We start from the raw sequence: 56,343 nt of genomic DNA on the forward strand, positions 1-56,343 counted from the left end.
ACCAGGCGCTGCCCGGTCCGCGAGGACGTCTCGTCCCGGACGTCGGCGATACCGCTGACGCGCCCGTCCTTGACCAGCTCGGCGATCTTCAGCGCGAGGTTGTCCGGGTTGACCTGGTAGGGCAGCTCGGTGACCACCAGGCACTGGCGGCCCTGGATCTCCTCGACCTCCACCACGGCGCGCATCGTGATCGAGCCGCGGCCGGTGCGGTACGCCTCCTCGATACCGCTGCGCCCGACGATGAGCGCACCGGTCGGGAAGTCCGGGCCCTTGATCCGTTCGACCAGCGCGTCGAGCAGCTCGTCGGGCGAGGCCTCGGGGTGCTCCAGGCACCACTGGGCGCCGGCCGCGACCTCCCGCAGGTTGTGCGGCGGGATGTTGGTGGCCATGCCGACGGCGATGCCGGCCGAGCCGTTGATCAGCAGGTTGGGGAAGCGGGCGGGCAGGACGGTCGGCTCCTGGTTCCGCCCGTCGTAGTTGTCCTGGAAGTCGACGGTCTCCTCGTCGATGTCCCGCAGCATCTCCATGGCGAGCGGCGCCATGCGGCACTCGGTGTACCGCATGGCCGCGGCCGGGTCGTTGCCCGGCGAGCCGAAGTTGCCGTTGGAGTCCACCAGCGGCATGCGCATCGTCCAGGGCTGTGCCAGCCGCACCAGCGCGTCGTAGATCGAGGTGTCGCCGTGCGGGTGGTACGTCCCCATCACGTCGCCGACGACGCGGGCGCACTTGTAGTAGCCGCGCTCGGGGCGGTACCCGCCGTCGTACATCGCGTACAGCACGCGGCGGTGCACGGGCTTGAGCCCGTCCCGCACGTCCGGCAGCGCGCGCGAGACGATGACGCTCATCGCGTAGTCGAGGTAGGAGCGCTGCATCTCCGTTTCGAGCGTGACCGGCTCGATGCGCAGCGCACCGGCCGAGTTGAGCTCGGGCTCCTCGCCGGCGGGGGGAGTGGGGTTGTCGTCGGCCATGACGTACGTCCGAATCCTTTCGAGCTGCTGGTGGGGGTGACCGGTGGCGTCCGGCCGTTCAGATGTCCAGGAAACGGACGTCCTTGGCGTTGCGCTGGATGAACGACCGGCGGGCCTCCACGTCCTCGCCCATGAGGATCGAGAAGAGGTCGTCGGCCGCCGCCGCGTCGTCCAGCGTGACCAGGCGCAGCACGCGGTGCGCGCGGTCCATGGTGGTCACCCGCAGCTCCTCGGCGTTCATCTCGCCGAGGCCCTTGAAGCGCTGGATCGAGTCCTCCCTGATGCGCTTGCCGCGCTCGCGGCCGAGCTGGATCAGGCTGTTGCGCTCGCGGTCGGAGTAGGCGTACTCGAACTCGTCGCGGCCCCACTTGATCTTGTAGAGCGGCGGCTGCGAGAGGTACACGTGGCCGGACTCGACCAGCGGGCGCATGAAGCGGAACAGCAGCGTGAGCAGCAGGGTGTTGATGTGCTGGCCGTCGACGTCGGCGTCCGCCATGAGGATGATCTTGTGGTAGCGGAGCCGGGAAATGTCGAAGTCCTCGTGGATGCCCGTGCCGAAGGCCGAGATCAGCGCCTGGACCTCGGTGTTCTGAAGCACCTTGTCGATCCTGGCCTTCTCCACGTTCAGGATCTTGCCGCGGATGGGGAGGATCGCCTGGTACTGCGGGTCGCGGCCGGACTTGGCGCTGCCGCCCGCCGAGTCACCCTCCACGATGAAGATCTCGCACTGCGCCGCGTCATTGGACTGGCAGTCGCTGAGCTTGCCCGGCAGCGAGGCCGTCTCCAGCAGACCCTTGCGGCGCGTGAGGTCGCGCGCCTTGCGGGCGGCGACCCGGGCGGTGGCCGCCTGGATGCTCTTGCGGATGATGTCGGCGGCCTCGGTCGGATTGCGGTCGAGCCAGTCGGAGAGGTGCTCGTACACGATCCGCTGCACGAAGGTCTTCGCCTCCGTGTTGCCCAGCTTCGTCTTCGTCTGGCCCTCGAACTGCGGCTCACCGAGCTTCACGGAGATGATCGCGGTCAGCCCCTCGCGGATGTCCTCGCCCGCGAGGTTGTCGTCCTTCTCGCGCAGCAGCTTCTTCTCCCTGGCGTACTTGTTGACCAGCTGGGTCATCGCCGCCCTGAAGCCCTCTTCGTGCGTGCCGCCCTCGTGGGTGTGAATCGTGTTCGCGAAGCTGTACACGCCCTCGCTGTACTGGTTGTTCCACTGCATCGCGATCTCGACGGAGATCTTGCGCTCGGTGTCCTCCGACTCGATCTCGATGACCGAGGGGTGCACCGGCTCGCCCTTGCGGGAGTTGAGGTGGCGCACGAAGTCCGCGATGCCGCCCTCGTAGTGGTAGGTCACGGAACGCGGCTGGTCGTCGCCGTCCGAGGCCGCCGTGTCCGCGCCCGAGGTCTGCTTCGCCGCCGCCCGCTCGTCCGTGAGCGAGATCGTCAGCCCGCGGTTGAGGAACGCCATCTCCTGGAAACGGCGCGACAGCGTCTCGAACGAGTAGACCGTCGTCTCGAAGATGTCGCCGTCCGCCCAGAAGGTGACCGTCGTGCCCGTCTCGGCAGTCGCCTCGTTCCGCTGGAGCGGCGCCGTGGGCACCCCGAGCTTGTAGTCCTGCGTCCAGCGGTAGCCGTCCGTGCGGACCTCCACCGCCACCTTCTGCGACAGCGCGTTCACCACGGAGACGCCCACCCCGTGCAGGCCGCCCGACACCGCGTACCCGCCGCCGCCGAACTTGCCGCCGGCGTGCAGCACCGTCAGCACCACCTCGACGGCCGGCTTGCCCTCGGACTGCACCATGCCCACCGGGATACCGCGCCCGTTGTCCACGACCCGGACTCCGCCGTCGGCCAGCAGCGTCACGGCGATCGTGTCCGCGTGCCCGGCCAGGGCCTCGTCCACAGAGTTGTCCACGACCTCGGTCACGAGGTGATGCAGACCACGCTCGCCGGTCGACCCGATGTACATGCCCGGCCGCTTGCGTACCGCGTCCAGCCCCTCCAGCACCGTGATCGCACTGGCGTCGTAGGAGGGAAGCCCGTCTGCGGACGCGGCCGAGCTGGGAGTGTTGTTGTTGGCATCGCCGGAATCGGCCACGAAGCGCCCTTTCTGGCACAGCACGAGCCAACTCCGGCACAAGGGAGCGGCTGTGTCGTTCGACATGGTCCGCAACGGGGGCGGGTCACTCCAGTCTACCGGTAGCGCCAACCGTAATGACGGTTTGCCGGGCCCTGAGTCCGCATGTGCCGCCCTGAACTGCCATCCGATGACTCCCCATATGCGACCTGGGCCCCTGATCCGCTCACAACGGCGCTCAGCGCTTCGGCCTGTCAACCTCTGGGAACGTGACCGGCATCACTCCCGCACCCCGCGGCACTCCCGTCCGCCCGCCGCTCCGGACCCTCAGGGACGCCCTCGGCGGCCCGCTCAGCCGTAGGTGTCGCCCGGCCCACGGCTGCCCGGCGCCCGCAGCCGCCCCGCCCGCCGCACCGGCGCCGCGGGCCCCAGCACCTTCAGCGACGTCACCGTGCCCCGGCCCAGATCCCCGTTCAGCCGGCGCAGCAACTGCGGGGCCAGCAGCCGCAGCTGCGTCGCCCACGCCGTCGAATCGCACCGCACGGTCAGCACGCGCGACTCCTCGTCGTACCCTTCGGGACCGCAGTGCTGCGCCACCTCGGGGCCGACCAACTCCGGCCACCGCCCCAGCACGCCCCCCACGGCCAGCGGCATCTCCCAGCCGCGCTCCACCGTCAGCCGCTCCACCGCGGCGCCCAGGGGCAACGGGTCGCGCCCGCCGGGACGCGCCCCGGAGCGCAGCCCACCGCGCCGCGCCTGCCTGCGCTGCTGCACCATCGCCCCGCGCTCGCGCGCCTGCTCCCGCGCCGCGCGCAGCGCCACCCGCGCCAGGTCCACGCCGGACGGCTCCGGCTGCCTCCCGCCGGACTCCCGCGCCGCGGAACCCTCCGCGCCCGCACCCTCACTCACGGTCCACGCTCCCGCCCGCCACCGAGAACCTGGCGCCCATCAGCGCCATGGGAACGTCCTGCGGTACGGCCGCCGTCACCAGCACCTGCTCGCCCGGCGCCACCAGCTCGGCCAGCCGCTCCCGCCGCTGTGCGTCCAGCTCGGCGAAGACGTCGTCCAGCACCAGCACCGGCTCGGGCCCCTCGGCCTTCAGCAGCTCGTACGACGCAAGCCGCAGCGCGAGCGCCAACGACCACGACTCGCCATGGCTCGCGTACCCCTTCGCGGGCAACTCCCCGAGCCGCAGCACCAGATCGTCGCGGTGCGGGCCGACAAGCGTCACCCCGCGCTCGATCTCCTGCGCACGCGCCTCCCCGAGCGCCCCCAGCAGCAGCCCGTACAACTCCTCGCGCGGCACCGCGCCCTCCGCCACCCCGCGGTAGTCGAGACCCACCGGGCCGCCGCCGGGCGCCACTTGGTCGTACGCCTTGTCCGCCAACGGCCGCAGCGCCTCCACCAGCGAAAGCCGCTGCGCCAGCAACTCGGCCCCCGACCGCGCCACATGCTGATCCCACACGTCGAGCGTCGACAGGTCGACGCCGCGGCCGCCGTGCCGGCGCGCCATCGCGGCCGACTTCAGCAGGGCGTTTCGCTGCTTCAGCACGCGCTCGTAGTCCGCCCGCACCCCCGCGAGCCGCGGCACCCGCGCCGTGATCAGCTCGTCGAGGAACCGCCTGCGCTCCCCCGGGTCGCCCTTCACCAAGTGCAGGTCCTCGGGCGCGAACAGCACCGTCCGCACCACCCCGAGCACGTCCCTCGGACGCACCTGCGCCGAACGGTTGAGCCGCGCGCGGTTGGCCCGGCCCGGATTCACCTCGATCTCGACCAGCTGCTGCCGGCCGCCCTCCGTCACCGCGGCCCGCACCACGGCGCGGTCCGCGCCCATCCGCACCAGCGGCGCGTCGGAGGAGACCCGGTGGCTGCCCAGCGTCGCGAGGTAGCCGACGGCCTCCACGAGATTGGTCTTGCCCTGCCCGTTCGGCCCGATGAACGTGGAGACGCCGGGCCCGAGCGCGACCTCGGCCCGTGCATAGGACCGGAAATCGGCGAGCGACAGATGCGTGACGTGCACCTAGGGCCAACCTCCCGGATACCGCGCCCGACCGGCGCCTGTCTGCTTCCCGGCGCCGCGCGGCGCCGCCCCGCACAACCCGGCGGCTACTTGGGGCTCTCGACGGCGTGCCCGCCGAACTGCTTTCGGAGCGCGGCCACCATCTTCATCTGCGGCGAGTCGTCCTGCCGCGAGGAGAACCGCGCGAACAGCGAGGCCGTGATCGTCGGCAGCGGCACCGCGTGGTCGATCGCCGCCTCCACCGTCCAGCGCCCCTCGCCCGAATCGGCCGCGTACCCGCGCAGCTGGTCCAGGTGCTCGTCGTCGTCCAGCGCCCGCACCGCCAGGTCCAGCAGCCAGGAGCGGATCACCGTGCCCTCCTGCCAGGAGCGGAACACCTCCCGCACGTCGGTCACCGTGTCGGCCGACTCCAGCAGCTCCCAGCCCTCGGCGAACGCCTGCATCATCGCGTACTCGATGCCGTTGTGGACCATCTTCGCGAAGTGCCCGGCCCCGACCTTCCCCGCGTGCACGGCACCGGCGTCCGCCGCCGGCTTCAGCGCGTCGAAGACCGGCTGCACCTTGGCCACGTGCTCGGCCGCACCGCCGTACATCAGCGCGTAGCCGTTCTCCAGGCCCCACACGCCCCCGGAGACCCCGCAGTCCACGAAGCCGATGCCCCGGGCGGCCAGCTCCTCGGCGTGCTTGGCGTCGTCCGTCCAACGGGAGTTGCCCCCGTCGACCACCACGTCCCCCTCGGACAGCAGCGCGGACAGCTCGTCGATCACCGACTGGGTGACCGCCCCCGCCGGCACCATCAGCCAGACGACGCGCGGCGCCGCCAGGGCGTCCACCATGTCCCGCAGGCTGTGGACATCGGCGGACGGGGTGTCCGGCGCGTACCCGACCACGGTGTGACCGGCCCGGCGGATGCGCTCGCGCATATTCCCGCCCATCTTGCCGAGGCCGACGAGACCGAGCTGCATGGGGGACTCCTTCATAGCGATATGGCCTGAAGCCGAGCCTACGCCCGCGCCCCCGTGCACACCTGTGGGGTCCCGCCGCTCAACAGAGCTGGTCAACGCCCTGGACGACCGCCTCAGCCGCTCAGCCGCACCGGCATGATCAGGTACTTGTAGGACTCGTCCGCCTCCGCGTCGACCGCGGGCCGGCCGCTCAGCAGGGCCGGCTTCGTCGACGTCGTGAACGACAGCTGCGCCACCGGGGAGTCGATCGCGCTCAGGCCCTCGAGCAGGAAGCCGGGGTTGAACGCGATGGAGATGTCGTCGCCCTCCAGCTGGGCGTCCACGCGCTCCACAGCCTGTGCGTCGTCACTGGACCCCGCCTCCAGGATCAGCACGCCCTGCTCGAAGCTCAGCCGCACCGGCGTGTTGCGCTCGGCGACCAGCGCCACGCGCTTGACCGCCTCGACGAACGGCGCCGTCTCGATGACGGCCACCGAGTTGAACTCCGTGGGGAACAGCGTCCGGTACTTCGGCAGGTCGCCCTCGAGCAGCCGGGTCGTGGTCCGCCGCCCGGCGCCCTCGAAGCCGATCAGGCCCTCGCCCGCGCCCGCCCCCGACAGCGCCAGGGAGACCGTGTCCCCGCCGCTGAGCGACTTGGCGGTGTCGAGCAGCGTCTTGGCCGGGACGAGCGCCACGGCGGAGATGTCGGGCGTCTCCGGCTTCCAGAGGAACTCGCGCACCGCGAACCGGTACCGGTCAGTGGAGGCCAGGGTCACCGAGTCGCCCTCGATCTCGATGCGCACGCCCGTCAGCACCGGCAGCGTGTCGTCGCGGCCCGCGGCGATGGCCACCTGGGAGACCGCGGCGGCGAAGACCTCTGCGGAGATCGCGCCGGTCGCGCTCGGCATCTGCGGCAGCGCCGGGTACTCCTCCACCGGCAGGGTGTGGAGGGTGAACCGGGAGGAGCCGCAGACCACGGTCACCCGCACTCCGTCGGACGAGATCTCCACCGGCCGGTTCGGCAGGGCGCGGCAGATGTCGGCGAGCAGCCGACCGGAGACCAGGACCGTGCCGCCCTCCTCGACGTCCACCTCGACCGAGACGCGGGCCGAGACCTCGTAGTCGAAGCCGGAGAGGCTGAGCGCCCCCTCCTCGGCCTTCAGCAGCAGGCCCGCGAGAACGGGCACCGACGGTCGGGCCGGCAGGCTGCGGGCGGCCCAGGCCACCGCCTCCGCGAGCACATCGCGTTCCACCCGGATCTTCACTTCAGCCGCCTCCTGCTGTCGCTGGCTGCTCGCCTGATGGCTTCTTACGGGCCACCAGTCTGACGCACGGCACTGACAGTAGGGGCTTCCGCGAGTCAAATCGATGTGAGGCGGGTAGGACGTCGCCGGCCGAGTTGTGCACAGGGCCCACTTCGAATCGAGTCCAGCGGCTTATATCCGTAGTCGTAGTAGTAGGGCTTGTGGAAACCGTGGAAAACCTCGTTTGCCCAGGTCACCGCCCAGATTTTGTGCACAGGCCCTGTGGGTGGACCGGTGGATGAACGGGGGGTCCCTGTGGACGCCGCCGCGTTGTGCACAGGCCATCCCCAGGAGACCCGTACTTCTCAACAGGTCCGTCCCCAGAATCCGGGCCGTTCTCAACAGGCTCCTGCGGCGCCCACTGTGACCTGTTTCACTCGTCCCGGTGAGAGCGCGCGTTGTGTTGCCGAACAGTGGACAACCCTGTGGACCGACTGTGTACAACTGCCCTTTGCCTGTGGGCGGGCGGTGGACAACGCTCCGGCCCGCCGCCGAGCCCTCGGCTCCGTCCACAGCTGTGGATCACGGCCCTCCACACTTCCACAAGCACCTGACCTGGGCGTCTACCGATTTTCTCGGCTCCCTGTGGACGAGGTTCTGGACGACACGCCCTTCCCACAGGGTGTGGACGGAAAAAATCCGGCAGATCTGTGGAGAACGGGGGGTGTCCCGGCAGTAATCGAACAGCGCCCCCGAGGTGTCCTCGGGGGCGCTGGGGAACGAACGGGCGGCGAGCGGGTGGTGAGCGGGGCGCGCGGCGGGCGGATCAGCCGTTCTTGATGCGGTTGGTGAGCTCGGTGACCTGGTTGTAGATGGACCGCCGCTCGGCCATCAGGGCGCGGATCTTCCGGTCCGCGTGCATGACGGTGGTGTGGTCGCGCCCGCCGAAGTGCTGGCCGATCTTGGGCAGCGACAGGTCGGTCAGCTCCCGGCACAGGTACATGGCGATCTGCCGGGCGGTGACCAGGATGCGGCTGCGCGAGGAGCCCGCCAGATCGTCGACGGTCAGGCCGAAGTAGTCGGCGACGGCCGAGGTGATCGCGTCCGCGGTGATCTCCGGGGCGGCCTCCTCACCGCCGGGGATCAGGTCCTTCAGCACGATCTCGGTGAGTCCCAGGTCCACCGGCTGCCGGTTGAGGCTGGCGAAGGCCGTGACGCGGATCAGCGCGCCCTCCAGCTCCCGGATGTTGCGGGAGATCCGCGAGGCGATGAACTCCAGCACCTCGGGCGGCGCGTTCAGCTGCTCCTGCACGGCCTTCTTGCGCAGGATCGCGATGCGGGTCTCCAGCTCCGGCGGCTGGACGTCGGTGATCAGCCCCCACTCGAAGCGGTTCCGCAGGCGGTCCTCCAGGGTGATCAGCTGCTTCGGCGGCCGGTCGGAGGAGAGCACGATCTGCTTGTTCGCGTTGTGCAGCGTGTTGAAGGTGTGAAAAAACTCCTCCTGCGTCGACTCCTTGCTCGCCAGGAACTGCACGTCGTCGACGAGGAGGATGTCCATATCGCGGTAGCGCTTGCGGAAGGCGTCCGCCTTGCCGTCGCGGATGGAGTTGATGAACTCGTTCGTGAACTCCTCGGAGCTGACGTACCGCACCCGCGTGCCCGGGTACAGGCTCCGGGCGTAGTGGCCGATCGCGTGCAGCAGATGCGTCTTGCCCAGTCCGGACTCGCCGTAGATGAACAGCGGGTTGTACGCCTTGGCCGGGGCCTCGGCCACCGCGACGGCCGCGGCGTGGGCGAAGCGGTTGGACGCACCGATGACGAACGTGTCGAAGAGGTACTTCGGGTTCAGCCGGGCGGTCGGCTCCGGCGGGCCGCCGGAGTTCGCGGGCGTGGCCTGCTGCGGCACGGGTGCGGGCCCGGGCGCCGCGTACCGTTGCTGATCCTCGTACCGCTGATCTTCGTAGCGCTGCTCGTCATACCGCTGGTCCTCGTAGGACTGCTCGTCGTAGCGCTGCTCGTACGGTTCCGGGCGTCCGTACCCGGGGTAGTCGCTGCGCTGCCCCCAGCTCACCGGCCGCGGCACGGGCCGGGGGGCCATCGGGTGGCCTGGGTAGGCGGCGCGCGCGGTGGGCGGCCCGTGATAGCCGTCCCCGCCGTACGGGCCGCGCCGTTCCCCGGCCACCGGCCCGCTCGGCCCGCTCTGCTCGGCCGGCTGCCGTGGCTGCGGCAGCGTCTCGGGCGGCGGCGCGGTGACGGTGATCGCCAGGCGGATGGGCTGGCCGCACTCCCGGCTGAGCGTCTCGCTGATCAGCGGGGCGAGCCGGCCCTCGAGCACGCTCTTGGCGTACTCGTTCGATACGCCGAGCAGGGCCGTGCCGGAGACCAGGGCCAGCGGCTGGCAGTCCTGGAGCCACCGGTGGTCCTTGTTCTCCAGGCGCTGGCCGTCCGCGAGCATCGACGTCAGAGCGCGTGGCCAGACCACGGAAAGGTCTGTAGGTAGGTCAGCCACGAGGCACGCTCTCTCACTCGCAGGGGTGGTGCTGGCTTCGACAGCCGCCCCCGTGTGTGACGGCGGATGCGGTCGGGAAAGGATTCCGAGTTCAGCAACGGTAGTCAGCGCGGCGTATGCGCATCAAGTCATTGTCCACAGGGTGTGTACAAGGGTGCGCCGTCCGGGTTTGACCGGCGGGACGCCTCGCGCGTACCGTTGCGAGGTCGAGTCGTCGACGGATGCTGCCGCCTGCCTCCGATGGGTTTGTGAGGCGGCTGACTCGGGCGTTGCGATCCTCGTGGGCGCACGGTGACAGCTGTCGGCGGTCCACACCCTGTCCCGGCAAGCCCGTGCCGGAACACCGAAGAATTTCTGGAGCCCCCGAGTGAGCAAGCGCACTTTCCAGCCGAACAACCGGCGCCGGGCGAAGACCCACGGCTTCCGGCTGCGGATGCGGACGCGTGCCGGCCGCGCCATCGTCGCCAACCGCCGCAGCAAGGGCCGCGCCCGCCTGTCGGCCTGAGCGGCTGACCAGGTCCATGCGGTGCTGCCTGTCGAAAACCGGCTGAGGCGGCGCGAGGACTTCGCGACCGCGATGCGCCGAGGGCGCAGGGCCGGACGCCCGCACCTCGTTGTCCATCTGAGCGGCGGTACGGACCCGCACCCGGTGGGAGAGCATGCTTCTCCGCCGCGTGCGGGTTTCGTCGTGAGCAAAGCCGTGGGGAACGCGGTCGTCCGCAACCGCGTGCTGCGGCGGCTGCGCCATCTCATACGGGACCGGGTGACCGCGCTGCCCGCCGGTAGCCTGGTGGTGGTACGGGCCCTGCCTGGTGCGGGGGATGCTGCCTTCGATCAGCTGGCCCGGGACCTTGACGCCGCGCTGGAGCGGCTGCTGGGAGGGGTACGGCCATGAAGTACCCGCTGCTGCTGCTGATCAAGCTGTACCAGTGGACCATCAGTCCGCTGCTCGGCCCTGTCTGCCGTTACTACCCGTCGTGTTCCCACTACGGGTACGGCGCAATCGACCGGCACGGTGCCGTCAAGGGGACGGCCCTGACCGCGTGGCGCATCCTGCGGTGCAACCCCTGGTCCCGCGGTGGAGTCGATCATGTTCCTCCCCGCAAGCGCCCGGTGTGGCATCAGCGGCTGCTCGGCCGCCTGCGGCCCCGGAGCCTGTCCCACGCCTCACCCGGGGGTGCCCCCAACAATGCCCAAGGAGCCTGACCCGTGGACACGATCAACTCGATCCTGAGTCCCCTTTACTGGGTAGTCACCCAAATCATCGCCCTGTTCCATCGGGGATACAGCCTCGTCTTCCACGAGGACAGCGGATGGGCGTGGGGCCTGTCGATCGTGTCCCTGGTGGTCATCATCCGGATCGCGCTGATCCCGCTGTTCGTCCGCCAGATCAAGGCAACGCGCAATATGCAGGCGCTCCAGCCGCGGATGAAGAAGATCCAGGAGCGCTACAAGAACGACCGGCAGCGTCAGTCCGAAGAGATGATGAAGCTGTACCGGGAGACGGGGACGAACCCGCTGTCCAGCTGTCTGCCGATCCTGGCGCAGTCACCGTTCTTCATCGCGCTCTTCCAGGTGCTGAACCACATCGCGAACGACGAAAAGGTCGGCGTACTGAGCGCCGAGCAGGTCGACAGCGCACGGCAGGCGACGATCTTCGGGGCACCGATCGCGGCCCGCTTCCTGGACGGTGCGGAGAAGCTTGCCGAGTTCGAGGCCTCGCAGGGCACGGTGCGGGTCGTCACCGTCATCATGATCATCCTGATGTCGGCGTCGCAGTTCTACACCCAGCGCCAGCTGATGACGAAGAACGTCGACCTCACGGTCAAGACGCCGTTCATGAACCAGCAGAAGATGCTCATGTACATCTTCCCGATCATGTTCGCCGTCTTCGGCATCAACTTCCCGGTCGGCGTCCTGGTCTACTGGCTGACCACCAACGTCTGGACCATGGGCCAGCAGATGTACGTCATCACGCGCAACCCCACCCCCGGCAGCCTCGCCTTCAAGCAGCGCCAGGAGCGGCTGCGGAAGAAGGGCAAGCTTCAGGAGGAGCCGGCCGAGACCGAGGCGAAGAAGGCCGGCGAGGCCGCCCGCATGAACCGGTCCCAGCCCAAGCGCCAGTCGAAGTCGCAGCGGCAGGCGGGCGGCACCCAGCCCAAGAAGCAGGCCCAGTCCGCCCCGCAGCTGGACAAGCAGTCGGAGCCGGACCAGCAGCAGTCCGAGCCGGATGAGGGGCCGAAGAAGCAGGCCGACTCGGGACGGCAGCCGAAGAAGCAGTCCCGTTCGGGCCAGCAGAAGGGCGGTCGGCAGCAGCCGAAGAAGTCCCAGTCCGGCAAGCCGAAGCCTTCGGCCAAGAGCAAGAAGTAGAGCGCGAGAAGGAGTCCCACCCGTGACGGACACGACCTCAACCACAGCCGAGGACACCGACGTCCTCACCCGCCTGGAACAGGAGGGTGAAATCGCGGCCGACTACCTTGAGGGGCTTCTCGACATCGCGGACCTCGACGGCGACATCGACATGGACGTCGAGGGGGACCGCGCCGCGGTGTCGATCGTTGCCGAGGGTTCCTCGCGCGATCTCCAGAAGCTCGTCGGCCGCGACGGTGAGGTGCTGGAGGCTTTGCAGGAGCTGACCCGCCTGGCCGTGCACCGCGAGACGGGCGAGCGCAGCAGGCTGATGCTGGACATCGCCGGACACCGGGCGCGCAAGCGGGAGAAGCTCACCGAGCTCGGCAGTCAGACCGCGCAGCAGGTGAAGGAGACGGGCGAGCCGGTCAAGCTCAAGCCCATGTCGCCCTTCGAGCGCAAGGTCGTGCACGACGCCGTGGCCGCGGCGGGGCTGCGCAGCGAGTCGGAGGGCGAGGAGCCGCAGCGCCGCGTGGTCGTTCTGCCGTGAGGCAGGACGACGCTCCCGAGGAGGCGGCGGAGGTGCCCGAGCCGCCCCGGGAGGCGCATGCCGTTTTCGGAGACCGGCTGCCGGACGCCGTCCGGTACGCCGGTCTCCTGGCCGATGTGGGGGTGGGCCGGGGGCTTATCGGCCCACGCGAGGTGCCGCGCCTGTGGGGGCGGCACCTGCTGAACTGTGCGGTGCTCTCCGAGGTGGTCCCGGAGCAGGTGACCGTGTGCGATGTCGGCTCGGGTGCCGGACTGCCCGGTATTCCCCTGGCCCTGGTGCGGCCCGATCTCCGCATCACCCTGCTGGAGCCGCTGCTGCGCAGGACCAACTTCCTGAACGAGGTCGTGGAGCTGCTCGGCCTGGAGGACCAGGTGACCGTGGTGCGTGGCCGGGCCGAGGAAGTGATGAACAGCTTCACCCCGGTCCATGTCGTGACGGCCCGTGCCGTCGCCCCGCTCGACCGGCTGGCCGGCTGGGGCGTGCCGCTGCTGCGGCCGTACGGGGAGATGCTGGCCATCAAGGGGGACACCGCGGAGCAGGAGCTGAAGGGCGCGCGGGCGGCACTGGCGAAGCTCGGCGTCGTGCGCAGTTCCGTGCTGCACGTGGGTGCCGGGCTGGTGGACCCGCTGTCCACGGTGGTCCGGGTCGAGGTCGGGGAGAGCCCCGGGGGTGTGCGCTTCGCCGCCAAGCGGGCCAGGGCCGCGCGTCGCGGCGCACGAACCGGCCGCCGCGCGCCGTGACCTCCGGTCTCCGGACCACTCCCGCCTGATGATCCGGCGAGCTGCTTTGCTCGCCGGATCGCTCCTTTTCACCCGAAGCGACGCCAAAAGAGCCGAATATATCCACGACGCGGAGTGTCTGGCGCGGTGTCGTGCCGTCCGGTGGGCATCGTGTTTCACGTGAAACGCCGCTCGCTGCTCCAAGGAATCATCAGTCGAGGACGCGCAGCCGCCGAGCCACGCGACCGTCGCCCCCGAAGTACACCCAAAAGTGTGTCGCCGGTATCCACAGATGGGCCGTTGTCCACAAGTAGGCCCTCCTCGCTGGTTCGTAACCCCCAGGACATGGCAGGCTTTGAACCCACGAAGGCTGCACGTGTCGAGGAGAGTGAACCATTGCGGTCCGACGCCAATATTGCTGGGCCGACGGCCGATCCGGTGCCCGGCCCTCGGTCCGAGCCCACGGACGCTCCGGGAGGCGCGGTCGACCTCGCTCCCGCGACGCCGCCGCCCGCCGGGGAGTTGCCAAGCCGGGCCGCCCAGCAGGCCGTTGCGGCCATGTACCGCTCCGGCGGCAGCCTCCCCCGGCCTGCGCAGACCCGCATCATGGTCGTTGCCAATCAGAAGGGCGGCGTCGGCAAGACCACCACCACGGTGAACCTCGCCGCATCGCTGGCCCTGCACGGCGCCCGCGTGCTGGTCATCGACCTGGACCCGCAGGGGAACGCGTCCACGGCGCTGGGAATCGATCATCATGCGGAGGTTCCCTCCATCTACGACGTGCTCATCGATAGCAGGCCACTCTCGGACGTCGTCCAGCCGGTCCGGGACGTCGAGGGACTGTTCTGCGCCCCCGCGACGATCGACCTGGCGGGCGCCGAGATCGAGCTGGTCTCGGTGGTGGCCAGGGAGAGCAGGTTGCAGCGGGCCATCAGCGCCTACGAACAGCCGCTGGACTACGTGTTCATCGACTGCCCGCCCTCGCTGGGGCTGCTCACGGTCAACGCGTTGGTCGCCGGCGCCGAGGTGGTCATTCCGATCCAGTGCGAGTACTACGCGCTGGAGGGTCTCGGCCAGCTCCTGCGGAACGTTGAGCTGGTGCGTGGCCACCTGAACCCGCGGCTGCACGTCTCGACGATTCTGCTGACGATGTACGACGGCCGGACCCGCCTGGCCTCTCAGGTCGCGGACGAGGTCCGCAGCCACTTCGGGGCCGAGGTGCTGCGGACGAACATCCCACGGTCGGTCCGGATTTCGGAGGCTCCGAGCTACGGGCAGACTGTCTTGACGTATGACCCGGGTTCCAGTGGATCGCTGTCGTATCTCGAAGCGGCCCGGGAGATTGCGCTGCGCGGCACATCCGCTCAGCAAGGAGTGCCGCAGCAGGACCAGCACAACCCGGTGAAGGGAGCGCAGTGAGCGAACGACGGAGAGGGCTTGGGCGGGGGCTTGGCGCGCTGATTCCGCCCGCGCCCAAGAGCTCCGACCAGCGGGACGCGGGGCCGGAGGCCTCGGCGTCCACCTCGCCGGCCGCGGTGCCGGTGCTGACGGCGGACCGCGGGGTGGTGATCCCCACCGGGCCGCTGTCCGAGGTGGACGAGGAGCTGGACGCCGTTTCACGTGAAACGGCAACGGTCGCTCCGGCGGAGGAGCCGGAGCCCGTGCGGGAGGCCGAGGCCGCCGAAGTGGCGGGCGCGCATTTCGCCGAGCTGCCCCTGGACGCCATTACGCCCAACCCCCGGCAACCGCGCGAGGTGTTCGACGAGGACGCCCTCGTCGAGCTGATCACCTCGATCAAGGAAGTGGGCCTGCTTCAGCCCGTTGTCGTCCGGCAGTTGAGCCCGGAGCGCTACGAGCTGATCATGGGCGAGCGCCGCTGGCGCGCCTGCCGGAAGGCCGGCCTGGACACGATCCCGGCCATTGTGCGGGCCACCGACGACGATCAGATGCTCCTCGATGCCCTGCTGGAGAACCTCCACCGGGCTCAGTTGAATCCGTTGGAGGAAGCGGCGGCCTACGACCAGCTGCTGCGCGACTTCAAGTGCACGCATGACGAGTTGGCGGACCGGATCGGCAGGTCTCGCCCTCAGGTATCGAACACACTGCGGTTGCTGCGGCTCTCCCCCGCCGTGCAGCGGCGGGTGGCGGCGGGTGTCCTGTCCGCCGGGCACGCGCGGGCGCTGCTCTCCGTGGAGGACCCGGAGGAGCAGGGGCGGCTGGCGCACCGGATCGTGGCTGAAGGGCTGTCGGTGCGGGCCGTGGAGGAGATCGTCACCCTCCAGGGGGCCGGGTCGAAGGCGAGCAGCAGCCGTGGCCGGGGGCCGCGGGCCGGGAAGCGGATCTCTCCGGCGCTGGATCACCTGGCTGGCCGGCTGTCGGATCGCTTCGAGACGCGGGTAAAGGTGGACCTGGGGCAGAAGAAGGGAAAGATCGTCGTCGAGTTCGCGTCGATAGAGGATCTGGAGCGCATCCTCGGCCAGCTGGCGCCGGGTGAGGGGCCCGTGCTGGAGCAGCAGCGGGATGAGCAAGAGCCGGACGAAGAGGAAGCCGGCTGACGCCCGAGGGGCGCCGCGTAGTCCGGACAGGCGGAGGGCCCGGGCCGTTTCACGTGAAACGGCCCGGGCCCTCCGCCTGTGCCCGGTGGTCTGTCCGGAGCGGTGTTCAGCCGATGAAGTCGCTGAGGTCGCGCTCGATGGCAGCCTTGGGCTTGGCGCCGACGATGGTCTTCACGACATCGCCGCCCTGGTAGACGTTCATGGTCGGGATGGAGAGGATGCCGTACTTCGCCGCGGTCGTCGGGTTCTCATCGATGTTGAGCTTGACGACGGTGAGCTTGTCGGCGTGCTCGGCGGCGATGGCCTCCAGAGTCGGGGCGATCTGGCGGCACGGGGGGCACCATTCGGCCCAGAAGTCGACCAGTACCGGCTTGTCGCTCCGCAGGACTACTTCCTCGAAGTCGGCGTCAGTGGCGGTCACGGTGGCACCGGCCATGATGCTTCTCCTTCACTTTCCTTGGGGTTGGGTGGCGTTGGCTCGTAGGGCCGACGGTCAGACCGTCACGTCGGAGGTGACGGATGCGGCATCGGCCAGGGCGGCGAGATACCGCTCAGCGTCCAGGGCCGCGGAACAGCCCGTGCCCGCCGCGGTGATCGCCTGCCGGTAGGTGTGGTCGACGACGTCACCGGCGGCGAAGACGCCCGGCACGTTGGTGCGCGTCGTCGGGGCGTCGACCTGGAGGTAGCCCTCCGCGTCGAGGTCGAGCTGCCCCTTGAACAGCTCCACGCGCGGGTCGTGGCCGATCGCGACGAAAAGTCCGGTGACGGCCAGCGGCGTGGACTCGCCGCTTTTGGTGTTGCGCAGGGTCAGGCCGGAGAGCTTGCCGTCGGTGTCGTGGATTTCGGCGACCTCGCTGTCCCATACGAACTTGATCTTGGGATCGGCGAAGGCGCGCTCCTGCATGGCCTTGGACGCGCGGAGCGTGTCCCGGCGGTGGACGATGCTGACCGTGCGGGCGAAGCGGCTGAGGAAGGTGGCCTCCTCCATGGCCGTGTCGCCGCCGCCGATCACCGCGATGTCCTGCTCGCGGAAGAAGAAGCCGTCGCACGTCGCGCAGTAGGAGACACCGCGGCCCGACAGGGCGTCCTCCGTCGGCAGGCCGAGCTTGCGGTGCTGGGAGCCGGTGGCCACGATGACGGCCCTGGCCTGGTGCACCGTGCCGCTGGTGTCCGTGACGGTCTTGATCTCGCCGGTCAGATCCGCGGAGACGATGTCGTCCGGCACCAGCTCGGCGCCGAAGCGCTCCGCCTGGGCGCGCATGCCGTCCATCAGATCGGGGCCCATGATGCCGTCTTTGAACCCAGGAAAGTTCTCGACCTCGGTGGTGTTCATGAGGGCACCGCCCGCCGTGACCGCTCCTTCGAAGACGAGCGGGTTGAGCGAGGCGCGTGCTGTGTAGAGCGCAGCGGTATAGCCCGCAGGTCCTGAGCCAATGATGATCACGTTGCGGACGTCGCTCACGGGTTTCTTCCTTGTCTCGGGTGTCTCGCCCAGGGCCCCGGCGGGGCCCACAGTCCAATAACGGCTCTTAGGGTCCCAGACATTCCCGGCGCGGCGGTACCGTCATTCGCGAGGATAGCTCTCTCGGACGAGGATCTCTCCGGAAGCCGATGGTGAGGCGGAGGCGCAGGTGGCGGTGACGACGTAGGCGTCGACCTGCTCCGGGTCGGCCGGGTGCGGGAGTACGACGAGATAGGCGTCGACGCCCGCGTAGTCCTCTTCCTCTGCGGCGAGCGGCGCCTCCGGGCGGCCGATGGCCGCCTCGACGCACGCAGGGAGGGCGGCCATCGTTTCCGGCTCGGAGCTGGGCCGATCGGGTGCGGACGGGTCGGACTCCTCGTTCCCCTCGGCGAGCAGCGGGTCGTTGCTCTCTGCCGTGGCCAGCAGCTCGCGCACCTGGTTCTCCAGGGGCTCGCCCTCGGTGCTCTCGTTGAACTGCTCGGCGCTGTCGGCGGCCGACTCGGCGCCGCCGCCGGCGTCGTCGCTCGTGCCGCCCCCCGGATCGATGGACGAGAGGAGCGTGCCGCCGAACCCGAGGAAGAGGAGCGCGCCGACCGCGGCCAGCCCCAGACGCATGTGCCGGTGGCGGCGGTCGCGCCGGGCCAGCCGCTGAGGCGCTGTTTCACGTGAAACAGGAACGGCCGGGGCGGCGGTTCGGGACTCCGCGGCGATGGCGGCATCGATGCGGGCCGCGATGTCGTCGGGCATCGGCCCGGGGTCCGGCAGCTCGTGCAGTGCCTGACGCAGAGCCGCCAGGTCGGCCTGCACCGCGACACAGGCGGGACAGCGGGCGAGGTGGTCGCGCAGCCGGGCCGTTTCGCCGGGCGGCAGCAGATCTTCGTCGAGCGCGGCAAGGTCCGCGGGCTCTGGATGGACGTCGTTCACGGGTGCGTGCCTCCTCCCCGCACGGCTCCGGTATCTCCCGTATCTCTTGGTGGTGGGACGGATGTACCGGGTGCCCGGTTCCTTGTCGGCTCGTCCCCCGATGCCCGGGGGTGGAGATGGCGCAGCAGGGGGAGCAGCCGGGCACGGGCGCGGGCGCAGCGGCTTTTGACGGTGCCGACGGGGGTCTGGAGGATCTCGGCCGCCTCGGCGACCGGGTAGCCCTGGAGATCGACGAGAACGAGGGCCGCGCGCTGCTCGGCAGGGAGCTGGGCGAGGGCGGTGTGCAGCTGGCGGCGGAGGTCCTGCCGCTCGGCGGGTACTTCGGCGGACTCGTGCGGGTCCAGGAGCGTTTCCAGTTTCTCCGGCTCGGGCATGGGGGCGGTCCGTCGGCTCTTGGCCTTGCGAATCCGGTCGAGGCAGGCATTGACGGTGATGCGGTGGAGCCAGGTGGTGACGGCGGCCTGCCCGCGGAAGGTATGCGCGCCGCGGTAGGCGGAGACAAAGGCGTCCTGGAGTGCGTCGGCGGCCTCCTCACGGTCGCCGAGCGTCCGGAGGGCCACGGCCCACAGCCGGTCCCGGTGCCGCCGCACGATCTCGGCGAAGGCGTCCGGGCTGCCGTCGACATGCTGGGCCAGGAGCTCCTGATCGGAGGGAAGGGCAGGCTCGCGTGGCAGGTCATTGCCCACGGCGGAACCTCCCCTGTCCCCTGGCCCGGCTATCGAGTGACGGTGATGTCGGTGATGCGGCCACGGTAGTTGCCATCATTGCCCTGCGGCAGTTCGGTGAGCCAGACGAGAACGAACTGTGTCTCGATCGGCTCCTCCGCCTGGAGTGTCAGCGACTCCCCGGTGCTCTCGTCGATCGGGGCGAAGTCGTCGAGGCCGGACGGCATGGACGTGGTCTCGGCGGACGCGGCGCGGAACTCGACGCTGGTGGACCCCAGCGCCTCGACGGTGATGCCGGACACCGGCTGCGGCTCCCCGAGGTCGAGAATGAGACCGAGGCCGTCCTTGAGATTGCCGAACGAGGGACCGTAGTAGTTCTTCGTGCTCCACGCCGTGGCGGGGTCGTCGTCGATGGCCTGGGGCGCGTCCTCCGGGTTCTGCCCGCTGCCGGTGCCCTCCGGATCGAATTCCGAGATGCTCTGGACCGGGACGGGACCGGCCGCCGGCGGGTCCTCCGCCTGCGCAGGCGGGGCCGCGGGGGGCGCGGGCTCGCCGGGGGGATCGCCCTTGAGGAGGGCATCGGCGAGCTGCCAGCTGCCGAGCCCGAGCGCGGCGATCAGGAGCGCGGACACGCCCCACTTCAGCGCGGTGCCGGTGCGACCCGGCAGGGCCGGGGGCGCGGGCGGTGTGGGAGCGGGCCGTGCGGGGGTGGCCGGGGGCTTCCGGCCCGCGGCAAGGGTCCCGCGCTGGAAGGTCGTGTGCTGGTAGCCGGTGATCCCGTTGGGAGTCGGGTCGGGCGGGGGAATGCGGGGCAGCGCGGCAAGCGCCTCGCTCAGCTCCTGCGGTGTCGTGAACGGCGGCTCCTGGCTGGCCGCGGTGGCCCCGTTGTTGTCGAGCGCGCGCATCGCCAGCTCGGACAGGCCACGGTGGATACCGGCCCGCACCTGCTCCGGGGTGGCCGGCGAGTCCCGTGCGCCCTTGCTGAGGCCTGCCACGCCGTTCAGCCCGTACGCACCCTCGCCATAGGGCCAGCGCTGGGTGAGCGCGGCGTACAGGAGGGCACCGATGGCCTCCGTGTCGGCCCGCTGCGGGTCCGGGGAGGAGATGCCGCGCAGGGCCGCGTCTACCGCGAGACCGCGGATGCGGAACTGGCCGGAGCCGGTGCGCAGTACGGTCGCCGGGGTGAGGCGGAGGTGGGCGAGGTCCTTACGGTGGGCGGCGGACAGTGCCTGGGAGATCTGCGTGGCCAGGGCGTATACCTCGTGGGCGTCCAGCGGGCCGCTGTGCAGCACGGTACTCAGCGGCACCGCGTCGGGCAGCCACTCGTGGATGACGTGGACGAGCCCGTTCTCCTCAACGGCGTCGAGGACCTGCACGAAGCGAAGGTCGCCCAGCAGCGCCGTGGAACGGGCCGCGGACAGCACCGCGCGGGCCCGTTCGTGCGTGGCGGGCAGCAGGTGGATGCCCACCGCGCGGCGCAGCTTCTCGTCAACGGCGCGCCAGCTGCTGAAGCCGTCCAGTCGGGTGATGCACTCCTCAAGGCGGTAGCGCTTGGCGAGTCTGTGACCGCTGTGCAGCTCGGGCGGTGAGGAGGGTGTTGTGGTGGCCCCGGACGCCTCTTCCGCGGCCGACGAGGCCGCTTCCTGGCTGTCCTGGTCCGTGGCGTGCTGGGCGCTCGCTGGACGCTGCGACGAGCTCGTTGCCGTGCTCCGTTCCGCCACCGTCGTTCCCGCCTCCCCGTTCTCGGCTGTCGGATGCTTGACACTGCCAGACTCATTGTGCCGGTAGTCCGTCACCCTGCACGACATGTGAGTACGGGCCGAGGTTGTACGGCATGTGGCGGTCGGGTGTCGGCAGTGGGCTTGTCCTGCGGCGATCAGTCCTTGAGGGCGCTCAGCGGCCCAACCGGGCGCGCACCATGCCGACGAGCGCGGTCAGTTCCTGGACGCGCATGCGGCGGGCGGCGACGTAGAACACGCCGAGCAGCACCAGCCCGCCCACCGACAGGGCGGCCAGGGAGCCCAGCATCGTCTCGCCCAGGGCCCGCAGGACCGCGAAGCCGGCGGCGCCGCCGAGCAGGGCCGCCGGGACGCTCGCACCCGCCAGGCGGATGTACGTGCGCACGACGCGGGCGCCGTCCAGGTCGGCCGCCATGCGGCTGCGCAGTCGGCGCCAGGCGATGCGCACGCCGAGGCTGTACGCGATGCCGTAGCTGAAGGCCACCCCGGCCACGACCCACCGGTCGGGCAGGACGAAGAAGCAGATCCCGGACAGCACGATCCAGCAGGCCGAGACGGCGACGGTGTTGTAGAACGGCGTGCGGGTGTCCTCGTAGGCGTAGAACGCGCGGAGCACGACGTACTGGGCCGAGTAGGGGATCAGGCCGAGACCGAAGGCCATGAGGATGTAGCCGAACGACCGGGCCCCGTCGGCGGTGCCGAACAGCAGCATGCACATCGGGACGCCGAGCGCGACGAACGCGAACGCGATCGGCACGATCGCCACGGCCGATGTCCGCAGCCCCTGGGAGAGGTCGTCGCGGACGGCCGCGGTGTCGCCGTCGGCGGCGGAGCGGGAAAGCCTCGGCAGCAGGGCCGCCATGAGGGACACGGTGATGATGGCCTGCGGCATCTGCCAGATCAGCAGGGCGCTGCTGTAGGCGATGATGCCGGTGCCCGGGTGCCCGGCCTCGGCCGCGTTCTCACCGGCGCGGGTGGCGATCTGCGTGACGACGATCAGGCCCGCGTGGTTGGCGAGGACGAACAGCACGGTCCACTTGGCCATGGCGGCGGCCTTGCCGAGGCCCTTGCCGCGCCAGTCGAAGCGCAGCCGCATGCGGAAGCCGGCCGCCCGCAGGTAGGGGATCAGGGCCAGGGCCTGGACCACCAGGCCGAGGAGGGTGCCGATGCCGAGCAGGCGGACGCCCTCGGGCGTGATGGTGGTGACGCTGACGCCCGAGGTGCGCTGGGTGCCGTAGACCCACAGGAACATGCCGAAGGTGAAGATCACGACGATGTTGTTGAGGACCGGGGTCCACATCATCGGTCCGAAGCTGCCGCGCGCGTTGAGGATCTGTCCGAGGACGACGTGCACGCCCATGAAGAAGATCGTGGGCAGGAAGTAGCGGGTGAAGGTGACCGTGACCTCGTTGGCGGCCGGGTCGTCCGCGAAGGAGGCGGACATCGTCCGCACCAGCAGTGGGGCGGCCAGCACGGCCACGATGAGGAGTGCGCCGAGGAGGACCATCACCAGGGTCAGCAGCCGGTTGGCGAACGCCTCGCCGCCGTCCTGGTCGTTCTTCATGGCCCGGACCAGCTGCGGCACGAACACGGAGTTCAGCCCGCCACCGATGATCAGGATGTAGATCATGTTCGGCAGGTTCCAGGCGACGGTGTAGGTGTCGCCGAGCACCGCGGAGCCGAGGGCGGCCACGAGGACCAGCTGGCGCACGAAACCGGTGGCCCGGGAGACCAGCGTGCCTGCGGCCATGATGGCGCTGGACCGCAGGAACCCGCCGGCCCGGCCGGACTTCTTCGGCGTGGGCACCGGCTCCGGGGCGGGCTCCTGCTGCCGCGGCTCGGGCGGCCGCCGCTCCGGTGGCTGCCCGCCGGGCGGCATGTGCCGGGCCGGGCCGGTCTGCTGGTCGCGGAACAGGTGGGCGAACGCGTCGTCCACCGGCGGCTGTTCCCCGCCCCTGCGGTACGGTCCTGGCGCCTCGCCCGCCTTGTTCATCAGCCCGTCGATACCCGTGAACTGGGTGGTGGCGGCATCGTCCCCGTGCGGGAAGTGGCGGGAGACGGCGTCGGGCTCTGGCGCGGGCGTGGGCGCCCAGCGCTGCGGGTCCGGCGCGTAGGGCGCGGGCTGCGGCTGGTGGTAGAGGGCCGACGGGTCGGGGACGCTGCCCGGCGGGGGCGGCGGGTGCGCGGCCCGGTCGTACAGCGCGTCCCCGACCGGGTCCTGCGCCAGCGGGTCCCGGCCAGCGTACGGGTCGTGGTGGTAGCTGTCCGCGAGGTACGGGTCGTAGGGGCGCTGCTGCTGCGCCGGGTCGTACCCCTGCGCGGCATACCCCTGCGCGGCATAGCCCTGCGGGTCATAGCCCTGCGGATCGTAGACGGGCGGCTGGTACCCGGGTGGGCCGTAGCCGCGCGGGTCGTACGGGCCCGGTCCGTAGCCCTGCGGTGGCCCGTAGGCGTGCGGATCGTACATGGGCGGCTGGGGCGGCGTGGGCCCGTACCCGGCCGGGTCGTAGCCCGCCGGGTCGTGCGCGGCCGGATCGTAGCCGGGAGGTTGCTGATAGTTCGGGGGCTCGTAGGGCGGCTGATAGGGATGCTGCCCCTGGTGCCCCTGGTGCCCCTGATGGGGGTGATGACCGTGGTGGCCTTGATGACCGTGGTGCCCCTGGTGGTCCGGGTGCCCCTGCTGGTCCCCCTGCCAGCCGGACGGGTCGCCGCCACCCGGCGCCTGGCCGCGTTCACGGTCGTATGGCGCATGCATCGCTACCCCACCTTTGGTTCACGGGCCGGTGCGGACGTCCCGGCCGGCAGCTCACTCGTCGGAGTCCAGCCTCTCACCCCGGGCACGGCCTCCGGTGGTGTCGGCGCTGGTGTCGGCGCCGGTCTCACCCGTGGAACTCTCACCCTCCGCTCCTACCCCGGCGGGCTCCCGCGCAGCGCGCTTGCGCTGCGTGTACATCCGGATTCCGGCCAGCACCACGAGCAGCAGCCCGCCGGCAATCACCATCATGACGTTCGAGGTGATGGACGTGACGCTCGCCTGGAACTGGATGGGGTCCCCGTAGGGCTTGTTGTCGGGCGTGTAGAGCTGGGCTTCCAGGAACGTCCTGCCGTTGGCGCGGGCCGTCGCGGAGAACTTGACCGACTGGCTGTGCCCGCCGCTGACGACGATCTCCTGCTCCTCACCGACCTCGAGCCCCAGTGTCCTGCTCGACGTCAGCCGCAACTCCAGGTTGTGCACGTCCTGCACCAGGTTGTTCTGCACGGTGACCGGAATCGTCGCGCTGCGCCCGGAGAGGGTGACGGGGGACTTCGGGATCAGATGCACTCGTTCGGTGAGACCGGTCAGACCGTCCTGCACGGTCTCCCGGTACGCGGCGGCGTCGTCCTCGTTGCCCCGCCAGGACGTCGACATCTCGCGGCGTATCGCGTTCCCGAACGGGGTCGCGACGCGGTCGTCACGCGTCAGGATGACCTGGAAGTCCTCCAGCGTGCGCTGCGTCTCGCGCATCGCCTGGAACGCGCTGGTGGGCAGCTCCTGTTCGCGCAGCTCCTGCGGGTAGTCCGCCGCGGGTGGCACTTCCTGATTGGCGGCCGGGTCGGGGGTGGCCTGCGCGGCCTGTGTGAGATCCGTGAAGTGGACCCAGTCCGCGGAGTCCCGCAGCGCGAGGAGCGCATCGGCCATCGCCTGGGCCTGTGCCGCGGTCGGCATGCGCTGCGGTGCCAGCACCACGCTGCGTTCGTTCGCCGGGTCCTGCTGGGTGATCGCCAGCGTCTGGGACAGCAACTGCTGCTCCGCCAGGCGGGCTTCGGCGGTGCCGGTCATGTCGCCCTCGAACAGGGTGGACAGCCTGGCGTCGGCCACGACGGCCGTGGTGCCGCCACCGATGGGCCGTGCGGCGGAAGGCGTGTAGCTCAGGTCTCCGGGACGCAGGCTGTCGCTGCGGGCGATGACGTGGTGTGCCCCGGCCGAGGTGGCCACGGACACGATGGACGGGTCGATGGCTCCTTCCACAGGCCAGGCGAAGTCGGTGCTCGCGTCCACGTCGAGGACGGTCTCCACCGTTACCTCGGCGGTCTCGGTCGCCTTGGCCAGCTGCCCCAGCGCGCCGAGCACGTCCTTCCCCTGGTGGGCGAGCGAGGCCAGGTCGGGGTCGGCGAAGGGGAGCGCGACGACCTCGTTGCCCTGGACGGCCTCCTGGAGCTTCCTGAGCCAGGCCCTGGCCTCCTCCTGCCCGTCCCCGTCGACCAGCCGATCTCCGTCGTAGACCTGGTACGGCTCCGTCATGGCGTCCACCGAGGCCAGCAGGTCGGGGTCGACCACCCACGTCACCGGCAGGTCGGCGCCCAGCGAGACCATCTGGTCCAGCCGGCCGCCGGGGGAGATCTCCCCGAGCAGCGAGTCGTCGCGGAAAGCGGGGGTCTGCTCCTCGTCCGCGCCCGTCTGCGAGGTCAGATGCGTGGTCGAGATCAGCGGCCACAGCACGGAGAGGTCGGTCTGGGCGCCCTCGGAGTCCGCCGCGTCCGGCTGCCAGGGCAGCAGGGTCCGGCCGACGCCGAGCAGGATGTCCCATCGCTCGGTCTCGGTCTGCCCGGTCAGCCCCACGCCCAGCTCGTACACGCCGTCCGCGCCCAGCGAGAGGGCGGAGACGGGGACCTGAAGCGAGAAGGTCGCGGACATGCCCGGCGCGATGGTCGGCAGGTCCTGGCCGTGGCCGGACACTATCGTGCCGGTCGCCGCGTCGTGGCCGGTGCGGGGGACCGCCTCGTCGATGGCGCTGCGACCGGACAGCAGCACGCCGCTCCTGGCGTCGACCGTGCCGTTCACGATGGGGGAGGCCCCGTCGTTGGTGACAGTGCCGCGGATGGTCAGGGTGTCGTCCTCGTCGGGCACCGCGGGGCCGAGATCGGTGATCGAGATGGTCGCCGTGCGGTTGCCGGTGCCGATCTCCTGGACGGGGGCGGAGGGGGCGGCTGTCGCCGACGCGGGGCCGAGCCCGGTCAGCATCGGGAACCCGATGATCACGGCGAGCAGAGAGGAGAGCCGCTGTCGTCGGCGGCGTGCCGCATCACGCCGCCGCTTCCCCGACACTGTCACGCGCCAGCCCCAATCCCTCGTTCGCAACCGGCCCTCATGGTAACGATGATCGGTCTTGCGGAGTGTCCAGGACCGGTGGCCCCCCGGGGGAGCCCGCGGCCCGTCCGGGCCACGTACGCTGTGCTGTTGTGCCGAACGACAGGAATGAAACTCAGCTCCGTCAGGCCGCGCCCGGACTTGGAACGGCGCAGCGGCAGGCCGTGGGCGAGCTGCTGCGGGTCTCCCCCATCGCCGACGATCTGGCGGCGCGCTTCGCCCGCGCCGGGTTCTCACTGGCCCTGGTCGGCGGCTCGGTGCGCGACGCCCTCCTGGGGCGGCTCGGCAACGACCTGGACTTCACCACCGATGCCAGGCCCGAGGACGTCCTGCGTATCGTCCGGCCGTGGGCGGACGCGGTATGGGAGGTCGGCATCGCCTTCGGCACGATCGGCTGCCGCAAGGCCGCGCCGGACGAGGCCGGTGACGAGGGGTACCAGCTGGAGATCACCACCTACCGGTCGGAAGCCTACGACCGCAGCTCCCGCAAGCCGGAGGTCGTTTACGGCGACTCCCTCCAGGAGGATCTGCTGCGCCGGGACTTCACGGTCAACGCCATGGCTGTCGCGCTGCCGCGCAAGGAGTTCATCGACCCGCACAACGGCCTCGCCGACCTCGCGCAGCGGGTGCTGCGCACCCCCGGCACCCCCGAGGACTCCTTTTCCGACGACCCGCTGCGCATGATGCGGGCCGCGCGCTTCGCCGCGCAGCTGGATTTCGCCGTGGCCGAGCCCGTGCTGGCCGCGATGTCGGACATGGCGGACCGGATCGACATCGTTTCCGCGGAGCGGGTCCGGGACGAGCTGAACAAGCTTCTTCTCGGTGACCATCCGCGCAAGGGCATCACGCTGCTGGTCGAGACCGGGCTCGCGGAGCGGGTGCTGCCCGAGGTACCGGCGCTCCGGCTGGAGCGGGACGAGCACCATCGGCACAAGGACGTCTACGAGCACAGCCTGACGGTTCTGGAGCAGGCGATCGATCTGGAGGACGGCGCGCCCGACCTGGTGCTGCGGCTGTCGGCCCTGCTCCATGACATCGGCAAGCCGAAGACGCGCCGCTTCGAGAAGGACGGCCGGGTCTCGTTCCACCACCATGAGGTGGTCGGCGCGAAGATGGTCAAGCAGCGGCTGGCGCGGCTGAAGTATCCGAACGAGATCATCAAGGACGTGGCCCGGCTGGTCGAGCTGCATCTGCGCTTCCACGGCTACGGCACCGGCGAGTGGACCGATTCGGCCGTGCGCCGCTACGTCCGGGACGCGGGGCCGCTGCTGAGCCGGCTGCACAAGCTGACCCGTTCCGACTGCACCACGCGGAACCGGCGCAAGGCGCTGGCGCTCTCCCGGGCCTACGACAGCCTGGAGGAGCGCATCGAGCAGCTCAAGCAGCAGGAGGAGCTGGACGCCATCCGTCCGGACCTCAACGGCAACGACATCATGGAAATCCTCGGCATCGGCCCGGGGCCGGAGATCGGCCGGGCCTACCGCCAACTGCTGGAGCTGCGGATGGAGAACGGACCCATGGAGCACGAGGCCGCGGTCGCCGCGCTCAAGGACTGGTGGACCACCCAGCAATGAGGCATGGGCGGCGGCCGGCTCTCAGCCCGTCGTCGCCCGCACTGTTTCACGTGAAACAAGCGAGCGGCGCAGCCCCTGCACCGCGACCGCCGTCGCGCCGTAGAGCACCGCAACGGTGAGGAGCAGCACGGCCGAGCGTCCGTCCGGGGGCAGCATCAGCGCGGCGACACCGGCGGCGCCCACGAATGCGATGTTGAAGAGCATGTCGTAGAGGGAGAACACCCGGCCGCGGTAGGCATCGTCCACCGAGGACTGCACCACCGTGTCCGTCACGATCTTCGAGCCCTGCGACACCAGCCCGAGCACGAAGGCCGCGATCATCACCGGCACCGGCCGGAACCACAGCCCGAGCGCCGGAACGAGCGCCGCCGCCAGGGCCGCGCACAGCACGAACCAGCCCAGGGTGCCGAGCCGGCCGACCATCCACGGCGAGATCACGGCGGCCACGAAAAAGCCGGCCCCTGATACGGCGACGGCCACACCCAGCCAGGCCATCCCGTCCCCGTCGCCCGTGCCGTCCGACCAGGCGTGGCGGCAGAGCATGAGGACGGTCACGAGCAGAGCCCCGTAGCAGAAGCGCATCATGCCCAGCGCGCCCAGCGTCCACGCGGCCAGCGGCCGGACGGTCAGGTGGCGCAGCCCCGCAGCCAGTCCGCGCGCGGTGCCCGCGACTGCCGCGCCGAAGCGCGGCTGGACCGCGTCGGCCTCCGGGCCCAGTTGGTCCCGGCTCATGCGGAGTGCGGACAGACCGGCCAGCAGGTACAGCACGCCGGCCAGGCCCAGGGCCAGCGCGTCGTCCGCGCCCTGGCTGCCGCCCAGGAACTGCACGACGAAAGCCGCGCCGCCGCCCACCGTGGCGGCGAGCGTCCCGGCCGTGGGGGAGAGGGAGTTGGCGACCACCAGCCGCTCGCGGTCCACGACGCGGGGCAGGCCGGCGGACAGCCCGGCCAGGATGAAGCGGTTGACCGCGGTGACCGAGAGCGCCGAAAGGTAGAACAGCCAGTCCGGCACGTCGGCCACGACCAGGGCACACGTGCCCGCGGCCAGAACGCTGCGCAGGAGGTTTCCATGGAACAGCACCTGGCGGCGGCGCAGCCGGTCCAGGAGCACACCGGCGAAGGGGCCGAGGAGGGAGTACGGGAGCAGCAGGACCGCCATCGCGGCGGCGATGTCCGCGGGAGAGGTCTCCTGCTCCGGCCCGAACACCACGTAGGTGGCCAGGCCGACTTGGAAGACGCCGTCCGTGAACTGCGACAGCAGGCGGACGGTCAGCAGCTTCCGGAAGCCCGGGAAGCGCAGCAGGGCGCGGAGATCAGCGACGGCCGAGGAGCGTTCGGGCCCCTGTCTCTCATGTTTCACGTGAAACGTCATCCGGGGGGATCGGGCGGCCGGAGCCGGGGGTGGGCAGGGTGCGCCCGGTGACGCCCCAGTCGACGAACGCGGTGGGGGCGGGCGGCCGGTCATGGCGGGGACGGAGCGTGAAGACATCCTCGGCACCGTCGAGTACGCCCCCACCGGGGTCGTCGGAGCCATCGCGCCGGATCGGGTCGTTCTCCGGCCTGAGCACATCGCGAACGACCATCGCGCACAGGTAGAGCGTGCCCAAAAGGTGGAGCAGGATGGCGAGTTGGTAGCCGCCGGGGGCGAGCCCCTGCTGATCCTCGCTGTTCAGATAGGCCAGGTACATCCAGATGCCGAGGAAGTACAGCACCTCGCAGCCCTGCCAGATCAGGAAGTCCCGCCAGCGCGGGCGGGCCAGGACGGCCAGCGGGACCAGCCACAGCACGTACTGCGGGGAGTAGACCTTGTTGGTCAGGATGAACAGGGCCACGACGAGGAACGCGAGCTGAGCCAGCCGCGGCCGGCGGGGGGCCGCGAGGGCGAGCGCCGCGATGGCGGCGCAGCCGAGGACGACGAGGCCGGTGGCCAAGGCGTTCACGCCGTCCAGCTCCGTGTCGGTGCGCTGCTTGATGATCAGCCACAGCGAGCCGAAATCGACGGGGCGTTCCTCGCTGAAGGTGTAGAACTTCGCCCAGCCCTCCGGGGCCGGGATCATCACCGGCAGATTGACCGCCAGCCAGGCACCGACGGCTCCCGCGGCCGAGGCGAGGAACGGGCGCCATCGTCCGGCCCGCCAGCACAGTACGAGCAGCGGACCGAGCAGCAGAACCGGATAGAGCTTGGCCGCGGTGGCCAGGCCGAGGAGGATACCGGCGGCGAACGGGCGGCTGCGTGACCACATCAGCAGCGCGGCGCACGTGAGCGCACCGGCCAGCAGGTCCCAGTTGATGGTGGCGGTGAGGGCCAGGGCCGGGGCCATGGCGACCAGCAGCCCGTCCCAGGGCCTGCGGGGGTGGATGCGGGTCACGCAGACGGCGATGACGACGGCGCAGATCATCAGGAGCGCCGCGTTCACCAGCCAGTAGGTCTGTGCCGGGGACGGGTCCGTGGTGCCGCCCGGGGTCAGCCAGTCGGCGATCTGCATGAACAGGCCGGTGAGGACCGGGTATTCGAGGAACTCCATGCCGCCGGACAGCTCGGCGGGGATGGACTCGTAGTAGGGAATGACGCCGTTCGCGAAGCCGCGGCCCTGGTACAGGTGCGGGATGTCGGAGTAGCAGGCGTGGGTGTACTGGTCGGTCGGGCCGCTGAACCAGCCGCTGTCGTAGCAGGGCGCCTTCTGCACCATGCCGAGGGCGAACATTCCGATCATCACCAGGGCGACGATCCGGACCGGCGTCCACCGGCCGCCGGCGGGCACGGCCCGCCGGCCGGCGGGGCCGCCGATCAGCTCGCTGCCGGCGGCGGCCACTTCGTCGTGCCGGGTGGGCCGTACGTCCGCTCGCGGGTTCGGATGCGCCATGTCCTCATCCTGCCGCACGGCCCCACCCCGGGGCGGCAGGGGCAGCTATCCGGCTCTGCCGCCGAACCACGCGCCCCCGTCGTCGGTCTCGCCCGGGTCGGTCGGCTCGTCGGTCGGGTCGTCGGTCGGGTCACCGCCCGGGCCGCCGTCCTGACCACCGTCGTCGCAGGTCGGGTCCCAGTCGTTGCACGGCTCCGTCGGCTCGTCCGACGGCGTCGGGTCCTCCGGCTCGGTCGGCTCCTCCGTCGGCTCCTCGGTCGGCTCGTCCGTCGGCTCCTCGGTCGGTTCCTCGGTCGGTTCCTCGGTCGGATCGTCCGTCGGCGTCGGCGGGGGCGGCGGCTCGACGCCGGTGCCGCGGTGCATCTCGCCGATGTCCGAGGGCTCGGGGAAGTCCTCGACCGGGTGGTCCGCGGTGGCCTCCTGCATGAAGGCCAGCCACACGTCCAGCGGCAGCGAACCACCGTTGATCCGCTCCATGCCCGCGGTGTCGTACATGGACATGAAGCCCATCTGCTCGTCGCCGACCAGCTCCTCCTGGGAGTCGGGCATGCGCCACATACCGATGGCCGTCGACAACTGGGGGGTGTAGCCGACGAACCACGCGCTCTTGTTGTCGTCGGTGGTGCCGGTCTTCGCCGCGACGGGGCGGCCCAGCGCCTGTGCGTCCCGGCCGCTGCCCTCGTCGCCCTCGACGACCTCGGTCAGCACATCCGTGACGTTGTCCGCGACCGCGGAATCGAACGCCTGCTCGGTCTGGGACTCGTGCTCGTAGCTGATGCCGAGCCGGCTGTTCTCCGCGCTGGTCACCGAGTACGGATCGGCCTGCTCACCGCTGGCGGCGAAGGTGGCGTAGGCCGTCGCCATGCGGATCGGTCCGGGCGTCGAGACACCGAGCGCGAACGTCGGCACGGTGTCGTCGGCCTTGCCCAGACTGTCCGGCAGCAGCCCCGCGCTCTCGGCGACATCCCGGACCGTGGCAGGGCCGACGTCCATGCCCAGTTGCACGAACGGCGCGTTGGCCGAGATCTCCATGGCCTCCCGGATGCTCAGGTCGCCCTGCGTCTTGCCCTCGAAGTTGGCCTGGCGCCACTCCTCGTCCTCGCCCGTCTCCGCGTTCTCCACCAGGACCGGCTCGCCGTTGTAATTCATGATCGGCAGCATGTCCTCGCTGCGGTACTCGCTCTCCGGCGAGATCGGCGTGCGTTGGTCCTCGTCCTGTGTGGCGGGGCCCTCCGGGTCCCGCACGCCCTCGCTCATCGCCGCCGCGAGCACGAAGGGCTTGAACGTGGAGCCCACCTGGGCCGCCGGGTTGTCCGCGTTGTTGACGAAGTGCTGGGTGTAGTCCTCGCCGCCGTAGATCGCCACGATGGCGCCGTCGCCGGGGACCACCGCGGCGCCGCCGAACTGGACGTGCCGGTCCTCGTCGCGCTCCTCGGGGTCGATGTGCTCCTCCTGCACCCCCACCACGGCCGCTTCCATCTGGTTCATCATGTCTTCGTCGAACGTGGTGTGGATCTGGAAGCCGCCCTTGTCCAGATCCTCCCTGGTCGTGATGCCCTGGCTGATCAGGTACTGATCCGCCAGGTTCGTCAGGTAGCCGATCTGCCCGGCCTTCTCCATCGCCGGGGTGGGCGGGTCCGGCATCGGGAAGCCCTCCTCGTCGATGGCCTGCCGGTCGGTGGCGCTCAGCTCGCCGACCTCGACCCGCCGGTCGAGCACCCAGGACCAGCGCTCCGTGGCACGCTCGACGTTCTCCTCGTTGCGGTCGTTGACCTCGTCGCCGCCGCCGCCGACGTACGGGTCGTACAGCGCCGGGCCCTTCAGCAGCGAGGTCATGAACGCGGCCTCGCTGTCCGTGAGGTCGATAGCGTCCTTGCCGTAGTACGCCTGGGCGGCGGCCTGGATGCCCAGGGCGCCGCGGCCGAAGTCCGAGGTGTTGAGGTAGCCCTCCAGGATGTCGTCCTTGGAGACCTCGGCGCCCACCTTGACCGACAGCAGCAGCTCGCGCGCCTTCCGCTCTATCGTCTGGTCCTGGGTGAGGTACATGTTCTTCACGTACTGCTGGGTGATCGTCGAGCCCGACTGCACGTCGCCGCCGCGGGCCATGTTGAGCATGGCGCGGCCGATGCCCATGAGGTCGATGCCGGGATCGGAATAGAAGCTGGCGTTCTCCGCGGAGATCACCGAGTCCTGCATGGCCTCGGGGATATCGCTCAGGTCCAGATTCTGCCGGTTCACATTGCTCTCGCCGGAGACCACCATCCGCTCGCCGCTGGCCCAGTAGTAGACGTTGGTCTCCTGGGTGGCGACGTCATTCGGGTCAGGGATCTCGGTCATCGCGTACGCGATGCCGACCAGCCCCATCATCAGGCCCATGAAGGCCACGCACGAGCCGAGCACCTGCTTCCACGACGGCACCCAGCGCCGCAGGCCGCGGTAGCCCGAGCGCGGGTAGTCGATGAAGCGCTTCTTCGACGGGGCTTCCCCGCGCCGCCGCGCGGCCCTGGTCGTGCCTTCGGCCGAACTGGCCGCCCGGCGGCGGCCACCGCTGCCGCGCTGTGTGGCGCGGCGGGCCTCGGCACGGCTGCCGTACGGCCGCTCCGGCGTTTCGCCGGTCCGCTGGGCGTCGTCCGCGGGGGGCACGGGCGGCGGGCCGGCCCGCCGCCCGGACGACCCCGCGGCCCGGCGACCGCGGGACTGCGGTGGCTTGCGACGGTGCTCGCTCATGGGACAGCTACTCCTCGGACAGACACAATCGCCTGGTTGGGGCAGGTACTTCAGGTGGCATCCAGTCCCCCGATGTGCGATCCGGCCACGAGTCCGGGCGCACTGCACCTAGAACGATGACGAGGACTGTCATCGCTGGGTTCCCGGCCACGGTGGTCTGCACGGGCTAAAGACTACGCAGCCCCAAAGCGCCATCTTTCTTTGCGTGGCGAACAATTGGGACATAACGCCCTCGACGAAGCGAAGATGTGACCCCCTTCACCGAAGTGCCGCTTGCCCGCTCCGGTCCGCCGTTCTATCGTGTCGATGTATCGAGCTGATACATCGGCTCAATGCATCGCACCAACACTAAGCTCGAAGGGCACGGCACGACGGATGAGAACGGAGGTGACTTCCCGGGTGAGCAGACGCTCAGGCATCCTGGAGTTCGCCGTTCTCGGCCTCCTGCGCGAGTCGCCGATGCACGGGTATGAGCTGCGGAAACGGCTCAACACCTCGCTCGGCGTCTTCCGGGCGTTCAGCTACGGCTCCCTCTACCCCTGCCTCAAGACGCTGGTGCAGCAGGGCTGGCTGGCCGAGGAGCCGGGCCGCAGCCCGGATGACCCGCGCGCCACCGCGCTGTCCAACCGCCGGGCCAAGATCGTCTACAGGCTCACGGCCGACGGCAAGGAACGTTTCGAGGAATTGCTGGGCCAGACCGGCCCGGACGCCTGGGAGGACGAGCACTTCGGCGTTCGTTTCGCCTTCTTCGGCCAGACCTCGCGGGACGTGCGCATGCGCGTCCTGGAGGGCCGCCGCAGCCGGCTGGAGGAGCGTCTGGCCAAGATGCGGGCGTCCATGGCCCGCACCAGGGAGAAGCTGGACGCCTACACCCTCGAACTCCAGCGGCACGGCATGGAATCCGTGGAACGCGAGGTCCGCTGGCTCAACGAGCTCATCGAGAGCGAACGCGAAGGACGGGACCACCGCGACCCCCCGCACCACGGGGACCAGCGGCCGCCGGACGGCGCCCCCGAGCGCCCGAGGCCCGGCCCGCCCGACGACACCACCACCTAACACCCCCGCGACGAAGCGGGGTCACGTCGAGAACACACAGGGAGCAACCGGAATGGGTTCGGTTCGCGTAGCCATCGCCGGCGTGGGTAACTGCGCCGCATCGCTGGTACAGGGCGTCGAGTACTACAAGGACGCCGCCCCGGACACCCGGGTCCCGGGTCTGATGCACGTCCAGTTCGGTGATTACCACATCTCCGACATCGAGTTCGTCGCCGCCTTCGACGTCGACGCGAAGAAGGTCGGCATCGACCTCACCGACGCCATCGGCGCCAGCGAGAACAACACCATCAAGATCTGCGACGTGCCCCCGACCGGCGTGACCGTCCAGCGCGGCGAGACGCACGACGGCCTCGGCAAGTACTACCGCGAGACCATCGTCGAGTCCGACGAGGAGCCCGTCGACGTCGTCCAGGTCCTCAGGGACACCAGGGCCGACGTCCTCGTCTGCTACATGCCCGTCGGCTCCGAGGACGCCGCCAAGTTCTACGCGCAGTGCGCGATCGACGCCAAGGTCGCCTTCGTCAACGCCCTGCCGGTCTTCATCGCCGGCACCAAGGAATGGGCCGACAAGTTCACCGAGGCGGGTGTCCCGATCGTCGGCGACGACATCAAGTCGCAGGTCGGCGCGACCATCACCCACCGCGTGATGGCCAAGCTGTTCGAGGACCGCGGCGTCATCCTCGACCGCACCATGCAGCTGAACGTCGGCGGCAACATGGACTTCAAGAACATGCTGGAGCGCGACCGGCTGGAGTCCAAGAAGATCTCCAAGACCCAGGCCGTCACCTCCCAGATCCCCCACCGGGAGCTCGGCGAGAAGAATGTGCACATCGGCCCCTCCGACTACGTCGCCTGGCTCGACGACCGCAAGTGGGCCTATGTCCGCCTGGAGGGCCGCGCGTTCGGCGACGTTCCGCTGAGCCTCGAGTACAAGCTGGAGGTCTGGGACTCCCCCAACTCCGCGGGTGTGATCATCGACGCGCTCCGCGCCGCAAAGATCGCCAAGGACCGCGGCATCGGCGGCCCGGTGCTCTCCGCCTCCTCCTACTTCATGAAGTCCCCGCCCGTGCAGCACTTCGACGACGTCGCGCGCGACAACGTCGAGAAGTTCATCAGGGGCGAGGGCGACAACTGAGCCAGGACCCCTGCACGTTCAGGGGAACGGTGGCGCCTCCGCGGCGCCCGCACGGAAAAGCGGCAGCCCCGGTCCCATCCCGGGGCTGCCGCCGTCTCGGCTGCGGGCCGCGTCTCGCCGCGGGCCGTTCAGCTGTCCATCAGGCGGTCCACCTGCGTCGTCGTGTGCCGGAGGATCGCCTTGAACTCGTCCCCGACCTTCGGCCCCTTCGACTCCGCCGGCACGAACAGGATCGACACCTGCATGTGCGGCGGCTCCGCGAACCACCGCTGCTTCCCGTCCCACACGAACGGCGACAGGTTCCGGTTCACGGTGGCCAGGCTCGCCCGCGCCATCCCTTTCGCCCGCGACGTCATCCCGTGCAGCGCCTTCGGTGCCTCAAGGCCCACGCCGTGCGACGTCCCGCCGGCCACCACCGCGAGCCAGCCGTCCCCCGGCGCCTTCTGCTGCCGGTAGCCGAACCGGTCGCCCTTCCCCACCGGCGTCACGTCCAGCACCGCACCCCGGTACTCCGTCGCCCCGTGGTCACCGAGCCACAGCCGGGTGCCGATCCGCGCCTTGAACGTCGTCTGCGGGAACTGCTGCCGCAGCCGCAGAAGTTGCTCCGAGGTCAGGTGGCTCACGTACATCCTGTCCAGCGGCAGCCGCGCCGCGCGCAGCCGGTCCATCCACCCGATGACCTCCTCCACCGCGTCCGTCCCGTCCGTGCGGTCGAGCGGCAGGTGGATCGCGAAGCCCTCGAGCCGCACGTCGTCGAGCGCCGCCTGGAGCTTCCCCAGGTCCGAGGGCGACACCCCGTGCCGCCGCATCGAGCTCATCACCTCCACGACCACGCGCGACCCCACCAGGCCGTACACCCCGTCGACCGAGGACGCCGAACGGATCACCCGGTCCGGCAGGGGCACCGGCTCCTCGCTCCGCCGGTACGGGGTCAGCACCAGGATGTCGCCGCTGAAGCGGTCCTTCATCCCCTCGGCCTCGTAGGTGGTCCCCACCGCGATCGTGTCGAGGCCGAGCAGCGACACTTCGTCCGCGAGCCGGTCGTGCCCGAATCCGTACCCATTGCCCTTGCACACGGGCACAAGACCGGGAAAGTCAGCCACAATCGACCGCTGGTGCGCCCGCCAGCGGTCGGTGTCGACGTAAAGGGTGAGCGCCATGGCCGGTGAGACCCTTTCTCTCGTGAGCCCTGTGGACGGTCAGCGCCGCGACATGTAGATGTCGAGCGCCTTGTGGAGGAACTTGTTCAGCGGGAAGTCCCACTCACCGAGATACTCGGCCGCCTCGCCGCCCGTCCCCACCTTGAACTGGATCAGGCCGAAGAGATGGTCGCTGTCCTCCAGCGAGTCACCGATACCCCGCAGGTCGTACACGTCCGCCTGGAGCGCGTACGCGTCCTGCAACATGCGCCACTGCATCGCGTTGGACGGCCGCACCTCGCGCTTGTGATTGGCGGACGCACCGTACGAATACCACACATGGCCGCCCACGATCAGCATGGTCGCGGCGGCCACCGCCTCACCCTCGTGCATGGCGAAGTACAGCCGCATGCGGTCCGGGTCCTCCTCGTTCAGAACCCGCCACATGCGCTGGAAGTACATCAGCGGCCGGGGCCGGAACTTGTCCCGCTCCGCCGTCACTTCGTACAGCTGCTGCCACACCGGCAGCTCGTCGAAGCCGCCCTGCACGACCTGGACGCCGGCCTTCTCGGCCTTCTTGATGTTCCGCCGCCACAGCTGGTTGAAGCCCTTGTGGACCTCGTCGAGCGAACGGCCGCGCAGCGGGATCTGGAACACGTACCGCGGCTGCACGTCGCCGAACCCGGCGCCGCCGTCCTCGCCCTGCTGCCAGCCCATGCGCCGCAGCCGGTCCGCCACCTCGAAGGCACGCGGCTCGATGAACGTCGCCTCGACGTCCCGTAGCCGCTTCACGTCCGGGTTCTGGATGCCGGCCTTCACCGCGGCGGCGTTCCACCGCCGGATCACCACGGGCGGACCCATCTTCACCGAAAACGCGCCCTGCTGCTTGAGGTGCGCAAGCATCGGCTTGAGCCAGTCATCGAGGTTGGGCGCGTACCAGTTGATCACCGGGCCCTCCGGCAGGTACGCCAGGTACCGCTTCAGCCGCGGCAGCTGCCGGTACAGCACCAGGCCCGCGCCCACCTGCTGGCCGGCGCGGTCGAACCAGCCGATCGACTCGGAGCGCCACTCGGCCTTCACATCACCCCACGCCGGCACCTGCATGTGGCTCGCCGAGGGCAGCGAACCGATGTATGCCAGATGCTGCTCGCGACTGATGGTCCTCAGGGTCAGGCTCATACGGGGGGCTCCTCCGGCGTCAATCGCAGGGTCTGGCCGGAAGCCTAACGGCGCGGCCGACGCCACGGGACGCCGCGGTGCCGCCCCGCCCCCCGGCTGCGTCAGCCGAGCCAGCCGCCGAACAGGCCGCCGTGCGCCATGCCCAGATAGAACCCGAGGCCCGCGGCCCCCAGGCCGAGTACCGCGAGGAACCGCTGCCCGGTCGTCGCGGAGATCAGCTGCGCCCACGCGCCGAAGCCGATCCCGGCCAGGCCCACCCAGCTGCTGACCAGGTGCAATCCGGGCAGAACCGACGCCGCGACGGCGACGAGGCCCAGCAGCAGGGCGGCCGTCGCGAACCGGTTCTCCACCGGGTGCGCGCGGCCGTCGGTGTTCAGATAGGTCGTCGGATGCGCCAGATGAGCCATGACGGCACCTCCAGGACTCCAGGACTCATGAACTCCGGAACGCAACGGGTAGCGCGGCGCCGTGCCACCCGTTGCCGCTCGTGTACCCGACTGTCCGGATTGCTACCGTCCCGCCCCGGATTTCAACCGGAAGGCCGGGGGCGGGTACGGTGTACTGTCCGTCCCTTCCGGTCCGCGGCCACGCGGACCGGCCGGAGCGGAACGCATCACGACCCTCCTGCCACGGATCGTCCGTGGCCGCCCGAGTCCAGAGGAGGTGGGTTTTCGCATGCGTCACTACGAGCTGATGGTGATCCTCGACCCCGATCTCGAGGAGCGCGCCGTCGCCCCCCTGATCGAGAGCTTCCTTTCCGTCGTCCGTGAGGGCAACGGGAAGGTGGAGAAGGTCGACACCTGGGGTCGCCGCCGTCTTGCCTACGAGATCAACAAGAAGCCCGAGGGCATCTACTCCGTCATCGACCTCCAGGCCGAGCCGGACGTCGTCAAGGAGCTCGACCGGCAGCTCAACCTGAACGAGTCGGTCGTGCGGACGAAGGTCCTCCGCCCCGCCACCCACTGAGCGCGGGACGCCGAGTAGCACTGTCAGTGCCATAAGTAATCATCGCAGCATCAGCAGTTAACCCGCGCCGAGAGGTACCCCCATGGCAGGCGAGACCGTCATCACGGTCGTCGGCAACCTGGTCGACGATCCCGAGCTGCGCTTCACCCCATCCGGGGCGGCAGTCGCAAAGTTCCGCGTCGCTTCCACGCCGCGGATCTTCGACCGGCAGACCAGCGAGTGGCGGGACGGCGAAAGCCTGTTCCTCACCTGCTCGGTCTGGCGTCAGGCGGCGGAGAACGTCGCGGAGTCGCTCACGAAGGGCACCCGCGTCATCGTGCAGGGCCGCCTCAAGCAGCGGTCGTACGAGGACCGGGAGGGCGTCAAGCGCACGGTCTTCGAGCTGGAGGTCGACGAGGTCGGCGCCAGTCTCCGCAACGCCACGGCCAAGGTCACCAGGACCACGGGCCGCGGCGGCCAGGGCGGCGGCCCCGGTGGTGGCGGCTGGGGCGGCGGCCCCGGCGGCGGTCAGCAGGGCGGTCAGCAGGGCGGCGGCGCACCCGCGGGCGACCCGTGGGCGACCGGTGCCCCGGCAGGCGGCCAGCAGGGCGGCGGCGGTGGCGGCTGGGGCGGCGGTGGTTCCGGCGGTGGCTACTCGGACGAGCCGCCCTTCTAGGCGGCGGGGCGGGGCCGTGCCCCGCCCAGCACCCACTTCTTTTTGACATCACCGGAGAGACACCATGGCGAAGCCGCCCGCGCGCAAGCCGAAGAAGAAGGTTTGCGTGTTCTGCAAGGAGAAGATCTCCTACGTCGACTACAAGGACACCAATCTGCTGCGGAAGTTCATTTCCGACCGTGGCAAGATCCGTGCCCGCCGGGTCACCGGCAACTGCACCCAGCACCAGCGTGACGTCGCCACGGCCGTGAAGAACAGCCGTGAGATGGCGCTGCTGCCCTACACGTCCACCGCTCGCTAGGAAAGGGGGACCGAAGCGTCATGAAGATCATCCTGACCAGTGAGGTCTCCGGTCTGGGCACCGCCGGCGACGTCGTCGAGGTGAAGGACGGGTACGCCCGCAACTACCTGCTGCCCCGCGGGGCGGCGATCCGCTGGACCAAGGGCGGGGAGAAGGACGTCGAGCAGATCCGCCGCGGTCGCAAGATCCGCGAGATCGCCTCGATCGACCAGGCCAACGACGTCAAGGCCCAGCTGGAGGGCGTGACCGTCCGGCTGAAGGTCAGGGCGGGCTCCGGCGGACGCCTCTTCGGCTCCGTCACCCCGGCCGACATCGTCTCCGCGGTCAAGTCGGCGGGCGGCCCCGATGTGGACAAGCGCCGCATCGAGCTGAGCACGCCGATCAAGAGCCTCGGCGCGCACCGGATCTCGGTCCGGCTGCACCCGGAGGTCGTCGCCGGCGTCGGCATCCAGGTGGAAGCCGCCAAGTGAGCACCGCCGCGGCCGGGCCCCGATCCTCGGGGCCCGGCCGCGCGGACGCCGGCCCAGTCAGGCGCGCACCGCGCCGGTGACCACCCAGCGGCCGGTCCTGGCCCGCAGCGCCAGGGTGATCAGCCGGGTACCCATCATCAGCCCCGCGACGGCCCACCACAGGGCGGTGATCCCGCCCCCCGCCACGGGCACCAGCAGCGCGACGGGCGCGAAGACCGCGAGCGTCAGCAGCATCGCCCACGCCAGGTAGGGCCCGTCGCCCGCGCCCATCAGCACGCCGTCGAGCACGAACACGACGCCGGCCACGGGCTGGGTCAGCGCCACCACGAGCAGCACCGGAAGCAGCTGGTCGCGCACGTCCTGATCGCCGGTGAACAGCCGCAGGATCAACGGGCTGGCGGCGGCGACCAGCACCGCGAGCACCACCCCCGCGACCACGCCCCAGCCGACCATGCGCCGACAGGCCGCGCGGGCGCCCGGGGCGTCGTCGGCCCCGAGATGGCGGCCGATGATGGCCTGACCGGCGATGGCGATGGCGTCCAGGGCGAACGCGAGGAGCGTCCACAGGGTCAGCGCGATCTGGTGGGCCGCGATATCGGTGTCGCCGAGGCGTGCGGCGACCGAGGTGGCGATCAGCAGCACGCCGCGCAGGGATACGGTCCGCACCAGCAGCGGTACGCCGGCCCTGGCGTTCGCGCGGATGCCGGTGGCGCTCGGGCGCAGTGTCGCGCCGTGCTTCCGCGCCCCGCGCACGACGACCACGAGGTAGACGGCGGCCATGCCGAACTGGGCGAGCACGGTGCCCCACGCGGAGCCGGCGATGCCCATGTCGAGGCCGTAGATGAACAGGGCGTTGAGCGCGATGTTGGCGGAGAAGCCGCCGATGGCGACGTACAGCGGGGTGCGGGTGTCCTGGAGGCCGCGGAGCACGCCGGTCGCGGCGAGGACGATCAGCATGGCGGGCATGCCGAGCGCGCTGATGCGCAGGTAGGTGACGGCGTGCGGGGCCGCGGACGAGGAGGCGCCGAAGAGGTCGACCAGGGCGGGCGCGGCCGGGAGGAGGAAGGCGACGAGGCCGGCGCCGAGGATGACGGCGAGCCAGATTCCGTCCATGCCCTGGCGGATGGCGGCGGACAGGTCCCGGGCGCCGACGCTGCGGGCCACGGCGGCGGTGGTGGCGTAGGCGAGGAAGACGAAGACGTTGACGGCGGTGGTCAGCAGGGCGGCGGCGACGCCGAGTCCGGCGAGCTGCGGGGTGCCGAGGTGGCCGATCATCGCGCTGTCGGCCATGAGGAACAGCGGCTCGGCGACGAGGGAGCCGAAGGCGGGCAGGGCGAGCCGGAGTATCTCGCGGTCCTGTTGCCTGGCGGCCCGGTTCCGCCGGCTCCGGCCGGGAGGAGCGGCGGTCGGTGACGCTGGGGACATGGTCCGATCCAAACATCCACAGGTAATGGACGCAAGGGGATATGGGCCCTTACCCTTCGGGGCTGCGGTGTGATGGTCTGCGGTCGTTGACGTGAGCCCGCCGAGACGGGCCCGGTCGGGCCGCCGCTTTGGGGCGAGCGGATAAAAGTGCACGTCAGTGCGCATGTGAGGGGGCGCGGGAAGCCGGCCGCGCCGGTGTGTCCGCCGAGTTGTCCACAGGAATCGGCCCGTAGTCCACAGGGCGTGGTCTGACATCCACATAGCCTGTGGATAACTCCGCCCGGACCTGCCGGTTGGTCGTGCCGTCCGTGGGCCGTAGCGTAGGCCCTCGCTCGGCGAGAATGTCAGAGCTGTGCCGTAGGAATGGGAAGTGCGCGGCGGTTCGAGGCCGGAGGGAGGCGGGGTCGATGGCTGATCTCGACGAGCACGCGGGGCCGTGGGGCGGGCCACCCGACACCGGGGAGCCGCCGCCCGTGGCGCGCCCGCGGCACAGCCCGGACGGCGGGGACGAGGAGCGCGCCGCCTTCGAGCGCGTCCCCCCGCAGGACCTGGCGGCCGAGCAGTCCGTGCTCGGCGGCATGCTGATGTCCAAGGACGCCATCGCCGACGTCGTCGAGGTCCTGCGCGGCCTCGACTTCTACAAGCCCGCGCACGAGACGATCTACACGGCGATCCTCGACCTGTACGCCAAGGGCGAGCCCGCGGACCCCATCACGATCTCCGCGGAGCTGACCAAACGCGGCGAGCTGGCCAGAGTGGGCGGCGCGGGCTACGTGCACTCGCTGGTCAACGTGGTGCCGACGGCGGCCAACGCGGAGTACTACGCCGAGATCGTCCACGACCGTGCGGTGCTGCGCCGGCTGGTGCAGGCGGGCACCCGTATCACCCAGATGGGGTACGCGGCGGACGGCGACGTGGACGACATCGTCAACTCCGCGCAGGCCGAGATCTATGCGGTCACCGAGCAGCGGACGGCCGAGGACTACATGCCGCTCGGCGACATCATGGAGGGCGCGCTCGACGAGATCGAGGCCATCAGCAATCGCAGCGGCGAGATGACCGGCGTGCCGACCGGCTTCACGGACCTGGACTCCCTGACGAACGGGCTGCATCCGGGCCAGATGATCGTCATCGCGGCGCGGCCGGCGATGGGCAAGGCGCTGGCGCTCGACACCCCGCTGCCCACCCCCACCGGGTGGACCACCATGGGCGAGGTACGGCCGGGCGACTATCTGCTCGACGCGGCGGGTAAGCCGACCCGGGTGGTGGAAGCCACCAATGTGATGACCGGACGACCGTGCTACGAGGTGGCGTTCGACGACGGCACGACCGTGATTGCCGACGCGGATCACCAGTGGCTCACGGACACCACGGACACCACGGACACCAGGGCTTCGCGCAGGTCCGCGCGCGTCCCGGCGGCGGTCAGGACCACCAAGGAAATCGCCGAAACCCTCTACTGCCCCACGGCCGGTGCCCGCCACAACCACACCGTGCGGAATTCGGCCCCGCTCTGCCTGCCCCAGCAGGACCTGCCGATTCCCCCGTACGTCCTGGGCGCTTGGCTCGGGGACGGTCACAGGGCCGCCGCCAGGATCACCTCGGCGGACGCGGAGCTCATCCGCCGCATCGCGGACGAGGGTTTCGAGGTCCGCCGGGTGGGGGCGTCGATCACCTATGCCCTGCGCTTCGCCGTCCGGGCCTCCGAGGCGGTCGAGCGGACGTGTGCGGTCTGCGGAAAGCCCTTCGTGCCCGAGCCCGCCCATGTCCGGACCTGTGGCCGCTCCTGTGGCGGCAGGGTGCGGCTCCTCTCGGCTCCCCAGCCCCACACCGCGTGCGTGGATTGCGGCGAGACCTGCTTCCCGGCCTCCTCCGAGCCTCGTTGTGCCTCCTGCTCCAGGAGGCACGGCAGCCTCCTCGTGCGGCTGCGGGAGCTGGGCGTGCTGCGGAACAAGCACATTCCGCTGAGCTATCTGCGCGGGTCCGCCGCGCAGCGCAGGGCACTCCTCGCGGGCCTGCTGGACACGGGTGGGACGGTCACGGACACCGGCTCCGTGCAGCTTGCGGTGACCGGCCGGAGCCTGGCCGAGGGCTGCCGTGAGCTGATCGTCGGCCTCGGCTATCGCTGCGGGGTGCGGACCGGACCGGTCAAGGGGCGATCCGTGGGTTCCTCCACCGCGTACCTCATCACGTTCACACCCACGGATGACGTGTTCGCGCTGGAACGCAAGCGGCGGGTCCATGGGGAGCGCAGGCGCCCAGGGACGGCGAAACCGGGGCAGCGGGTCATCACCGGTGTCCGGGAGGTCGCCAGTGTGCCGGTCCGCTGTGTCCAGGTGGACAATGCGGATCACCTGTATCTCGCCACCCGCTCGATGGTCCCCACGCACAACTCGACGCTGGCGCTCGACTTCGCGCGCGCGTGCTCGATCAAGCACAAGCTGCCGAGCGTGATCTTCTCCCTGGAGATGGGGCGGAACGAGATCGCGATGCGCCTGCTCTCCGCCGAGGCGCGGGTCGCGCTGCACCACATGCGCTCGGGCAGCATGACGGACGAGGACTGGAACCGGCTGGCCCGGCAGATGGCGGAGGTGAACGAGGCCCCGCTCTACATCGACGACTCGCCCAACCTGTCGATGATGGAGATCCGGGCCAAGTGCCGCCGCCTGAAACAGCGGAACGACCTGCAGCTCATCGTCATCGACTACCTCCAGCTGATGCAGACCGGCGGCAGCCGCCGCCCGGAGAGCCGGCAGCAGGAGGTCTCCGAGATGTCGCGAAACCTGAAGCTGCTGGCGAAGGAGCTGGAGGTGCCCGTGGTCGCGCTGTCCCAGCTGAACCGGGGACCCGAGCAGCGCACCGACAAGAAGCCGATGATCTCGGACCTCCGCGAGTCCGGTTCGATCGAGCAGGACGCGGACATGGTCATCCTGCTGCACCGCGAGGACGCCTACGAGAAGGAGTCGCCGCGCGCGGGCGAGGCCGACCTGATCGTGGCCAAGCACAGGAACGGCCCCACCGCCACGATCACCGTGGCCTTCCAGGGGCACTACTCGCGCTTCGTCAACATGGAGGGCGGCTTCTGAGCACGGGGTTGTCAGGGCATGGCCATGGATGCGGCGGCCGGTGACCGGGCCCCCGAGCGGCCGCGGGGGAGGGCGAGTTGGCTTCTCCCGCACGCGGCGACGCACTCGGGCCGGCTGGTCACGGAAGCCTTCGCCTCGATCGGCGCCCGGCGTTACCACTGCGCGCTGCTCGCCGCGCTGGCCGAGTTCGGCCCGGCCAGTCAGGCGGCGCTCGGCCGCAGGTGCGGCATCGACCGGAGCGACGTGTGGCCGCGCTCAACGAGCTGGTGGCGAGCGGGCAGGTGGTGCGCAACCCCGGCCCGGCCGACCGCCGGCGCAATGTGATCACCCTGACGCCGGGGGGCCGCGGCCGGCTGGAGCGGGCCGACGAGGCGCTCGGCCGGGCGCAGGAGGCGCTGCTCGCGCCGCTGTCGCCCGCGGAGCGGCGGGAGTTGATCCGGCTGCTCGGTCTCGTGCACGACCACGGGCGCCGGCGGAGCCGGCCGCCGTAAGGGCCCTGAGGACGCGGGCGGAGCGCGGCCGGTAAGGTCCCCGCGCATGAGCGGCGGCATTGACGGCAACGACGGCAACGACGGCAACCAGGGCGGCCTCCAAGTCCCATGCGCGGTGCGCGCGCTGGCCCGGCGGCACGGGATCGGCGCGGACGAGGTGCTGCCCGCGCCGTTCCAGGGAGTGGCCGGTACGGTCTTCCTGCTGGGCGAGCACCTGGTGGTGAAGGTGGCGAGGCCGGAGCCGGGCTGCGCCGCGGACCTGCGCAAGGAGGCGCTGGTCGTGCCGTTCGCGACCGGGCTCGGCCTGCGCACGCCCGAACTGGTGGCGTACGGCGAGGGGGACGAGGACCTGCCGGGCCCCTGGGCCGTGCTGTGGCGGGTCCACGGGCGCGCGGCGAACGAGCCGGGGCCGCGGGCGTACCGGGAGCTCGGCCGCGAACTGGCGCTGCTGCACGGCGCGTCCGTCCCGTCCGGGGTGGCGGCAGGCGTTCCGCGGGACGAGCCGGCGGACCCGGCGCCCGGTATCGAACGGCTGGTGGCGGCCGGGTATCTGGGCGCGGGTCTCGGGGCTTGGCTCACAGGGTGGCTGGCCGAGCTTGCGGCGGCGCGGCCGGCGCCGCCGGGTCCCGTGCTGATTCACGGTGACGTGTCGGCGGCGAACCTGGTGCTCGGTGGGCGGGGCGGCGGTCTGGTGGCGCTGCTGGACTGGGGGGACGCGGCGCTGGCCGATCCGGCGGCGGAGTTCGCCAAGGTGCCGCTGCGCCGGGTGCCCGAGGTCTTGACGGGATACCTGGACGGGGTGCCGGACGCGGACACCGGGCGGGCGTGGACGGCCGGGGTGCTCACGCACCACCTGGCCTGGGCCGTCGCCCGGCTGCCCACCCCGCCCGACACACGCGGCGGACACTGGTCGGCGCAGCCGGGCAACCGGCTGCTCGAACTGCTGCGTGCCTACGCGGAGGGCCTGCCGTCCCCCTGGGCGGCCTGGATGAGGTCGAAGAGATTGCCGTAGAGGTCGGCGAAGACGGCGACGGTGCCGTAGGGCTCGCTCCGCGGTGGCCGCACGACCGTGACGCCCGCCGCGGTCAGGCGGGCGAAGTCGCCGTCGAAGTCGTCGGTGTGCAGGAAGAAGCCGACGCGCCCGCCGGTCTGGTCGCCGATCCTGCTGCGCTGGTGCCCGGTCGTGGCGCGGGCGAGGAGCAGGCCGGTGGCGGCGTCGGGGTGCGGCGCGACGACGACCCAGCGTTTGCCCGTGGGCTCCGGGGGCCCCAGCGGGGTGTCCTCGCGGAGCGTGAAACCGAGGCGGCCGGTGTAGTAGGCGATGGCCTCGTCGTAGTCGGGGACGACGAGGGTGATCAGGGCCAGCTGCCGCATGGGAACAAGCGTGCCATGGTGCATCCTGGGGGCATGTACCGGGAACGTCCTGCGCGCTTCGGGGGCGGCGCGGTGGTGTGGAGCAGCCGGGGCGATGCCGACTCGTCCGGCCGCGTGCTGCCGGACGGCTGCATGGATCTGATCTGGAGCGCGGGACGGCTGTCCGTGGCGGGGCCCGACACGCGCGCCCACGTGTTCACCGTCGTGCACGGGCAGGAGGTCACCGGGCTGCGCTTCGCGCCGGGGGCGGCGCCCGCGGTGCTCGGCGTGCCCGCGGACGAGCTGACGGACCGGCGCGTTCCCCTGGACGTGCTGTGGAACGGGGCGCGGGTGCGCGAGCTGTCGGAGCGGCTGGCGGCGGCGCCGGGCGGCGCGGGCGCCGTGCTCGAGGCGATCGCGGAGGGGCGGCTGCGCCGGGCGGCGGACCCCGGCGGGGCGTGGCGGCCCGCCGTGCTGGCCGCGCTGCGCTCGGGCCGCGGGGTCGCGGAGACGGCGGAGCGGCTCGGCCTGAGCGAGCGGCAGCTACGGCGGCGGAGCCTGTCGGCGTTCGGCTACGGCCCCAAGACCCTGGCGCGCGTGCTGCGGATGCAGCGGGCGCTCGACCTGGCCAGGAACGGCACGCCCCTGGCCGCGACGGCGGTGCTCGCCGGGTACGCGGACCAGGCGCACCTGGCGCGCGAGGTGAAGGGCCTTGCCGGGGCGCCCCTTTCGGCCCTGGTGGCGGGCCGGGTCGGGGACACCTCGGGTCAGTTCCCCGGCTGAGCCGGGGCGAGCGGCGCGAAGAGGTCCACGCCGTTCCCGTCGGGGTCGAGGACGATGGCGTAGCGCTGGCCCCAGAACGCGTCCCAGGGGTCCTTGCTCCCGGTGTACCCGGCCTGCACGAGGGCGGCGTACTGCCGGTCGACGTCGGCGGGCCCGTCGCACAGGAACGCGAGGGCGATGCGCCGCCCGGCCGGTGGCGGGACCGCGTCGGGCCCGGTGCCGCCGACGACCTCCGCGGCGTCCCAGGCGAGACGGAGGCCGCCGGGAAGCACGGTTTCCACGTGCGGCTCCTGCTCGGCGCCCGCGGGGATGTCGAGGCCGAGGCGGCGGTAGAAGGCGAGCGAGGCCGCGAGGTCGTCGGTGAGGATGCCGATGAGGTCGAGTCGAGGTGTCATGCGAGGCAGCCTAGGCAGCGGCGGACCCGCCGGTATTGAACGAATCGGACGGGTCGCCGCGGCCGGGGGCCGTGGGGCGCGCGGGTGGTCGTCCGGCTCAGCCGAGAGCGACGGACAAGGGGGCGAAGCGGCGGTCGATGTCGCCCGGGAGGTCAGGGGCGCCCCGGACCATGAGGGTGCAGACGTAGTCGCCGGTGAGCCCGTTGGCGCGCAGCCAGTCGGCCAGTCCCGGATGGCGCGGGTCGACGTCGAAGCGCACCGGCATCGGCGCGCCGGCGGCCAGGCTTGCGACGAGGGCGCGCGCGGTGGGCTGGTCGTCGGCGAGGGCGGGGCCGATGACGGTGGTGGTTTCGTTCGGCCAGGCCGCGGCGTAGCCGGTGAGCCGCCCGCCGGGGGCGTGCGCGACCAGGATCTGGTCGGCGAACGCCGGGAGCCTGGTGAGCAGTTCGGTGCGGTCGGCGCCGAAGACGGGGCGGTCGTAGGCGAGGATCGCCGGTATGTCCGCGGCCGTGGCCGCCCGCAGCACCGTGCCCGCGGGGGCGGGCGCCGGCGCCGCGCCGGTGAACGTGCCGCGGAGGGTCGTGACGGTGCCGACGGGCGCGAACCCGAGCTGCTCGTACAGCGGGCGGCCGTTCGCCGTGGCGGTGAGGAACACGGCGGCTGCGCCGCAGGAGTCGAGGGCGTGCCGCATCAGGTGGCGGCCGACGCCGCGGCGTGCGAAGCGGGCCGCGACGAGCACCATGCCGATGCAGCGGTGGGTCTCGCCGTAGGAGGTGAGGACGAGGGTGGCCAGCAGGGTGCCGGGCCGGTCGGGCGCGTCGATGCCCAGGCCCTGGCCCGCGGTCAGCAGCAGCCGCCACTTGTGCTCCTCGCGGGTCCAGCCGTGTTCGGCGGCCAGGTCGAGGCAGGCGGTCAGGTCGGCGGGGGTGAGCGCGCGAACGGGGAGCGAGGCGGGCGGGGCAGACGGCGGCGAGGAAAGCGGCGAAGGCGTAGGCGAGGGCGGCGGCGAGGGCGCGGAGGCAGGCGTCACGTTCCTCAGCCTGTCCGACCGGCGCCGGGGGCGGCGACCGTTTTTCGCGCGGGGCGCCGGTTCGCCGCCGCGGCGCGCCGCCCCCAGCGGGTCGTGCCCCAGGGCTTGAGCACCGAGATCGCGGTCATGAACAGGTAGGCGGTCAGCGCGACGGCCGGGGGAATGACGAGCCCGCCCGGATCGGTCACGGGCGTTCCGGCGTCGACCGCGGCGGCGGCCTCGTTGATTCCGGCGCGGAGCGCGAACACCGAGGCGGTTGCGGTGATCAGGGTGAGAACGAATTTGATCAGAACCCACCGGTGGCGGATCAGTCCCCACGGGGTGCCGAGCGAGAGCACGAGGCCGGTGGCGAGCGCGGACAGTGCCAGCGGCGCGAGCAGCCAGTCGCCGAAGATGCGCATGGAACGGTAGGCGGCCGCCGCGGTGTCCTCGGACCCGGTGACCGCCGCGGCGAGCGCGAGGACCAGCAGGCACAGGGTGAGGCCGAGCCAGCCGACGGACACGACGATGTGGGCGACGAGGAACGTTTTGCGGGCGGGGCGGGAGAGCGTGGACATGCCCCTCACGCTCCCGCGCCGGCCCCCGGCGGTGCGTCTGACGGGCGGAGTATCCGCGGCTACTCGGGATCGAGTACGGGCGTCGGGCGTCCGCCCGTGGCGCGGCGGCACCGGCGGGGTATGAGTGGCGGCATGACAGACGGAGACGCAGAACTGCTGCCCGCCACCCGCCGGGCCCTCGACCACCGGCTCGCCGTGACCCAGGCGGAGGGCCGGGCCCCGTCCGTGGTGGCCGCGGTGGTGCGGGAGGGCCGGACGGTCTGGACGGGCGGCCGCGGCGAGCTGCCGCCTGGCGCGGACCCGGCGACGGTGCAGTACCGCATCGGCTCGATCACGAAGTCGCTGACGGCGGTGCAGGTGCTGCGGCTGCGGGAGGAGGGGCTGCTCGACCTCGGCGATCCGGTGGGGGCGCACCTGTCCACGCCGCACGGGGGCGGCGCCACGGTCGCGCAGCTGCTTGCGCACACCGGGGGGCTCGCGGCGGAGGCGCGCGGGCCGTGGTGGGAGCGCACGGACGGTGAGTTGCGCCCCGAGCTCGCGGACGTCTTCGGCGACCGGCCGCAGAAGCATCCGCAGGGCCGGCGGTTCCACTACTCCAACCCCGGCTACGCCCTGCTCGGCGCGCTGATCGAGAAGCTGCGCGGCGCCCCCTGGGCCGAGGTGCTGCGCGAAGAGGTCCTCGCGCCGCTGGGCATGACGCGCACCGGCGCGCGGCCCGAGGCGCCGTACGCGGCGGGCTGGGCCGTGCACCCGTACGCCGACGTACGGCAGCCGGAGCCCGCGGTGGATCTCGGACGGCTCGCGGCGGCCGGGCAGCTGTGGTCGACGGCCGGCGACCTGGCGAGGTTCGCGGCGTTCCTGCTCGCGGGCGATCCGCGGGTCCTCGGCGCCGCGGGCGTGGCGGAGCTGCGCGCGCCCGCGGCGGCACCGGAACCGGCGGACTGGGACACCGGCTACGGCCTCGGCCTCCAGGTGGCGCGGCGCGAGGGGCGGCTGCTCGCCGGGCACGGGGGCTCGCTGCCCGGTTACGTCGCGAGCGTGTGGGCGGCCCCGGAGGAACGGCTCGGGGCGGTGGCGCTGGCGAACGCGACGTCGGGCGTCGCGACGTCGGCCCTGACGGCCGGGCTGCTCGACCTCGTCGCCCGGCACGAGCCGGCACCGCCGGAACCGTGGCGCCCGGCCCGGGACGCGGACCCGGGCCTCGTCGCGCTGACCGGCGTGTGGCACTGGGGTACGGCCCCCGTCGTGCTGCGGCTGCACGCCGGGGGCGTGCTGTCGCTCGGCCCCGCGGCGGGCGGCGGGCGGCGTTCGCGCTTCGATCCGGCGGGGGACGGCGCGTGGACGGGACGCGAGGGCTACTACGCGGGGGAGACGCTGCGGGTGGTGCGGCGGCAGGACGGGACGGCCGACCACCTCGACGTGGGTTCGTTCGTCCTCACCCGGGAGCCCTACGAGCCGGGCTCCGCGGTGCCGGGCGGCACCGACCCCGGCGGCTGGCGGTGAGCCGGTGAGCCGGGGCGGGCGCGATACGGGCCGGACGGGTCACAGCGGCAGCTTGAAGCCGACGTGCGTCGGCCGGAACCCGAGTTTTTCGTAGAAGCGGTGCGCGTCGGTGCGGGTGGCGTCCGAGGTGAGCTGGACGAGGGCGCAGCCCTGCCGCCCCGCCTCCTCGACGGCCCGCCGGATCAGCTCGCTGCCCAGGCCGGTGCCGCGGGCTTCCGCGGCGACGCGCACGGACTCGATGAGGGCGCGGGAGGAGCCTTTGCGGGAGAGGCCGTGGAGGATGCTGAGCTGGAGGGTGCCCACCACGCGGCCGTCCTGGTCCCGTTCGGCGACCAGCAGGTGCTGGTGTGGGTCGGCGTCGATGCGTGCGAAGGCGGCGAGGTACGGCGTGAGGTCGGCCGGGTCCTCGCGGCCGGCTCCGAGCACGTCGTCGGCGAGCATGGCGACGATGTGGGGAATGTCGTCCGCCGTGGCCCGCCGCATGGTGATATTCATGCCGGCAGTCTAGGAAACGGGAGAAACCCCATGAACCGCACGTATCCGGAAGGGGCTTGTGTCTCAGCCGCGTAACGGTAGGGTCTGTTGCGCATCCCGGAGGCGTGAAGCCGTTCAGTTTATGGGATGCGGGGGGCTCGATGGCCGGGTTTCCGGTTAACCACCCGCTCCCGGTGAGCGCGCTGACACGCTGTGCGACCGGGAGTTGATCGAGGCGAGGCAGGGTCATGACCGCGATATCGGCCGACGACGGCGCCACCACCACCGGGAGCGGACACGCGAACGGGCAGGGGAAGCGGGCGCCTTCGCCCGACGCGGTCGCGATCAGGCGCACACTCGCCGAGATCGAGCCCCATGCGGACGAGGCCACCTCGTACTTCTACGCGCTGCTCTTCCTGCACAACCCCGGACTGCGCGAGTTGTTCCCCCCGGCGATGGACACGCAGCGCGACCGCCTGTTCGGCGCGCTGCTGACGGCGGCCGAGCAGATCGACGACACGGTCGGGCTGACCGACTACCTCGGCCATCTCGGCCGCGGCCACCGCAAGTACGGCACGCGGGCCGACCACTACCCGGCCGTCGGCGAGGCGCTGATCTACGCGCTGGAGCGCTACGCCCCGCGGACGTGGGACGCGGCGGCCGAGGCCGCGTGGGTCCGGGCGTACACGGTGTTCAGCCAGACGATGATCGACGCGGCGGCGGAGGACGAGCTGCGCGCGCCGCCGTGGTGGCAGGCGGAGATCGTCTCCCACGAACGGCGCACCAGCGAGGTGGCGGTGGTCACCGTCCGGCCCGACCAGCCGTACCCGTATCGTGCCGGGCAGTACGCCAGCGTGGAGACGCCGTGGTGGCCGCGGGTGTGGCGGTCCTACTCGTTCGCCTCGTGCCCGCGCGCGGACGGGCTGCTGTCCTTCCACGTCAAGGCCGTGCCGGCGGGCTGGGTTTCGCGCTCGCTCGTGCACCGGGCGAGACGCGGGGACGTGATCAGGCTCGGGCCGCCCGCCGGGTCGATGGCGGTGGACCACGCGTCGAGCCGCGGGCTGCTGTGCGTGGGCGGCAGTACGGGAATCGCGCCGATCAAGGCGCTGGTGGAAGATGTCGCCGAGCACGGGCGGCGCCGACCGGTGGAGGTGTTCTTCGGTGCGAACCGCGACGCGGACCTGTACGACCTGGACTCCTTTCTCGATCTGGAACGGCGCCTCCCGTGGCTGTCCGTGCGCCCGGTCGTCGCCGAGCTGGCAACCCGCGGATTCGCGGGTCGGCTTCCGGAAGCGGTACGGGAGTTCGGGCCGTGGCGGGAGTTCGACGGGTATCTGTCGGGGCCGCCGCAGATGATCAGAAAAAGCGTGGACGCGCTGGTGTCCTCGGGAGTTCCGCAGGACCGGATATGGCACGACTTCCTGGGCACACTCGTTGCTTCGGGCGGCAGATAGCCGCGGCAGCGGACGGCAGAGTCGCAACAGCAGACCGAAACGGTAAGAAGTGAAGTAGCGGAATGTCAGGAATATCAGGCATGGGCCAGGGGAGCGGGCACCTGCCGGCTCTTCCCGCGCGGCCGGGCGGTGAGGGCGAGCGCGCCATCCAGCGGCGCCTCGGTACCGAGCGGCGCGCGGAGCGCTTTTACGACGAGCAGGTGCTCGACCATCTGAACGAGCGGATGCGCGAGTTCGTGGCCAGGCAGGAGATGTTCTTCCTGGCCACCTCGGACGCCCGCGGCGAGTGCGACAACAGCTTCCGCGCCGGACCGGCGGGCTTCCTGCACGTGCTCGATCCGCGGTCGCTCGCGTATCCCGAGTACCGGGGGAACGGCGTGCACGCCTCCCTGGGCAACATCACCGAGAATCCGCGCGCCGGACTGCTGCTGATGGACTTCGACCGGGCGCGGATCGGCCTGCACATCAACGGCACGGCCCGGATCGTTCCGGACGCCGAACTGCGGGCGGCCCACCCGGAGCTGCCCTCCGACACGGTGCCGGGCCGCCGCGCGGAGCTGTGGGTGCGCATCGATGTCGTGGAGGCGTACATCCACTGCGCCAAGCACATTCCGCAGCTGGTCAAGGCGTCGCGGCGCACCGCGCGCGAGTGGGGGACGGACGACTACAAGCGCAAGGGCGGGGACTTCTTCGGGGTGGCCCGCGAGGCGCAGGTGCGCAGGACACGCGAGCTGAACGGGCTGCCCGCCGCGCCTGCCGCCCCTGCCGCGCCCGCCTCTGCCGCGCCCGCACCCGCGCTGCCCGCTCCGGCGCCCGCCGTCCCTCCCGCACCCGCGCCCCTGCCGGCGCGGGCCCTGGCCCCCGCGCCCATGCCCCCCGCGCCCCCCGCACCGTCCGTGCCCCCGCCGCCGGACGTGCGGGCGTGGCAGGAGGAGGCGCGGCGCGCACTCGAACGGGCCAGGAGCCACGGCGGGGGCACCGAGGGCGGCGGCGGCTGGTTCGGTTAGTCCTTCGGCCCAGCCGGGCTAGCCGGGGCCCGACGGTGCGAGGTCACCGGCGAGCAGCGCGCGGACGCCCGCGATGTTGCGGGACAGGTAGGCCCGCAGTGAGGCCGGGACCAGGTCGACGGAGGCAAGCCCCTCCGGCGTGAACGGCAGCCGCACGGTCTCGTAGGTGCCGCGCGGCTCCTCCACCTCGGGCCCGTGCCGCAGCGCCGGGTCCATGGTGGCCAGGCGGCACACGAAGAAGTGCTGCACCTTCAGCCCGGGCGGGGTGCGTTCGCCTGGCTTCGGCGTGTGCGGCACGGTGTCGACGAACGCGGGCACCACGTCCGTGACCTCGGCGCCCAACTCCTCGTGCACTTCGCGGTGCAGGGCGTCGAGCACCGAGGCGTCGGAGGGCTCGACGCCGCCGCCCGGAGTGATCCAGTACGGCGGGCGGCCCGGTTTGGTGCGCTTGATGACGATGAGGTCGGGCCCGTCGAGCAGGATGGCACGGGCGGTGCGCTTGACCACGGGTTCCGCAGGGGTCATGGAATTCATGTGGCCCGACGGGTCCGGGGCGAAACCTTCATGCGGGCGCGTTCGCGGCGTCGAGGGCCTGCCGCACGTCGGCGACGAGGTCCGCGGTGTCCTCCACGCCGACGGACAGCCGCACGAACCCCTCGGGCACCGGGTCGCCGCCCCACCGGCCGCGGCGCTCCGCCGTGGAACGCACCCCGCCGAAGCTGGTCGCGTCGTCCACCAGGCGGAGCGCGGCGAGGAACCGTTCGGCGTGCTCGCGGTCCGGCAGGGTGAACGAGACCACGCAGCCGAACCGCCGCATCTGGCGGGCCGCCACGGCGTGCGCCGGGTCCTCGGGGAGGCCCGGGTAGCGCGGGTCGGCGACTTCCTGGCGTTCGCGCAGTGCGGTGGCGACGGCGAGCGCGTTGATCTGCTGGCGTTCGACGCGCAGGTGGAGCGTGGCGATGCCGCGGTGGGCCAGCCACGCCTCCATCGGACCGACGATGGCGCCCGTGGTGGTGCGCCACGCCCTGAGCGCGTCGGCGAGCGCCGGATCGCGGGTGACGGTGTAGCCGAGCAGCACGTCGCCGTGGCCGTTGAGCGCCTTGGTGCCGCTGGCCACGGACAGGTCGGCGCCCAGGTCGAGCGGACGCTGGCCGAGCGGCGTGGCGAGCGTGTTGTCGACGGCGACGAGCGCCCCGTGCGCGTGGGCGGCCGCGGCGAGGCGGCGGATGTCGGCGACGTCGAGGCCGGGGTTCGACGGGCTTTCGATCCACAGCAGCCGCACGCCGTCGTCGAGGGCCGCGAGCTGGGCGTCGCCCGCGGTCGGCGCGGTGCGGACGGTGATGCCGAACGCCTCCAGGCGCTCGCGGAGGCGCGGCAGCAACTGGTAGCCGTCGGCGGGCAGGACGGCCGTGTCGCCGGGGCGCAGCAGGCCGAACAGCACGGCCGAGGTGGCGGCCATGCCGGAGGGGAAGACGGCCGCGTGGGCCGGTGTGCCAGGGGACTCGAGACCGGCCACGGCGGCTTCGAGTGCGGCCCAGGTCGGGTTGTTCTCGCGGCCGTACCCGTAGGGCGCCTCGGCGGGGTCGCCCGGCAGGTGGAAGTGGGCGGCGAGCACCGGCCCCGGAACCGGCGGCTGGTACGCCGCGGCCTCGGGCAGCCCGGCCCGCACGGCTCGTGTTCCGTCCCCGGTCATCCGCGGTGCCTCCCTCACAGTGCGCCTTCTCCGGCCGCACAAGTGTACGGGTATCGGGCGGAAACGGGCCTTCCGCCCCCGCTGGTTCCGCCGCCCCGCCGCCGCCGGATCTCAGGCGGCGAGCGCGGCCCGCGCGGCGGCGCCGCTCTCCGGGCCGTAGGCGCCGCCGAAGAGCGCCGCGTGGATGAGGACGTGGTGCAGCTGGTGCAGGGGCGCGCGGGCCCGGCGGCCAGGCAGCGGGCGCACCTCCTCGTAGGCGGCGATCACGCGGTCGAAGTGGGGGCAGTCCGATCCTTCGAGGAACGCGAGATCCGCCTCGGGGTGCCCGCCCTGGGCGGCCGGGTCGATGAGGTGCGGGCGGCCGTCGGGCGTCCACAGGATGTTCCCGGCCCACAGGTCGCCGTGGATGACGGCCGGCGGCTGCGGCGGCCCCGCGACGTCCGCGATGCTCCCGCACAGCCGTTCGACATCCCTGGCGTCGGCCGCGTCGATGCCGCCGCTGTCGACGGCCAGCCGCAGCAGGGGCAGCAGCCGGTACTGGGCGTGGTAGGCGGGCCAGCCGGCCGGTTCCGTGACGGGCGGCGCGGGCGTGTCCAGCGGCACGGGCCCGAGGTAGAGGGGTCCTTGGGCGCCGTAGTGCGGCGCGGCCGTGGCGTGCAGGGTGGCCAGCTCGCGGCCGAGCCGTTCCGCCTGGGCGGGTGAGGGCGCCGCGGTGTCGACCCATTCCAGCACCAGCAGGTCGGGGAACGCGGCCAGCACCGCGGGAACGGCCACGGCGCCGGTGCTGCGCAGCAGGTCGAGGCCGACGGCCTCGGCGGCGAAGAAGTGGGGCGGCGGCCGGCGCAGCGTCTTGGCGAACACGGTGCGCCCGTCGCCCAGTTCTACGCGGTAGGCCGCGCATATCTCGCCGCCGGAGACGGGGTGCGCGGCGACGGGGGCCGCGCCGGTCAGCGCGGCCACGCGGCGGGCGATGTCCGTTGCGCGCACATCGTTCATTCTGCCTCCTCGGCCTCCTCGGCCTCCTCGGCCTCCTCGGCCTCCGGCTGCCGCCGGCGGGTGGTGCCGGGCGGGTCAGTCACGGTCGAACACCAGGTTGACCGCCCAGGACACGATGGAGATGATCAGTCCGCCGAGAACCGCGGAGCCGAATCCGCCGACCTCGAAGGAGTCGCCGGCGATC

Annotated in this window: 52 protein-coding genes (2 of these 52 cut by a window edge); 22 read left to right on the top strand and 30 right to left on the bottom strand. The window is 71.4% G+C overall.

What is annotated here, in order from left to right; genetic code table 11:
* The 7 genes from gyrA to dnaA form a co-directional block, all read right to left on the bottom strand.
* Nucleotides 1–968: the start of a DNA gyrase subunit A gene (gene gyrA / locus STBA_RS17515; protein ID WP_077060145.1), read on the bottom strand. Its footprint begins 1,606 nt before the window's first position; only the first 968 of its 2,574 coding nucleotides appear in the window; it begins with the start codon at nt 966–968; its stop codon lies off the left edge, out of view.
* A gap of 58 nt (nt 969–1,026) precedes the next feature.
* Nucleotides 1,027–3,084, bottom strand: coding sequence for a DNA topoisomerase (ATP-hydrolyzing) subunit B (gene gyrB / locus STBA_RS17520; protein ID WP_077060146.1), 2,058 nt, complete (start codon nt 3,082–3,084; stop codon nt 1,027–1,029).
* A gap of 306 nt (nt 3,085–3,390) precedes the next feature.
* Entirely contained in the window at nt 3,391–3,948 is a 558-nt protein-coding gene (locus STBA_RS17525) for a DciA family protein (protein WP_077060147.1), read from the bottom strand.
* Nucleotides 3,941–5,059, bottom strand: a complete 1,119-nt coding sequence (gene recF, locus STBA_RS17530; protein ID WP_077060148.1) for a DNA replication/repair protein RecF — start codon at nt 5,057–5,059, stop codon at nt 3,941–3,943. Before recF ends, STBA_RS17525 begins: the two co-directional genes overlap by 8 nt.
* Nucleotides 5,060–5,145: 86 nt before the next feature.
* Nucleotides 5,146–6,024, bottom strand: a complete 879-nt coding sequence (gene gnd / locus STBA_RS17535; RefSeq protein WP_077060149.1) for a phosphogluconate dehydrogenase (NAD(+)-dependent, decarboxylating) — start codon at nt 6,022–6,024, stop codon at nt 5,146–5,148.
* 113 nt (nt 6,025–6,137) lie between these two features.
* Nucleotides 6,138–7,268 (bottom strand): DNA polymerase III subunit beta, encoded by a 1,131-nt coding sequence (gene dnaN, locus STBA_RS17540; protein ID WP_077060150.1) that lies wholly within the window; start codon nt 7,266–7,268, stop codon nt 6,138–6,140.
* An 805-nt stretch (nt 7,269–8,073) separates the two neighbouring features.
* The gene (dnaA, locus tag STBA_RS17545; protein WP_077060151.1) at nt 8,074–9,756 is read right to left on the bottom strand and encodes a chromosomal replication initiator protein DnaA; all 1,683 of its coding nucleotides are present in this window, start codon (nt 9,754–9,756) and stop codon (nt 8,074–8,076) included.
* Nucleotides 9,757–10,123: 367 nt separating this feature from the next.
* Between dnaA and rpmH the strand changes: the two genes are divergently transcribed.
* The 8 genes from rpmH to STBA_RS17585 all read left to right on the top strand — a co-directional run bounded on the left by rpmH (nt 10,124) and on the right by STBA_RS17585 (nt 15,929).
* Nucleotides 10,124–10,261 carry a 50S ribosomal protein L34 gene (rpmH, locus tag STBA_RS17550; protein ID WP_016906158.1) on the top strand — a complete coding sequence of 46 codons (138 nt, stop codon included), beginning with the start codon at nt 10,124–10,126 and terminating at the stop codon, nt 10,259–10,261.
* A gap of 21 nt (nt 10,262–10,282) precedes the next feature.
* The gene (gene rnpA, locus STBA_RS17555) at nt 10,283–10,651 is read left to right on the top strand and encodes a ribonuclease P protein component (protein WP_077060152.1); all 369 of its coding nucleotides are present in this window, start codon (nt 10,283–10,285) and stop codon (nt 10,649–10,651) included.
* The gene (gene yidD / locus STBA_RS17560; protein ID WP_077060153.1) at nt 10,648–10,962 is read left to right on the top strand and encodes a membrane protein insertion efficiency factor YidD; all 315 of its coding nucleotides are present in this window, start codon (nt 10,648–10,650) and stop codon (nt 10,960–10,962) included. The genes rnpA and yidD overlap by 4 nt, the downstream gene beginning before the upstream one ends.
* 12 nt (nt 10,963–10,974) lie before the next feature.
* Nucleotides 10,975–12,126 (top strand): membrane protein insertase YidC, encoded by a 1,152-nt coding sequence (gene yidC / locus STBA_RS17565; protein WP_077063397.1) that lies wholly within the window; start codon nt 10,975–10,977, stop codon nt 12,124–12,126.
* Nucleotides 12,127–12,148: 22 nt separating this feature from the next.
* On the top strand, nt 12,149–12,655 hold the full coding sequence (locus STBA_RS17570; protein ID WP_077060154.1) for a R3H domain-containing nucleic acid-binding protein: 507 nt from the start codon (nt 12,149–12,151) through the stop codon (nt 12,653–12,655).
* Nucleotides 12,652–13,395 carry a 16S rRNA (guanine(527)-N(7))-methyltransferase RsmG gene (gene rsmG, locus STBA_RS17575; RefSeq protein WP_077060155.1) on the top strand — a complete coding sequence of 248 codons (744 nt, stop codon included), beginning with the start codon at nt 12,652–12,654 and terminating at the stop codon, nt 13,393–13,395. Before STBA_RS17570 ends, rsmG begins: the two co-directional genes overlap by 4 nt.
* 324 nt (nt 13,396–13,719) lie before the next feature.
* Nucleotides 13,720–14,793: a ParA family protein gene (locus STBA_RS17580; protein ID WP_077060156.1), complete on the top strand. Its 1,074-nt coding sequence runs from the start codon at nt 13,720–13,722 to the stop codon at nt 14,791–14,793.
* Nucleotides 14,790–15,929 (top strand): ParB/RepB/Spo0J family partition protein, encoded by a 1,140-nt coding sequence (locus STBA_RS17585; RefSeq protein WP_077060157.1) that lies wholly within the window; start codon nt 14,790–14,792, stop codon nt 15,927–15,929. The genes STBA_RS17580 and STBA_RS17585 overlap by 4 nt, the downstream gene beginning before the upstream one ends.
* A gap of 106 nt (nt 15,930–16,035) precedes the next feature.
* Here the strand turns inward: STBA_RS17585 and trxA are convergent, their stop codons facing one another.
* The 7 genes from trxA to STBA_RS17620 all read right to left on the bottom strand — a co-directional run bounded on the left by trxA (nt 16,036) and on the right by STBA_RS17620 (nt 25,811).
* The gene (trxA, locus tag STBA_RS17590; protein WP_077060158.1) at nt 16,036–16,365 is read right to left on the bottom strand and encodes a thioredoxin; all 330 of its coding nucleotides are present in this window, start codon (nt 16,363–16,365) and stop codon (nt 16,036–16,038) included.
* A gap of 57 nt (nt 16,366–16,422) precedes the next feature.
* Nucleotides 16,423–17,391, bottom strand: coding sequence for a thioredoxin-disulfide reductase (trxB, locus tag STBA_RS17595; RefSeq protein ID WP_077060159.1), 969 nt, complete (start codon nt 17,389–17,391; stop codon nt 16,423–16,425).
* 102 nt (nt 17,392–17,493) lie between these two features.
* Nucleotides 17,494–18,315 (bottom strand): hypothetical protein, encoded by an 822-nt coding sequence (locus STBA_RS17600; RefSeq protein WP_077060160.1) that lies wholly within the window; start codon nt 18,313–18,315, stop codon nt 17,494–17,496.
* Entirely contained in the window at nt 18,312–19,001 is a 690-nt protein-coding gene (gene sigM / locus STBA_RS17605; protein WP_253194801.1) for an RNA polymerase sigma factor SigM, read from the bottom strand. Before sigM ends, STBA_RS17600 begins: the two co-directional genes overlap by 4 nt.
* Nucleotides 19,002–19,030: 29 nt before the next feature.
* Nucleotides 19,031–20,701: a protein kinase family protein gene (locus STBA_RS17610; RefSeq protein ID WP_077060161.1), complete on the bottom strand. Its 1,671-nt coding sequence runs from the start codon at nt 20,699–20,701 to the stop codon at nt 19,031–19,033.
* A 172-nt stretch (nt 20,702–20,873) separates the two neighbouring features.
* The gene (murJ, locus tag STBA_RS17615) at nt 20,874–23,474 is read right to left on the bottom strand and encodes a murein biosynthesis integral membrane protein MurJ (RefSeq protein ID WP_171987724.1); all 2,601 of its coding nucleotides are present in this window, start codon (nt 23,472–23,474) and stop codon (nt 20,874–20,876) included.
* A 51-nt stretch (nt 23,475–23,525) separates the two neighbouring features.
* Nucleotides 23,526–25,811 carry a DUF6049 family protein gene (locus tag STBA_RS17620; protein ID WP_077060162.1) on the bottom strand — a complete coding sequence of 762 codons (2,286 nt, stop codon included), beginning with the start codon at nt 25,809–25,811 and terminating at the stop codon, nt 23,526–23,528.
* Nucleotides 25,812–25,939: 128 nt separating this feature from the next.
* Here STBA_RS17620 and STBA_RS17625 point away from each other — a divergent pair, with 128 nt between their 5' ends.
* Nucleotides 25,940–27,421 carry a CCA tRNA nucleotidyltransferase gene (locus STBA_RS17625; protein WP_077060163.1) on the top strand — a complete coding sequence of 494 codons (1,482 nt, stop codon included), beginning with the start codon at nt 25,940–25,942 and terminating at the stop codon, nt 27,419–27,421.
* A 21-nt stretch (nt 27,422–27,442) separates the two neighbouring features.
* On the opposite strand, the gene STBA_RS17630 is transcribed toward STBA_RS17625, so the two are convergent.
* From STBA_RS17630 to STBA_RS17640, 3 genes are read right to left on the bottom strand one after another with little or no spacing between them, the layout of a single operon-like run.
* On the bottom strand, nt 27,443–28,780 hold the full coding sequence (locus tag STBA_RS17630) for an MFS transporter (protein WP_253194805.1): 1,338 nt from the start codon (nt 28,778–28,780) through the stop codon (nt 27,443–27,445).
* Complete coding sequence (locus tag STBA_RS17635; RefSeq protein WP_079251990.1) at nt 28,770–30,284, bottom strand: glycosyltransferase 87 family protein; 1,515 nt, start codon at nt 30,282–30,284, stop codon at nt 28,770–28,772. Before STBA_RS17635 ends, STBA_RS17630 begins: the two co-directional genes overlap by 11 nt.
* Nucleotides 30,285–30,329: 45 nt before the next feature.
* Nucleotides 30,330–33,011 (bottom strand): transglycosylase domain-containing protein, encoded by a 2,682-nt coding sequence (locus STBA_RS17640; protein WP_077060165.1) that lies wholly within the window; start codon nt 33,009–33,011, stop codon nt 30,330–30,332.
* A 399-nt stretch (nt 33,012–33,410) separates the two neighbouring features.
* Here STBA_RS17640 and STBA_RS17645 point away from each other — a divergent pair, with 399 nt between their 5' ends.
* Entirely contained in the window at nt 33,411–34,067 is a 657-nt protein-coding gene (locus tag STBA_RS17645; RefSeq protein ID WP_077060166.1) for a PadR family transcriptional regulator, read from the top strand.
* A 52-nt stretch (nt 34,068–34,119) separates the two neighbouring features.
* Nucleotides 34,120–35,202 (top strand): inositol-3-phosphate synthase, encoded by a 1,083-nt coding sequence (locus STBA_RS17650; protein ID WP_077060167.1) that lies wholly within the window; start codon nt 34,120–34,122, stop codon nt 35,200–35,202.
* Nucleotides 35,203–35,330: 128 nt separating this feature from the next.
* On the opposite strand, the gene STBA_RS17655 is transcribed toward STBA_RS17650, so the two are convergent.
* The 3 genes from STBA_RS17655 to STBA_RS17665 all read right to left on the bottom strand — a co-directional run bounded on the left by STBA_RS17655 (nt 35,331) and on the right by STBA_RS17665 (nt 37,927).
* On the bottom strand, nt 35,331–36,362 hold the full coding sequence (locus STBA_RS17655) for an alanine racemase (RefSeq protein ID WP_077060168.1): 1,032 nt from the start codon (nt 36,360–36,362) through the stop codon (nt 35,331–35,333).
* 39 nt (nt 36,363–36,401) lie between these two features.
* On the bottom strand, nt 36,402–37,520 hold the full coding sequence (locus tag STBA_RS17660) for a peptidoglycan bridge formation glycyltransferase FemA/FemB family protein (protein WP_077060169.1): 1,119 nt from the start codon (nt 37,518–37,520) through the stop codon (nt 36,402–36,404).
* Nucleotides 37,521–37,621: 101 nt separating this feature from the next.
* Entirely contained in the window at nt 37,622–37,927 is a 306-nt protein-coding gene (locus STBA_RS17665) for a hypothetical protein (protein ID WP_077060170.1), read from the bottom strand.
* A gap of 268 nt (nt 37,928–38,195) precedes the next feature.
* On the opposite strand from STBA_RS17665, the gene rpsF reads away from it, so the two are divergent.
* The 4 genes from rpsF (at nt 38,196) to rplI (ending at nt 39,912) form a co-directional block, all read left to right on the top strand.
* Entirely contained in the window at nt 38,196–38,486 is a 291-nt protein-coding gene (gene rpsF / locus STBA_RS17670; protein ID WP_077060171.1) for a 30S ribosomal protein S6, read from the top strand.
* 82 nt (nt 38,487–38,568) lie between these two features.
* A complete protein-coding gene (locus STBA_RS17675) occupies nt 38,569–39,141 on the top strand; it encodes a single-stranded DNA-binding protein (protein ID WP_077060172.1) in 573 nt (190 codons plus the stop codon).
* A gap of 64 nt (nt 39,142–39,205) precedes the next feature.
* Nucleotides 39,206–39,442 (top strand): 30S ribosomal protein S18, encoded by a 237-nt coding sequence (rpsR, locus tag STBA_RS17680; protein ID WP_003978893.1) that lies wholly within the window; start codon nt 39,206–39,208, stop codon nt 39,440–39,442.
* 20 nt (nt 39,443–39,462) lie between these two features.
* Nucleotides 39,463–39,912 (top strand): 50S ribosomal protein L9, encoded by a 450-nt coding sequence (gene rplI, locus STBA_RS17685; RefSeq protein WP_077060173.1) that lies wholly within the window; start codon nt 39,463–39,465, stop codon nt 39,910–39,912.
* 57 nt (nt 39,913–39,969) lie between these two features.
* Here the strand turns inward: rplI and STBA_RS17690 are convergent, their stop codons facing one another.
* Nucleotides 39,970–41,337, bottom strand: coding sequence for an MATE family efflux transporter (locus STBA_RS17690; RefSeq protein ID WP_077060174.1), 1,368 nt, complete (start codon nt 41,335–41,337; stop codon nt 39,970–39,972).
* Nucleotides 41,338–41,744: 407 nt separating this feature from the next.
* On the opposite strand from STBA_RS17690, the gene dnaB reads away from it, so the two are divergent.
* The 3 genes from dnaB (at nt 41,745) to STBA_RS17705 (ending at nt 45,926) form a co-directional block, all read left to right on the top strand.
* Nucleotides 41,745–44,423 (top strand): replicative DNA helicase, encoded by a 2,679-nt coding sequence (gene dnaB / locus STBA_RS17695; RefSeq protein WP_079251991.1) that lies wholly within the window; start codon nt 41,745–41,747, stop codon nt 44,421–44,423.
* 245 nt (nt 44,424–44,668) lie between these two features.
* Complete coding sequence (locus STBA_RS39505; RefSeq protein ID WP_366510819.1) at nt 44,669–44,914, top strand: hypothetical protein; 246 nt, start codon at nt 44,669–44,671, stop codon at nt 44,912–44,914.
* A gap of 46 nt (nt 44,915–44,960) precedes the next feature.
* Nucleotides 44,961–45,926 (top strand): aminoglycoside phosphotransferase family protein, encoded by a 966-nt coding sequence (locus tag STBA_RS17705; RefSeq protein WP_079251992.1) that lies wholly within the window; start codon nt 44,961–44,963, stop codon nt 45,924–45,926.
* Here the strand turns inward: STBA_RS17705 and STBA_RS17710 are convergent.
* Entirely contained in the window at nt 45,866–46,288 is a 423-nt protein-coding gene (locus STBA_RS17710) for a VOC family protein (RefSeq protein ID WP_077060175.1), read from the bottom strand. The two genes, STBA_RS17705 and STBA_RS17710, sit on opposite strands and share 61 nt — an antisense overlap.
* 33 nt (nt 46,289–46,321) lie before the next feature.
* Here STBA_RS17710 and STBA_RS17715 point away from each other — a divergent pair, with 33 nt between their 5' ends.
* Nucleotides 46,322–47,050 carry a DUF6597 domain-containing transcriptional factor gene (locus STBA_RS17715; RefSeq protein WP_077060176.1) on the top strand — a complete coding sequence of 243 codons (729 nt, stop codon included), beginning with the start codon at nt 46,322–46,324 and terminating at the stop codon, nt 47,048–47,050.
* On the opposite strand, the gene STBA_RS17720 is transcribed toward STBA_RS17715, so the two are convergent.
* The 3 genes from STBA_RS17720 to STBA_RS17730 form a co-directional block, all read right to left on the bottom strand.
* Entirely contained in the window at nt 47,035–47,445 is a 411-nt protein-coding gene (locus tag STBA_RS17720) for a VOC family protein (protein ID WP_077060177.1), read from the bottom strand. The two genes, STBA_RS17715 and STBA_RS17720, sit on opposite strands and share 16 nt — an antisense overlap.
* Before the next feature lie 97 nt (nt 47,446–47,542).
* A complete protein-coding gene (locus STBA_RS17725) occupies nt 47,543–48,361 on the bottom strand; it encodes a GNAT family N-acetyltransferase (protein ID WP_077063402.1) in 819 nt (272 codons plus the stop codon).
* A gap of 119 nt (nt 48,362–48,480) precedes the next feature.
* Nucleotides 48,481–49,032, bottom strand: coding sequence for a DUF2269 family protein (locus tag STBA_RS17730; protein WP_077060178.1), 552 nt, complete (start codon nt 49,030–49,032; stop codon nt 48,481–48,483).
* Nucleotides 49,033–49,164: 132 nt separating this feature from the next.
* On the opposite strand from STBA_RS17730, the gene STBA_RS17735 reads away from it, so the two are divergent.
* Entirely contained in the window at nt 49,165–50,535 is a 1,371-nt protein-coding gene (locus STBA_RS17735; RefSeq protein WP_171987725.1) for a serine hydrolase domain-containing protein, read from the top strand.
* Nucleotides 50,536–50,574: 39 nt separating this feature from the next.
* Here STBA_RS17735 and STBA_RS17740 read toward each other — a convergent pair whose 3' ends face one another.
* Nucleotides 50,575–51,030: a GNAT family N-acetyltransferase gene (locus tag STBA_RS17740; RefSeq protein WP_077060179.1), complete on the bottom strand. Its 456-nt coding sequence runs from the start codon at nt 51,028–51,030 to the stop codon at nt 50,575–50,577.
* A gap of 227 nt (nt 51,031–51,257) precedes the next feature.
* Here STBA_RS17740 and STBA_RS17745 point away from each other — a divergent pair, with 227 nt between their 5' ends.
* Both STBA_RS17745 and STBA_RS17750 read left to right on the top strand, forming a co-directional pair.
* A complete protein-coding gene (locus STBA_RS17745) occupies nt 51,258–52,463 on the top strand; it encodes a globin domain-containing protein (protein ID WP_077060180.1) in 1,206 nt (401 codons plus the stop codon).
* Nucleotides 52,464–52,525: 62 nt separating this feature from the next.
* Nucleotides 52,526–53,470 (top strand): pyridoxamine 5'-phosphate oxidase family protein, encoded by a 945-nt coding sequence (locus STBA_RS17750; RefSeq protein WP_079251995.1) that lies wholly within the window; start codon nt 52,526–52,528, stop codon nt 53,468–53,470.
* Between the two features lie 18 nt (nt 53,471–53,488).
* Here the strand turns inward: STBA_RS17750 and STBA_RS17755 are convergent, their stop codons facing one another.
* The 4 genes from STBA_RS17755 to STBA_RS17770 form a co-directional block, all read right to left on the bottom strand.
* Nucleotides 53,489–53,995, bottom strand: coding sequence for an NUDIX hydrolase (locus tag STBA_RS17755; protein ID WP_077060181.1), 507 nt, complete (start codon nt 53,993–53,995; stop codon nt 53,489–53,491).
* Nucleotides 53,996–54,032: 37 nt separating this feature from the next.
* Nucleotides 54,033–55,163 (bottom strand): cystathionine gamma-lyase, encoded by a 1,131-nt coding sequence (locus STBA_RS17760; protein ID WP_077060182.1) that lies wholly within the window; start codon nt 55,161–55,163, stop codon nt 54,033–54,035.
* 111 nt (nt 55,164–55,274) lie between these two features.
* Nucleotides 55,275–56,159 carry a fructosamine kinase family protein gene (locus STBA_RS17765; protein WP_077060183.1) on the bottom strand — a complete coding sequence of 295 codons (885 nt, stop codon included), beginning with the start codon at nt 56,157–56,159 and terminating at the stop codon, nt 55,275–55,277.
* 75 nt (nt 56,160–56,234) lie between these two features.
* A protein-coding gene (locus STBA_RS17770; protein ID WP_077060184.1) for a phage holin family protein crosses the window boundary here: on the bottom strand, nt 56,235–56,343 show its final stretch. It continues 263 nt past the right edge of the window; only the last 109 of its 372 coding nucleotides appear in the window; its start codon lies beyond the right edge, outside the window — the gene reads right to left on this strand; its stop codon occupies nt 56,235–56,237.

It is taken from the genome of Streptomyces sp. MP131-18 (genome assembly GCF_001984575.1).
Classification (GTDB): Bacteria; Actinomycetota; Actinomycetes; order Streptomycetales; family Streptomycetaceae; genus Streptomyces; species Streptomyces johnsoniae.

Excerpts from the sequence above, each read along its gene's own strand:
- gnd (WP_077060149.1), bottom strand. The coding sequence starts at position 6,024 with ATGCAGCTCGGTCTCGTCGGCCTCGGCAAGATGGGCGGGAATATGCGC.
- yidD (WP_077060153.1), top strand. The coding sequence starts at position 10,648 with ATGAAGTACCCGCTGCTGCTGCTGATCAAGCTGTACCAGTGGACCATC.
- STBA_RS17580 (WP_077060156.1), top strand. The coding sequence starts at position 13,720 with ATGGCAGGCTTTGAACCCACGAAGGCTGCACGTGTCGAGGAGAGTGAA.
- trxA (WP_077060158.1), bottom strand. The coding sequence starts at position 16,365 with ATGGCCGGTGCCACCGTGACCGCCACTGACGCCGACTTCGAGGAAGTA.
- murJ (WP_171987724.1), bottom strand. The coding sequence starts at position 23,474 with ATGCATGCGCCATACGACCGTGAACGCGGCCAGGCGCCGGGTGGCGGC.
- STBA_RS17635 (WP_079251990.1), bottom strand. The coding sequence starts at position 30,284 with ATGGCGCATCCGAACCCGCGAGCGGACGTACGGCCCACCCGGCACGAC.
- STBA_RS17640 (WP_077060165.1), bottom strand. The coding sequence starts at position 33,011 with ATGAGCGAGCACCGTCGCAAGCCACCGCAGTCCCGCGGTCGCCGGGCC.
- STBA_RS17650 (WP_077060167.1), top strand. The coding sequence starts at position 34,120 with ATGGGTTCGGTTCGCGTAGCCATCGCCGGCGTGGGTAACTGCGCCGCA.
- STBA_RS17655 (WP_077060168.1), bottom strand. The coding sequence starts at position 36,362 with ATGGCGCTCACCCTTTACGTCGACACCGACCGCTGGCGGGCGCACCAG.
- STBA_RS17660 (WP_077060169.1), bottom strand. The coding sequence starts at position 37,520 with ATGAGCCTGACCCTGAGGACCATCAGTCGCGAGCAGCATCTGGCATAC.
- STBA_RS17665 (WP_077060170.1), bottom strand. The coding sequence starts at position 37,927 with ATGGCTCATCTGGCGCATCCGACGACCTATCTGAACACCGACGGCCGC.
- rpsF (WP_077060171.1), top strand. The coding sequence starts at position 38,196 with ATGCGTCACTACGAGCTGATGGTGATCCTCGACCCCGATCTCGAGGAG.
- STBA_RS17675 (WP_077060172.1), top strand. The coding sequence starts at position 38,569 with ATGGCAGGCGAGACCGTCATCACGGTCGTCGGCAACCTGGTCGACGAT.
- rpsR (WP_003978893.1), top strand. The coding sequence starts at position 39,206 with ATGGCGAAGCCGCCCGCGCGCAAGCCGAAGAAGAAGGTTTGCGTGTTC.
- rplI (WP_077060173.1), top strand. The coding sequence starts at position 39,463 with ATGAAGATCATCCTGACCAGTGAGGTCTCCGGTCTGGGCACCGCCGGC.
- STBA_RS17690 (WP_077060174.1), bottom strand. The coding sequence starts at position 41,337 with ATGTCCCCAGCGTCACCGACCGCCGCTCCTCCCGGCCGGAGCCGGCGG.
- dnaB (WP_079251991.1), top strand. The coding sequence starts at position 41,745 with ATGGCTGATCTCGACGAGCACGCGGGGCCGTGGGGCGGGCCACCCGAC.
- STBA_RS17705 (WP_079251992.1), top strand. The coding sequence starts at position 44,961 with ATGAGCGGCGGCATTGACGGCAACGACGGCAACGACGGCAACCAGGGC.
- STBA_RS17710 (WP_077060175.1), bottom strand. The coding sequence starts at position 46,288 with ATGCGGCAGCTGGCCCTGATCACCCTCGTCGTCCCCGACTACGACGAG.
- STBA_RS17715 (WP_077060176.1), top strand. The coding sequence starts at position 46,322 with ATGTACCGGGAACGTCCTGCGCGCTTCGGGGGCGGCGCGGTGGTGTGG.
- STBA_RS17720 (WP_077060177.1), bottom strand. The coding sequence starts at position 47,445 with ATGACACCTCGACTCGACCTCATCGGCATCCTCACCGACGACCTCGCG.
- STBA_RS17730 (WP_077060178.1), bottom strand. The coding sequence starts at position 49,032 with ATGTCCACGCTCTCCCGCCCCGCCCGCAAAACGTTCCTCGTCGCCCAC.
- STBA_RS17735 (WP_171987725.1), top strand. The coding sequence starts at position 49,165 with ATGACAGACGGAGACGCAGAACTGCTGCCCGCCACCCGCCGGGCCCTC.
- STBA_RS17740 (WP_077060179.1), bottom strand. The coding sequence starts at position 51,030 with ATGAATATCACCATGCGGCGGGCCACGGCGGACGACATTCCCCACATC.
- STBA_RS17745 (WP_077060180.1), top strand. The coding sequence starts at position 51,258 with ATGACCGCGATATCGGCCGACGACGGCGCCACCACCACCGGGAGCGGA.
- STBA_RS17750 (WP_079251995.1), top strand. The coding sequence starts at position 52,526 with ATGTCAGGAATATCAGGCATGGGCCAGGGGAGCGGGCACCTGCCGGCT.
- STBA_RS17755 (WP_077060181.1), bottom strand. The coding sequence starts at position 53,995 with ATGACCCCTGCGGAACCCGTGGTCAAGCGCACCGCCCGTGCCATCCTG.
- STBA_RS17760 (WP_077060182.1), bottom strand. The coding sequence starts at position 55,163 with ATGACCGGGGACGGAACACGAGCCGTGCGGGCCGGGCTGCCCGAGGCC.
- STBA_RS17765 (WP_077060183.1), bottom strand. The coding sequence starts at position 56,159 with ATGAACGATGTGCGCGCAACGGACATCGCCCGCCGCGTGGCCGCGCTG.